The organism is Rhodanobacter sp. T12-5 (assembly GCF_008329435.1).
GTDB lineage: Bacteria > Pseudomonadota > Gammaproteobacteria > Xanthomonadales > Rhodanobacteraceae > Rhodanobacter.
The window spans coordinates 55,583-113,253 of record NZ_NPKN01000002.1 but is presented as its reverse complement, the minus strand read 5'-3'; the positions used below and the strand labels follow the sequence as shown (position 1 = coordinate 113,253).

The 57,671-nt window shown below is 65.6% G+C and carries 45 protein-coding genes, 3 tRNA genes and 2 pseudogenes (2 of these 50 running past the window's edge); 26 read left to right on the top strand and 24 right to left on the bottom strand.

Annotated elements, in window-relative coordinates; all coding sequences use genetic code 11:
• The 3 genes from CIW53_RS04585 to CIW53_RS04575 all read left to right on the top strand — a co-directional run.
• Positions 1 to 1,349: the 3' portion of a M28 family metallopeptidase gene (locus tag CIW53_RS04585; RefSeq protein ID WP_242451771.1), read on the top strand. Its footprint begins 313 nt before the window's first position; the window shows 1,349 of its 1,662 coding nt (coding positions 314–1,662); the start codon falls outside the window, past its left edge; the stop codon is at positions 1,347 to 1,349.
• Positions 1,350 to 1,441: 92 nt separating this feature from the next.
• Positions 1,442 to 2,830 (top strand): nodulation protein NfeD, encoded by a 1,389-nt coding sequence (locus CIW53_RS04580; RefSeq protein ID WP_242451770.1) that lies wholly within the window; start codon positions 1,442 to 1,444, stop codon positions 2,828 to 2,830.
• Between the two features lie 162 nt (positions 2,831 to 2,992).
• Positions 2,993 to 3,778, top strand: a complete 786-nt coding sequence (locus CIW53_RS04575; protein ID WP_149363533.1) for a slipin family protein — start codon at positions 2,993 to 2,995, stop codon at positions 3,776 to 3,778.
• Between the two features lie 39 nt (positions 3,779 to 3,817).
• Here the strand turns inward: CIW53_RS04575 and CIW53_RS04570 are convergent, their stop codons facing one another.
• The 5 genes from CIW53_RS04570 to CIW53_RS04550 all read right to left on the bottom strand — a co-directional run bounded on the left by CIW53_RS04570 (position 3,818) and on the right by CIW53_RS04550 (position 14,855).
• The gene (locus CIW53_RS04570) at positions 3,818 to 6,574 is read right to left on the bottom strand and encodes a M14 family zinc carboxypeptidase (RefSeq protein ID WP_149363532.1); all 2,757 of its coding nucleotides are present in this window, start codon (positions 6,572 to 6,574) and stop codon (positions 3,818 to 3,820) included.
• A 109-nt stretch (positions 6,575 to 6,683) separates the two neighbouring features.
• Entirely contained in the window at positions 6,684 to 8,663 is a 1,980-nt protein-coding gene (locus CIW53_RS04565) for a prolyl oligopeptidase family serine peptidase (protein ID WP_149363531.1), read from the bottom strand.
• Positions 8,664 to 8,782: 119 nt separating this feature from the next.
• A complete protein-coding gene (locus tag CIW53_RS04560) occupies positions 8,783 to 10,774 on the bottom strand; it encodes an alpha/beta fold hydrolase (protein WP_149363530.1) in 1,992 nt (663 codons plus the stop codon).
• 215 nt (positions 10,775 to 10,989) lie between these two features.
• Positions 10,990 to 13,302, bottom strand: a complete 2,313-nt coding sequence (locus CIW53_RS04555; protein WP_149363529.1) for a transferrin receptor-like dimerization domain-containing protein — start codon at positions 13,300 to 13,302, stop codon at positions 10,990 to 10,992.
• A 209-nt stretch (positions 13,303 to 13,511) separates the two neighbouring features.
• Positions 13,512 to 14,855: a hypothetical protein gene (locus CIW53_RS04550; RefSeq protein WP_149363528.1), complete on the bottom strand. Its 1,344-nt coding sequence runs from the start codon at positions 14,853 to 14,855 to the stop codon at positions 13,512 to 13,514.
• Between the two features lie 165 nt (positions 14,856 to 15,020).
• On the opposite strand from CIW53_RS04550, the gene CIW53_RS04545 reads away from it, so the two are divergent.
• From CIW53_RS04545 to CIW53_RS17865, 5 genes and pseudogenes are all read left to right on the top strand, one after another.
• The gene (locus tag CIW53_RS04545) at positions 15,021 to 15,794 is read left to right on the top strand and encodes a class I SAM-dependent methyltransferase (RefSeq protein ID WP_149363527.1); all 774 of its coding nucleotides are present in this window, start codon (positions 15,021 to 15,023) and stop codon (positions 15,792 to 15,794) included.
• A 118-nt stretch (positions 15,795 to 15,912) separates the two neighbouring features.
• Positions 15,913 to 16,068 carry an oxidoreductase-like domain-containing protein gene (locus CIW53_RS04540; protein ID WP_149363526.1) on the top strand — a complete coding sequence of 52 codons (156 nt, stop codon included), beginning with the start codon at positions 15,913 to 15,915 and terminating at the stop codon, positions 16,066 to 16,068.
• Between the two features lie 288 nt (positions 16,069 to 16,356).
• Positions 16,357 to 16,863, top strand: coding sequence for a hypothetical protein (locus CIW53_RS04535; protein ID WP_197736619.1), 507 nt, complete (start codon positions 16,357 to 16,359; stop codon positions 16,861 to 16,863).
• A gap of 187 nt (positions 16,864 to 17,050) precedes the next feature.
• Positions 17,051 to 19,774, top strand: a complete 2,724-nt coding sequence (locus CIW53_RS04530; RefSeq protein WP_149363525.1) for an Ig-like domain-containing protein — start codon at positions 17,051 to 17,053, stop codon at positions 19,772 to 19,774.
• 162 nt (positions 19,775 to 19,936) lie between these two features.
• Positions 19,937 to 20,032, top strand: a pseudogene (locus CIW53_RS17865) (two pore domain potassium channel family protein); the annotation flags it as partial.
• A 31-nt stretch (positions 20,033 to 20,063) separates the two neighbouring features.
• Here the strand turns inward: CIW53_RS17865 and CIW53_RS04520 are convergent.
• Positions 20,064 to 20,978 carry an HDOD domain-containing protein gene (locus CIW53_RS04520; protein WP_242451769.1) on the bottom strand — a complete coding sequence of 305 codons (915 nt, stop codon included), beginning with the start codon at positions 20,976 to 20,978 and terminating at the stop codon, positions 20,064 to 20,066.
• 563 nt (positions 20,979 to 21,541) lie between these two features.
• The gene (locus tag CIW53_RS04510; protein WP_149363523.1) at positions 21,542 to 22,264 is read right to left on the bottom strand and encodes an rRNA pseudouridine synthase; all 723 of its coding nucleotides are present in this window, start codon (positions 22,262 to 22,264) and stop codon (positions 21,542 to 21,544) included.
• 185 nt (positions 22,265 to 22,449) lie between these two features.
• Between CIW53_RS04510 and CIW53_RS04505 the strand changes: the two genes are divergently transcribed.
• The 3 genes from CIW53_RS04505 (at position 22,450) to CIW53_RS04495 (ending at position 26,847) form a co-directional block, all read left to right on the top strand.
• On the top strand, positions 22,450 to 23,457 hold the full coding sequence (locus tag CIW53_RS04505) for an LLM class flavin-dependent oxidoreductase (protein WP_149363522.1): 1,008 nt from the start codon (positions 22,450 to 22,452) through the stop codon (positions 23,455 to 23,457).
• Positions 23,458 to 23,617: 160 nt separating this feature from the next.
• Positions 23,618 to 25,831: an EAL domain-containing protein gene (locus CIW53_RS04500; protein ID WP_149363521.1), complete on the top strand. Its 2,214-nt coding sequence runs from the start codon at positions 23,618 to 23,620 to the stop codon at positions 25,829 to 25,831.
• A gap of 158 nt (positions 25,832 to 25,989) precedes the next feature.
• Positions 25,990 to 26,847 (top strand): PA4780 family RIO1-like protein kinase, encoded by an 858-nt coding sequence (locus CIW53_RS04495; RefSeq protein ID WP_149363520.1) that lies wholly within the window; start codon positions 25,990 to 25,992, stop codon positions 26,845 to 26,847.
• Positions 26,848 to 26,943: 96 nt separating this feature from the next.
• Here the strand turns inward: CIW53_RS04495 and CIW53_RS04490 are convergent, their stop codons facing one another.
• The 3 genes from CIW53_RS04490 to CIW53_RS04480 all read right to left on the bottom strand — a co-directional run bounded on the left by CIW53_RS04490 (position 26,944) and on the right by CIW53_RS04480 (position 28,619).
• A complete protein-coding gene (locus CIW53_RS04490; RefSeq protein WP_149363519.1) occupies positions 26,944 to 27,375 on the bottom strand; it encodes an FKBP-type peptidyl-prolyl cis-trans isomerase in 432 nt (143 codons plus the stop codon).
• Positions 27,376 to 27,449: 74 nt separating this feature from the next.
• Complete coding sequence (locus tag CIW53_RS04485) at positions 27,450 to 28,049, bottom strand: cation transporter (RefSeq protein ID WP_149363518.1); 600 nt, start codon at positions 28,047 to 28,049, stop codon at positions 27,450 to 27,452.
• Between the two features lie 12 nt (positions 28,050 to 28,061).
• Positions 28,062 to 28,619, bottom strand: coding sequence for a YaeQ family protein (locus CIW53_RS04480; RefSeq protein ID WP_149363517.1), 558 nt, complete (start codon positions 28,617 to 28,619; stop codon positions 28,062 to 28,064).
• A 105-nt stretch (positions 28,620 to 28,724) separates the two neighbouring features.
• Here CIW53_RS04480 and CIW53_RS04475 point away from each other — a divergent pair, with 105 nt between their 5' ends.
• From CIW53_RS04475 to CIW53_RS04460, 4 genes are all read left to right on the top strand, one after another.
• Positions 28,725 to 29,603 (top strand): pseudouridine synthase, encoded by an 879-nt coding sequence (locus CIW53_RS04475; RefSeq protein WP_149363516.1) that lies wholly within the window; start codon positions 28,725 to 28,727, stop codon positions 29,601 to 29,603.
• Between the two features lie 110 nt (positions 29,604 to 29,713).
• Positions 29,714 to 31,702, top strand: a complete 1,989-nt coding sequence (locus CIW53_RS04470) for an oligopeptide transporter, OPT family (RefSeq protein WP_149364142.1) — start codon at positions 29,714 to 29,716, stop codon at positions 31,700 to 31,702.
• A gap of 284 nt (positions 31,703 to 31,986) precedes the next feature.
• Positions 31,987 to 33,051, top strand: coding sequence for a class I SAM-dependent methyltransferase (locus CIW53_RS04465; protein ID WP_149363515.1), 1,065 nt, complete (start codon positions 31,987 to 31,989; stop codon positions 33,049 to 33,051).
• Positions 33,048 to 33,749: a pseudouridine synthase gene (locus CIW53_RS04460; protein WP_149363514.1), complete on the top strand. Its 702-nt coding sequence runs from the start codon at positions 33,048 to 33,050 to the stop codon at positions 33,747 to 33,749. The genes CIW53_RS04465 and CIW53_RS04460 overlap by 4 nt, the downstream gene beginning before the upstream one ends.
• Before the next feature lie 77 nt (positions 33,750 to 33,826).
• Here the strand turns inward: CIW53_RS04460 and CIW53_RS04455 are convergent, their stop codons facing one another.
• The gene (locus CIW53_RS04455) at positions 33,827 to 34,159 is read right to left on the bottom strand and encodes a YkgJ family cysteine cluster protein (RefSeq protein WP_149363513.1); all 333 of its coding nucleotides are present in this window, start codon (positions 34,157 to 34,159) and stop codon (positions 33,827 to 33,829) included.
• 60 nt (positions 34,160 to 34,219) lie between these two features.
• Complete coding sequence (locus tag CIW53_RS04450; RefSeq protein WP_149363512.1) at positions 34,220 to 34,807, bottom strand: DUF1415 domain-containing protein; 588 nt, start codon at positions 34,805 to 34,807, stop codon at positions 34,220 to 34,222.
• Positions 34,808 to 35,034: 227 nt separating this feature from the next.
• On the opposite strand from CIW53_RS04450, the gene CIW53_RS04445 reads away from it, so the two are divergent.
• Positions 35,035 to 36,594: a YdiU family protein gene (locus CIW53_RS04445; protein WP_149363511.1), complete on the top strand. Its 1,560-nt coding sequence runs from the start codon at positions 35,035 to 35,037 to the stop codon at positions 36,592 to 36,594.
• 47 nt (positions 36,595 to 36,641) lie between these two features.
• Here the strand turns inward: CIW53_RS04445 and CIW53_RS04440 are convergent.
• Positions 36,642 to 36,718: transfer RNA gene (locus tag CIW53_RS04440), tRNA-Arg, on the bottom strand.
• Between the two features lie 159 nt (positions 36,719 to 36,877).
• Between CIW53_RS04440 and CIW53_RS04435 the strand changes: the two genes are divergently transcribed.
• The 6 genes from CIW53_RS04435 (at position 36,878) to murB (ending at position 42,425) form a co-directional block, all read left to right on the top strand.
• Entirely contained in the window at positions 36,878 to 38,413 is a 1,536-nt protein-coding gene (locus CIW53_RS04435) for an aldehyde dehydrogenase family protein (protein ID WP_149363510.1), read from the top strand.
• 88 nt (positions 38,414 to 38,501) lie between these two features.
• A complete protein-coding gene (locus tag CIW53_RS04430) occupies positions 38,502 to 38,801 on the top strand; it encodes a DUF4190 domain-containing protein (protein WP_149363509.1) in 300 nt (99 codons plus the stop codon).
• Between the two features lie 7 nt (positions 38,802 to 38,808).
• On the top strand, positions 38,809 to 39,585 hold the full coding sequence (locus CIW53_RS04425) for an SDR family oxidoreductase (RefSeq protein ID WP_149363508.1): 777 nt from the start codon (positions 38,809 to 38,811) through the stop codon (positions 39,583 to 39,585).
• Positions 39,578 to 40,345, top strand: coding sequence for a class I SAM-dependent methyltransferase (locus tag CIW53_RS04420; RefSeq protein WP_149363507.1), 768 nt, complete (start codon positions 39,578 to 39,580; stop codon positions 40,343 to 40,345). Before CIW53_RS04425 ends, CIW53_RS04420 begins: the two co-directional genes overlap by 8 nt.
• A gap of 3 nt (positions 40,346 to 40,348) precedes the next feature.
• Complete coding sequence (locus tag CIW53_RS04415) at positions 40,349 to 41,386, top strand: quinone-dependent dihydroorotate dehydrogenase (RefSeq protein ID WP_149363506.1); 1,038 nt, start codon at positions 40,349 to 40,351, stop codon at positions 41,384 to 41,386.
• Between the two features lie 10 nt (positions 41,387 to 41,396).
• Positions 41,397 to 42,425 (top strand): UDP-N-acetylmuramate dehydrogenase, encoded by a 1,029-nt coding sequence (gene murB, locus CIW53_RS04410; RefSeq protein WP_149364141.1) that lies wholly within the window; start codon positions 41,397 to 41,399, stop codon positions 42,423 to 42,425.
• A 465-nt stretch (positions 42,426 to 42,890) separates the two neighbouring features.
• On the opposite strand, the pseudogene CIW53_RS18110 reads toward murB, so the two are convergent.
• The 4 genes and pseudogenes from CIW53_RS18110 to CIW53_RS04390 all read right to left on the bottom strand — a co-directional run.
• A pseudogene (locus CIW53_RS18110) lies at positions 42,891 to 43,016 on the bottom strand (MFS transporter); the annotation flags it as partial.
• A gap of 31 nt (positions 43,017 to 43,047) precedes the next feature.
• Positions 43,048 to 43,929 carry an E3 ubiquitin ligase family protein gene (locus tag CIW53_RS04400; RefSeq protein ID WP_242451819.1) on the bottom strand — a complete coding sequence of 294 codons (882 nt, stop codon included), beginning with the start codon at positions 43,927 to 43,929 and terminating at the stop codon, positions 43,048 to 43,050.
• A gap of 13 nt (positions 43,930 to 43,942) precedes the next feature.
• Positions 43,943 to 44,647 (bottom strand): LemA family protein, encoded by a 705-nt coding sequence (locus CIW53_RS04395; protein ID WP_242451768.1) that lies wholly within the window; start codon positions 44,645 to 44,647, stop codon positions 43,943 to 43,945.
• A gap of 105 nt (positions 44,648 to 44,752) precedes the next feature.
• Positions 44,753 to 45,991, bottom strand: a complete 1,239-nt coding sequence (locus CIW53_RS04390) for an MFS transporter (protein ID WP_149363504.1) — start codon at positions 45,989 to 45,991, stop codon at positions 44,753 to 44,755.
• A 126-nt stretch (positions 45,992 to 46,117) separates the two neighbouring features.
• Here CIW53_RS04390 and CIW53_RS04385 point away from each other — a divergent pair, with 126 nt between their 5' ends.
• Entirely contained in the window at positions 46,118 to 46,918 is an 801-nt protein-coding gene (locus tag CIW53_RS04385; RefSeq protein ID WP_149363503.1) for a helix-turn-helix transcriptional regulator, read from the top strand.
• A gap of 144 nt (positions 46,919 to 47,062) precedes the next feature.
• Positions 47,063 to 49,228 (top strand): polyphosphate kinase 1, encoded by a 2,166-nt coding sequence (gene ppk1, locus CIW53_RS04380; protein WP_149363502.1) that lies wholly within the window; start codon positions 47,063 to 47,065, stop codon positions 49,226 to 49,228.
• Positions 49,229 to 49,253: 25 nt separating this feature from the next.
• On the opposite strand, the gene CIW53_RS04375 is transcribed toward ppk1, so the two are convergent.
• Positions 49,254 to 51,251: a S9 family peptidase gene (locus CIW53_RS04375; RefSeq protein WP_149363501.1), complete on the bottom strand. Its 1,998-nt coding sequence runs from the start codon at positions 51,249 to 51,251 to the stop codon at positions 49,254 to 49,256.
• A gap of 232 nt (positions 51,252 to 51,483) precedes the next feature.
• On the opposite strand from CIW53_RS04375, the gene CIW53_RS04370 reads away from it, so the two are divergent.
• On the top strand, positions 51,484 to 51,687 hold the full coding sequence (locus CIW53_RS04370; RefSeq protein WP_149363500.1) for a hypothetical protein: 204 nt from the start codon (positions 51,484 to 51,486) through the stop codon (positions 51,685 to 51,687).
• A 56-nt stretch (positions 51,688 to 51,743) separates the two neighbouring features.
• On the opposite strand, the gene CIW53_RS04365 is transcribed toward CIW53_RS04370, so the two are convergent.
• Both CIW53_RS04365 and CIW53_RS04360 read right to left on the bottom strand, forming a co-directional pair.
• Positions 51,744 to 51,819, bottom strand: a tRNA-Ala gene (locus CIW53_RS04365).
• 67 nt (positions 51,820 to 51,886) lie between these two features.
• Complete coding sequence (locus CIW53_RS04360; RefSeq protein ID WP_149363499.1) at positions 51,887 to 52,999, bottom strand: HRDC domain-containing protein; 1,113 nt, start codon at positions 52,997 to 52,999, stop codon at positions 51,887 to 51,889.
• A gap of 100 nt (positions 53,000 to 53,099) precedes the next feature.
• Here CIW53_RS04360 and CIW53_RS04355 point away from each other — a divergent pair, with 100 nt between their 5' ends.
• The gene (locus CIW53_RS04355; protein ID WP_149363498.1) at positions 53,100 to 55,031 is read left to right on the top strand and encodes a formylglycine-generating enzyme family protein; all 1,932 of its coding nucleotides are present in this window, start codon (positions 53,100 to 53,102) and stop codon (positions 55,029 to 55,031) included.
• Positions 55,032 to 55,111: 80 nt separating this feature from the next.
• On the opposite strand, the gene CIW53_RS04350 is transcribed toward CIW53_RS04355, so the two are convergent.
• The 4 genes from CIW53_RS04350 to CIW53_RS04335 all read right to left on the bottom strand — a co-directional run.
• Positions 55,112 to 55,197: transfer RNA gene (locus CIW53_RS04350), tRNA-Leu, on the bottom strand.
• Between the two features lie 25 nt (positions 55,198 to 55,222).
• Complete coding sequence (locus tag CIW53_RS04345) at positions 55,223 to 55,804, bottom strand: cysteine dioxygenase family protein (RefSeq protein WP_149363497.1); 582 nt, start codon at positions 55,802 to 55,804, stop codon at positions 55,223 to 55,225.
• 48 nt (positions 55,805 to 55,852) lie between these two features.
• Positions 55,853 to 56,977 carry a homoserine O-acetyltransferase gene (locus CIW53_RS04340; protein WP_149363496.1) on the bottom strand — a complete coding sequence of 375 codons (1,125 nt, stop codon included), beginning with the start codon at positions 56,975 to 56,977 and terminating at the stop codon, positions 55,853 to 55,855.
• A 2-nt stretch (positions 56,978 to 56,979) separates the two neighbouring features.
• Positions 56,980 to 57,671, bottom strand: the 3' portion of a protein-coding gene (locus CIW53_RS04335) for a tetratricopeptide repeat protein (RefSeq protein WP_149363495.1). Its footprint extends 361 nt past the window's final position; the window shows 692 of its 1,053 coding nt (coding positions 362–1,053); its start codon lies beyond the right edge, outside the window; it ends in the stop codon at positions 56,980 to 56,982.

Genomic DNA, 57,671 nt, shown 5'->3' with positions numbered 1-57,671 from the left:
AGGTCAGCCTGGCCTACCGCACCGACATGGTGGCGCAGACGCTGCAGGCGAAGGCCACGGTCGCGCTGAAGGATTCGCCGGTGGTGTTCCTCGGCTACGGTGCCGATGCGCCGAACTGGCACTGGAACGATTACCGGAACGTCGACGTGAAGGGCAAGACGGTGATCGTGCTGGTCAACGACCCGGGTTTCGCCACGCTCGATCCGAAACTGTTCAACGGCCGCGCGATGACCTATTACGGCCGCTGGCCGTACAAATGGGCCGAGGCCGCACTGCAGGGCGCGCGCGCCTGTTTCATCGTGCATACCAGCGACGCGGCGGCCGGCTATCCATGGTCGGTGCTGAGGAACGGCAGCCACGGCCCGCAACTGAGCCTGCCGGCCAGCGTCGATCCGGCGCCGCGCCTGCCGGTGGCCGGCTGGCTCACGCGCGATGCCGCCACTCGGCTGTTCGCCGCCGCCGGGTTCGACTTCAACCAGCTCGAAAAAGCAGCAGCGAAGCCGGGTTTCAAGCCGGTGCCGCTGGACGCGACGGCCTCGATGACCTTGCACAGCAAGATCGGGCATATCGAGTCGAAGAACGTGGTGGCGATGGTCAAGGGCAGCGCCAAGCCCGATGAAGTGGTTGTCTATACCGCGCACTGGGATCACCTGGGCACCGATCCGTCGCGCAAGGGGCACAAGGTCTACAGCGGCGCGATCGACAACGGCACCGGCCTGAGCATGCTGCTGGAGATCGCCGATGCATTCGCCCATCAGGAACAGCCACCGGAGCGCAGCGTGCTGTTCTTCATGCCGACGCTGGAGGAATCTGGCCTGCTGGGCTCGCAGTACTACGCGGCCAGGCCGGTGTTTCCGCTGGACCATACGGTGGCCGATATCGCCGTCGATGCGCTGCCGATCATCGGTCGCGCTCACGACATGACGGTGATCGGCAAGGGTCAGTCCGAGCTGGAGGATCTGCTGGCCGGCGTGCTGAAGAAGCAGGGCCGGGTGATCTCGCCGGAGACCACGCCGGAGAACGGCTTCTATTTCCGTTCCGATCATTTCAACTTCGCCAAGGCGGGCGTGCCGGCGATGTTGCCCAGCTCGGGCCTGGACCTGCTGGTTGGTGGCAAGGCCGCCGGTGAAAAGGCCGCGGCCGATTACACCGCACACCGCTATCACACGCCGAACGACGTGTTCAATCCGAACTGGGATCTCAGCGGCATCCTCGAAGACACCCAGGCGATCTACGAACTGGGCCAGCACCTGAGCCACGCCGGCGTCTGGCCGACGTGGTATGCCGACAGCCCGTTCCGGGCAAAGCGCGAGGCGATGATGAAGCCGGTTGCAGCGGCGGGAAAGTAGGCTTTCGGAGGGGCCACCCCGTCGCCAACCTTTCACTCACCCGGTTCGCGCTACAGTCCTTCCATCGACCCTGATCCGTCGGGAGGTGGGTGATGGCACGCTGGCTGTGGTTCGGATGGTTGGTGATGTTCTACGCGGTATCGACGCGTGCTGCGGCCGTCGCCAACGTCACTCCAGCGTCTGCATGCGTGCCGACCACCACGACGGTGGCGCAGATCGCGCTGGATGGCCCGATCGGTCCGGCGGCCGCGGAGTATTTCGACGATGCGTCGAAGCGCGCCGTGGCCGACGGCGCGGTGGCGATCGTGCTGCGGCTGGACACGCCGGGCGGCTTGTCCGAATCGATGCGCCAGATCATCGCCAGCATGCTGGCGTGCAAAGTGCCGGTGCTGGTGTACGTCGCACCGGGCGGCGCGCGGGCCGCCTCGGCCGGCACGTATATCCTGTATGCAGGGCAGATCGCCGCGATGGCGCCGGGCACGCACCTGGGCGCGGCGACGCCGGTGAAGCTGGGCGGTGTCACGCCGATGCCGAAACCCGATGACACGCCGGCAACGTCCGGTTCGGCGGGGACGAATCCGTTTGCGGCAGGCGACGATGCCGAGTCGCGCAAGGTATTGAACGATTCGATTGCCTACATCCGCTCGCTGGCCCAATTGCGCGGACGCAACGCGGCGTGGGCCGAGCAGGCGGTGCGTGGCGCGGCCACGCTGACTGCCAGCGAAGCGGCGCAGCAGCACGTGATCGATTTCGTGGCGACGGATATTTCCGACCTGCTGGCGAAGGCCGATGGCCGGCAGGTACAGGTAGGCGATCGCAGCGTCACGCTGCGGCTCAAGGGTGCATCCGTGCGCGACTACACGCCGGGCGCACGCACCCGTTTCCTGGCGATCATCACCAACCCCACCATCGCCTACCTGCTGTTGCTCGCCGGCATCTTCGGGCTGCTGCTGGAAGCGCTGCATCCCGGCGCGATGCTGCCGGGCATCGTCGGCGGCATCTGCCTGCTGGTGGGTTTGTACGCGCTGCAACTGTTGCCGGTGAATTACGCCGGGCTGGCGTTGATGGCGCTGGGTATCGGCCTGCTGGTGGCCGAGGCGGTCAATCCCAGCGTGGGGGCGCTGGGTGTCGGCGGGGTGGTTTCGTTCGTGGTCGGTTCGGTGATGCTGATGAATACCGGCGTGCCCGGCTACGGCGTCAATCTAGGCGTCATCGCCGGCATCGCGCTGTGCGCGGCGATCCTGCTTGGCGTGATCGTGTGGCTGGTATGGCGTTCGCGTCGTGCGCAACAGGTTACCGGCGACGCAGAGATGTTCGGCGACATCGGCACACTGCTGCAACCGCTGGATGCCGATGGCGAAGGCTGGATGATGGTGCGCGGCGAACGCTGGCGCGTGCGCTGCGACACCGCGCTGCCCGCCGGAGCATCGGTGCGCATCGTGCGCCGGCAGGGTCTGCTGCTGTGGGTCGAGCCTCTGTGATTTGTAGGGCGTGCACCGTTCGCCGCCTTCTGCTTTTTTTGCGTTGATGCGAAGCAGCGAAGCAAAAGTGGCGGACAACGCACTCCCTGCATCCGGATGTGCAGATGAGTGATGTGGTGGAGCGGCGAAAGCGGCTTCGTAGTCGGTCAACGGGAGAATGTCATGTTCGGATTTATCGGTGTATTGGTCATCCTTGGCGTGCTGCTGCTGTTCTCCGCGGTGAAGATCCTGCCGGAGTATCAGCGCGGCGTGGTGCTGACGCTGGGTCGTTATACCGGGACCAAGGGACCAGGGCTGGTGCTGCTGGTTCCCGCGGTGCAGCGGATGATCCGGGTCGACCTGCGGGTGACCGTGATGGACGTGCCGCCGCAGGATGTGATCTCGCGCGACAACGTGTCGGTGCGGGTGAACGCGGTGGTCTACTTTCGTGTGGTGGAACCCGACAAATCCGTGCTGCAGGTGGAGAATTTCCTGCAGGCCACCAGCCAGTTGGCGCAGACGCGGCTGCGCTCGGTGCTGGGCCAGCACGAGCTGGACGAGATCCTGTCGCAGCGCGATTCGATCAACCACACGCTGCAGACGATCCTGGACGAGGCGACTGACCCGTGGGGCATCAAGGTCGCCAACGTCGAGATCAAGGATGTCGACCTCAACGAAACGATGGTGCGGGCGATCGCCCGCCAGGCCGAGGCGGAACGCGAACGCCGCGCCAAGGTGATCCACGCCGAGGGCGAGATGCAGGCTGCCGAGAAGTTGCGCGATGCCGCGGCGATGCTTTCGCAGCAGCCGCAGGCGTTGCAGCTGCGCTACCTGCAGACGCTGGCCGACATGTCCAACAACGGCAAGTCGTCGACCATCGTGTTCCCGTTGCCGCTGGATTTGATCCGGCCGCTGATGGAGGCGTTCCCGTCGAAACCGGGTTCGGTCACTGACCGAACCCGGGAATAACCCTCCCACAACAGACAACAAGGTCTGGGTGCGGGAGGCTCAGTGCCTGGCCGCCGGCGCATCCAGCTTGTCGAAGTTCACGATCGCGTTGAACACCAGCGGATAGCTGCCGATGGTTTCGCCGCGCCAGATCGGGTTGCTGGCGAACAGCAATACGTGGCCCTTGCCGTAGCGGGCGTAGACCACCGCCGCACGTTCGGCCATTTCGTCGCCATGGTCGAGCAGGCCGGCGATCAGCAGGTGCTTGGCATCGGCGTAGCGCAGGATCACCTGCGGGCGTTGGTCGGCCGGGATCACCCACGGATTGTTGCGCGACTGCTCCGCGTTCAGCGGCAGCGCCTGCCACGGCTTGGCTTCGGGCAGCGCCGGTGCGTCGACGGAAGCGCGTCCTTCGGGGGTGTCCCTGTCGTTCGGGCCGCCGCGGCCGGTGGAGCGCTGGAAATCCTTCGCGTTGGGCAGGCCGCGATCGCCGACGATGAGGTTGGAAATGGTGAATGACTGGCCCTCGGCGCTGTACAGGGCCAGGTCGTCGCGGACGTAGCCGGCGGCGATCGGGCTGCGGCGATCGACGAACTGCGCCTGCAGCACGCTGCCGACGACCTTCAGCTTGTCGCTGGGAGTGACGAACACGCCCGGGGCGAGGCCTTCGTCGATGGCGAACTTCGCGGTGTCCTCGGAGGTGATCAGCAGGCCGCCGCCGTGCACGAACTGCTTGAGGTGGGCGACGCCACTTTCGCCGAGCCCGGGACGGACGTCGTCGGTGGCGTCGATGTGTCCGAGGTTCGGCGTCAACGCCGTGGTCTTCCACGGCATCGGGTTGCCCCACATCGGCAGACCGTCGACGATCTGCTTCGTGTTGGCACCACCGACCGGGCCGAACAGGATCACGTCGTATTTCGCGCGCAGATTGCCGTCCTTCGCCACGTCCTGGGTGCTGATGTAGTCGTACGGCACGTGCAGCTTGTCCAGCGCCATCCGCCACCAGCCTTCGGTCTGGGTACCCAGCCAGGTGTGCATCAGCGCGATGCGCGGCAGCTTCGCGCGCGGCATGTCGACCGCGGCCAGGCCCTGCGGCACGGTGACAGGTTCGCTGACCAGGCTCATTGGTGCCTTGAGGATCGCGTTGTCGGTCACCCGCACGACTTCGACATCGAACAGGTCGCCCATCGACCAGGCGGTGTCGTCGTAGGGATGCTGCTGCGGATCCTTCGGCGACCAGTACTGGCGATCGAGCAGGGCGTCGGCGATGCGCGAGTACGGCTGGTCCATGCGTACCACGTAGCTGCCGGTGGCGAACGTGCGCGTGGTGGCCTTGCCGGCCTTGCCGTCGGCGCCCTTGGTCGCCGGCAGCTTCACCGTGACTGGCGCGGTGAGGCGGCTGACCTCGGCATGCTGGAATTGCATGATCTGCAGCAGTTGCGCGCGAGAACCACTGCGCCTGTCGTCGGCCGGGAACACATAGGCGGCGGGGCCGGCTTCCTGGGGCTTCTCGATCGAGCGCTTGCCCTTGAGATAGAAGTTCTTGAGGAACAGCTGGCCGTTGTCGGAGAAATAATTCAGCGCAGTGAGCAGGCCGGTCTGCTCGTAGTTGTTGTTGTCGCGCTGCGACCACAATACGGTCGGCAGTGGCGGGTTTGGCTTGTACCAGGTGCGCTGGTATTCGCTCGGATCGAGGATGCGCTGGACGGTGTCGGCGCCGTCGTTGCCGAAGGTTTCATACAGCCGGCTGATGCCGTTGTGCATGGCGGCGATGAACATCAGGTAGCCCGGGCTCCAGGTGTCGAAGTCGCCATGGGTGAACACGCCGGGCATGCCCAGCTTGGTCAGCTGCTGCACGTTGTCCCAGCCCAGTTGCTGCCATTCGCCGGTGAGGATCGGATCGATCCACGCGTTGTACGGGCCATCGCCGACGGTGTTGTCGTACAGGAACGGCACCGATTCGTGCAGGTCGTGCAGCACCTGCGCATGCCAGCCGACATAGGTGTTCGCCACGTTGCGGGTGAGGTTCAGCGTCATCGCCATCGCGTCGCGATTATTGTCGTGCGCGACGTAATGGCCCCAGTACAGCAGCCGCGGATAGTTCTCGCCCGGGTGCGCCTTGTGCCAGTTGTAGCGGTCGACCTGGCGGTCGCGGCCATCGACTTCGACCACAGGCGTGATCAAGGTGATCACGTGCGAGCGGATGTGCTTGATGTACGGCGCGTTGTCCACCGCGAGCCGGTAGGCCAGTTCCATCAGCGCAGTCGGCGCACCGGTCTCGGTGGAGTGGATGGTGCCGGTGATGTAGTAGACCGGCGTGGTCTGCGCGATCAGCCGGTCGGCCGTCGCATCGTCCATGTGGATGCTGCGCGGATCGGCCAGTTTGGCCAGGCGCGCCTTGTTCGCATCGAGGTCGGCCAGCAGGCTTTCGTCGGCGACCGCCACGGCGATCATCTCGCGGCCTTCCTCGGTCTTGCCGATCGAGAACACCTTCACCCGCGGACTGGCTGCCGCCAGCGCACGGAAATAACGGTAGACGTCAGCCGAATAGGGCAGGTAATCCGGCGCGCCGGCGATATGGCCGAGCACTTTCTCCGGCGTGGGCACGCTGGCCGAGGCGGGCAGGTAGTCGGTCAGCGGCGAGTTGAACGACGGATCGGTGGTGAATTTCAGGATCTGGTCGGTATAGCCCCGGTCGACCGGCTGCGCCGGATCGCGCGCGTAGGGCTTGGCACTGTCAGGTTCTGTCGCCGCGTACGTGGCGAAGCTGGCGAGCACCAGCAGGGTGGCGATCGAAAACCGGATGGACACGCGCATGACGAGATTCCCCTGAGTCGGCGAGACGGCAGATTGGATACTCTGCCAGATCACCAGCGCCAGCGCGTAGCCCATCAGTTGGGTAGGGGAACGGCCCTGCTGGCTCGCCTCAATGCGCGGCAGCCTTAGTCGCCGTGCCACCGCCCACGCTGGGCATACCAGGGCCAATGGTGGCGCCGAGGAATTGCATCAGTTGGGTATACAGCTCGACGTTGTTGGCTTCTTGCCGGAAACCATGACCTTCGTGAGGCTTGAAAAGCCATACCGGATCCATCTGATGTTTTCGCAGCGCCTGGCGAAGTTCCAGCGAGTGCTTCGGCGGTGCGCGGGTATCGTCGCCGCCCACAATCAACATGACCCTGGCCTTCAGTGCATCCAGCTGGTTGACCGGTGAGTGTTGCGCCAGCAGGTTCATATCTTCGCCCAGCACTTGCTTGAGATAGTTTTTGCCTGACTTGGACTGTGGGATGTCGCCACGTTTGAACATCAGCTTCAGGTCGTAGATGCCGGCGTAGCCGATCGCGCATTTGTAGAGGCCTGGTTCCTTTACCGCCCCTTCGAGCGCTGCGTAGCCACCATAGCTTGCACCGAAGATGCAGATGCGTTGGGGGTCGGCCAAACCCCGGGTCACAGCCCAGTGGGTGGCGTCGGTAACGTCATCCTGCATCTTGCCGCCCCATTGCAGCCAGCCGGCGTGCGTGAAATCACGGCCGCGCCCGCCCGACCCGCGGAAATTCACCTGCAGCACCATGTAGCCGCGCGTGGTCATGGCCTGCACGTCGGGGTCGTAGTCCCAGTCGTCGCTGATGCCATAGGGACCGCCGTGCACGAATACCACCATCGGAAGGTTCTTGCCGTCTTGCCGGTCGGGAGGAAAACTGATGTAGCCCCGCAACTTGAGCCCATCGCGCGCCGCGAATTCGAACGGCTGCTTGCTGGCCATTTTCGTGGGGTCGATCCAGGGCGCGCGTGACAGCAACAAGGTCAGCTTGTGCGCGCGATGATCGAAGAGGTAGAACGAGCCAGGATCGGTGTCGGCTTCGACCAGCACGATGCTGAGGCGGCCGTCGCGGGTGCCTGAAACGAAGCGCACGCTTTCACCGGGAAACTGCTTCATCAAAAGCATCAGGGCTTTCGCGTCGGTGGACTGGTTGTCGAGCAGTGCGACGGCCGGACGACCATCGGTAAAGCTGATCCCGATGATGCTGTCTCTCGCCAAGCCCCGCAGCAGGCCGTCGGCTTCGACTTCCGGATGGGTCCATATCGGCGTCAAGCCATGGGTCTTCGCATCCCAGCTGCAGATACCCGATACACCGGGCGCCTGCGGACAATCGAAGTACGCGACGCTGTCATCGGCGTTGAAGCCCAACGGGTAGGCTCGTTGCGCGCTGATCTTCGGCAGCGATAGCCAACTCTTGCCATCGGCCTGGAGCACGGAGACCTGCATCCGCTCATCGGCGTCTTCGGCATAGGCGAAGCGGATCCTGCCCTGGTGATCGGCGACAAAGCTGGCATCCTCCATGGGAGCTGCGACGACTTCCTCTTTTCTGCCGTCGCGCACGTCCATGCGATAAACGATCGGAAGCAGGTTGTGGGGATACTGCTTTTCCCATGGGGTGATTTCGACCAGGACATGCACGGGGTCGTTCGCGATGCCGCCGATGAATGTCGCCCAGCCGCGGTCGGGTGCCGCGGTATTAGCCTTGCGAAACCCATAAAGCATTTTCGGGTGACCACCGTCCACGTCGACCGCAAACAACTCGCCGAGGGAGTAGGGTTCTTCGAACTGACTGTCGCGCAGACCTACCGTGTACAGCACACGGCCAGGCGATGCCCACCAGTAGTTGACGACGTCGTTTCCGTCACGCGGGCGCACCGTGCTTTCGGTTTTGTCGGACAGCCTGATCAGGGCCAGCACAGCCTGTCCCTTCACCACGTTGGTGGTGGCCAGATAGGAACCATCGGGAGATATCTTCACGGTGCCGTGTTCGGAGTGTTTCGCCAAGTCGGTGAACAACACCGGTTGTGCATGCAGCGCGGCGGCCAGCAACAACATGAGCAGCGCAACGACGCAGCGTCGAAATTCCATCTTCCGGGCCCCTTGTCGTGAAAAAAGTATGTGCCTGGCACAGGGGCCACGCCATGCGTCCCGTGGCGACGGCAAAAGGCGACCCGTCCATGGATCGCCCCATGTGCGTCAGTGCGGGTTCAATGGGCGGGAGCGGCAGCAGGGGCCGCCGCGCCGACCACGCCCGGGCCGATGTTGCTGTACAGGAACTGCACCAGTTTCGTGTACAGCTCGGCGGTGTTGGCTTCGTCGTAGAAGCCGTGCGCTTCGCCGGGATCGAGCATCCACTCGTGGGCGATATGCCGGTCGAGCAGGGCCTGATGCAGGGCCAGTCCCTGCATCGGCCGCACCGTGGTGTCCTTGCCGCCGACGACCAGCATCACCTTGGCCTTCAACGCGTCCAACTGGTTGACGGGGGAGCGTTTGGCCAGCGCCGCCTTGTCATGGACAAACTCGCGCTTGAGGAATGCGTCGCCGAAACTCGAGTCCTGCGTGCCACCCAGTTCGAACAGCATGTTCAGGTCGTAGACGCCGACATAACCGATGGCGCACCTATACAGATCGGGCTCCTTCACGGCACCTTCGAGCGCGGCGTAACCGCCATAGCTGCCGCCGAAGATGCAGAGCCGCTTCGGGTCGGCGATGCCCTGGGCAATCGCCCAGCGGGTGGCATCGGTGACGTCGTCCTGCATCTTGCCGCCCCACTCATGCTCGCTGGCGCGTGCGAAGTCGTAGCCGCGGCCATCGGAGCCGCGGAAATTCACCTGCAGCACGGCGTAGCCCCGGGTCGCCATGGCTTGCACATAGGGATCGTATTCCCAGCGGTCGTGGGATCGTGGACCGCCATGGACGAAGACCACCATGGGCAGGTGTTTCGCGTTTTCCTGCCCGGGCGGGTAGCTCACGTAGCCCTGCAGTTTCAAACCGTCACGCGCGGCAAATTCGAAGGGCTCCTTGATCGCCATCTGCTCTGGGTTGATCCACGAGGCGCGCGATAGCAGCTGGGTCAGCTTCTTCGCCTTGGGGTCGAACAGGTAGAACGCGCCGGGATCCGCGTCGGCATCAACCAGCACCACGCTGAGGCGGCCATCGCGGGTGCCGGACACGAACTGCACGCTCTCTCCGGGAAACTGCTTCATCAGCAACATCAGTGCCTGGGCATCGGCGGACTGGTTGTCGAACAACGCCAGTCCGGCGCGACCATCCATGAAGCTCACGCCAATGATGCTGTCCTCGGCCAGCCCCTGCAGCAGGCCGTCCGGCTCGACCGTGGCATTGCCCCAGAGCGGTGCCAGCGTGTGCTTTGCCGGATCCCAACGGCAGATGCCAAAGCCGGGTTCCGCAGGGCACCTGAAATACGCGGCGCTGTCATCCTTGTTGAAAGCGATCGGTGTCGAGCGATCATTGCTGAGCTTGGGCAACAGCTGCCAGCCATCGCCATCGACGGGATGCTCGTATACCTTGACGCTGCCGTCGTCGGCCGCTGCCGCGGCAAATCGGATATGCCCGTGATGGTCGGCGACGAAAGTCGCGCCGCGCATCGGTGCCGTCATCATCCTGATCTTGTCGCCCGTGCGCACATCCATGCGGTAGGCGACCGGCAGCTCGCGCTCGTAGCCTGCAGCATCCCAACTGCTGACCGACACCAGCATGTGGTGCGGGTCGTCCGGGATAGCTGCTATGAAGCGTCCGGTGCCGCGCTCGGCCGTCGCGTGCTGGATATGCGAGCCGGTACTCATGCCGGTCTTGCGAAAACCGTAGAGCATGTCCGGGTTGCTGCCGTCCGCGTCGACCGCAAACAGCTCGCCGGTGAACAATGGCTTGTCGAAACCGCCCCGGCGCAGTCCGACGTTGTACACCACGCGTGTCGGCGCCGCCCACCAGAAGTCGATGATGTCGTCGTCCTCGCGCGGGCTGATCACCTTGATCTTCCTGTCCGCCAGGTGGATCAAGGCCAGCACCGTCTGTCCCTTCACCACGGCCGTGGCCGCCAGATACTCACCGTCCGGTGAAATCTTCGCATCCTTGTATTCGGCATGTTTCGCCAGGTCGGCGAACGATACCGGCTGCGCCTGCAGCACGATGGAAAAAAACAGCAACCCCAACGCAACGATCCCGTGTCGCAAAACCATGGCTTTGTTCCCCTTGGATGATCCAGGCGACCGGTGTCGACACGGTTGCCCCCCGCCATTAGTTTAGCGGTTCCGGTCACTCGAAGGTGCGCTGCACCGAGCCACGAGTTTGCCCCGACCCGAAATACAGGAGCGCTTGGGCTCCCCGGCGAATCACTGAACAGGGCGGCGCACGTTGCATGCGCCGCCCTGTGCTCCAGCCATGACGGCGGCAGTTATTTTTCCAGCAATGCCGTCAACCGGTCCAGTTGCGCGCGGTAGCGGTCGAGCACCTTGGCGGTGACGACGGCGTAGTGGTCGGCCTCATTCCAGCGGCGGGCTTCGAGTGCTTCGCGCACGCCGGGCACGGTCTTGACGCCGTAGCCGGTGAGCATGCCGGGTGCGTAGATGAAGTGCTTGAACCAGGCGCGGCCGGGCAGGCCGGCCGGATCGGTCAGTGCCTGTTCCATGCTGCCGATCAGATGGTTCAGTTGCTGCCGTTGCGCGTTGGGCAGGTTGAAGCCGGCGGCTACGCGTTTGTCGTAGGCCGTCTGGTAAGCCTGCGCGCTTTGCTTCAATTGTTTCGCGGCCTGGTCGAGCGGTGCGAGGTCGATCTTCGGCATGTCGGAGTCGCGTGCTGGTGGCCCTACCGGCCGGGTCGGATCGGCATCCAGCGCGAAGGCGTGGTGATCGAACAGCTGATGCTGTTGTTCGGTGGCCTTGCGGGTGTCGTCGACGAGTTTGTGCAGCTCGCCGACGTAGCGATCGAGCGTGTCGCTGAAGTCGCCGAAGCGCAGTGGCAGCACGTTGGCATCGGCAGTGCGCAGCACGATGTGGCCGGCAACCTTTGCCAACGCCACGCCGTAGGCGAAGTCGGGATCGCCGAAACGCACGTAGTGGTCGAACGAGTCGTAGCGCGAGTGGTAAATGCCACCGTTGTCGTCTTCGCCGCCGAAGCCGAGATCGAGCGAGGCGATGCCGAGGTGCTCAAGGAATGCGCTGTAGTCGGAACCGGAACCCAGCGCTTCGATCGGCACGTCGCCGCCGGCTGCCGCCAGCTTGGCGATCGCCCTGGCCTCGGGTTTGGCGTCCTTGGCGGAGCCATCCACCAGCATGTGCGCACGCAGGCGTTCGAGCACGCTGACGTGGGTTTCCGGGTCGGTCACGCCGCCCGCCACCTGGTTGACCAGGTGCTGCAGCGAATGGCTGCCGCCGGCGCCGAGGAAGCCACGGCCGTTGGTGTCGGAGTTGACGTACAGCACCGCTTTCTTCTGCAGTTCCGCGGCATGTGTCTCGGCCCATTCGGTGGAACCGAGCAGGCCCGGCTCCTCGCCGTCCCAGCTGGCGTAGACGAGGGTGCGCTGCGGCCGCCAGCCCTGCTTGACCAGACCACCGATGGCCTTGGCCTCGGCCATCAGCGCGACGTTGCCGGCGAGCGGATCCCATGCACCAAACATCCAGCCGTCATGGTGGTTGCCACGCACGATCCATTGGTCCGGCGCGCTGGAACCCTTGAGCACGGCGATCACGTCATAGACCGGCTTCTGGCCCCAGGTGGACTGCACGGTGATGTGCGCCTTGGCCGTGCTTGGTCCGACGTGATAGGTCAACGGCAATGAACCGCGCCAGCCAGCCGGAGCCACCGGCCCGCCCAGCGCCTGCAGCAACGGGGTCACGTCGGCGTAGGAAATCGGCAGTACCGGGATCTTCAGTACGGTTTTCGCGTCCTTCAGCGCCAGCCGCTTCGCATGGGCGGTGGACCCTACACCGGGGGTCAGCGGGTCGCCGGGATAGACCTGCATGTCGGCGACGGAGCCGCGCTGCACGCCTTGTGCCGGACGCCAGCCGCCTTGCGGATAGACATCGCCGCGGGCGTAACCGTCGTCATGCGGGTCGGAATAGATCAGGCAGCCGACGGCGCCGTGTTCCTGTGCGAGTTTCGGCTTGAGGCCGCGCCAGCCGCCGCCATAGCGCGTGATGACGATCTTGCCGCGCACGTCGATGCCGCGCCGGGCGAGTTCCTTGTAGTCATCCGGCATGCCCTGGTTGACGTAGACCAGCTCGGCGGTGACATCGCCATCGCCGCCGTAAACGTTATAGGGTGGCAGTGCATTGGCGCGGATGTCGGAGGTGCTGTCCCCGGCAACGGCCGGCTCGCTGAGCACGGCCGTGTAGGGCTTCGGTCCCAGCAGTTCCAGCGCAACCTTCTTCGGCGTGGGATAGAGCACGTTGAAGGTTTCGATATGCGCATCCCAGCCCCATTCGCGGAACTTGGCCAGCATGAACTCGGCGTTGGCTTTGTCGTGCGGAGCGCCGACCTGGTTGGGCTGCGATGACATCTGCTTGAGCCAGCTGCGCTGGTCGGCCGGATCCAACTGCGCGTCGAAACGCTGCTCCAGGCTGCGCTGGGCGGTGGCACCGTCCGCATCGAAACCGAGCATGGCACCGTTGCCGTGGTCGTCCGCATTGTTGGCGGTGGTGGCGGCGGCGGCAAACGTCGCCAGCAGGCAGGCGCCCATCAGCAACGGGCGGATCTTCATTCGAGTCATGCGCGTACTCCACTGGTCGGGGATCGTCATTCGAATCGCAGCACGGGGCCCATACCCATGCAGGGGGATTTCACGGCAACAACTCTTTGGTTATACGCGTGCGCCACGCAGAATGCGTAGGACGTTAGTCATGCCTGCACTTCCTGCCGGGGTCCCGGTTCTGTCCTTGATGACTCAAGTCTCATGGCGGCATCCGCATGTCTGGACGGCTACGGGGTGTCGTCGGCCTTTTCCGGCACCGAGATGGTCTGCCGGTAAATCGGGCTGCCATCCTCGGCACTGATGGTCAGATCGTATTTGCCGGGGCGCAGGTAGAGCTCGCTGACGGGCGCTCCCTGGCCCTGGCGGACGCGGTCATTGAGGGTGGCCATCAGCGGCACCGGGTCGAGCGCCATGCGATCGGCCGGGATCGCGTCCTTGCCTTCGTCGGCATAGCGCGCCTCGATCAGGCACGGGTAATGCTCTTCGCAGCGATCGCCGCTGATGAAATATGGGTGGCGCAAGCCACCGAGACTGAGCCAGGTGGGACGTCCGCGACGCATCTGCTGCGCTGGGAAAACCACATTGACATCGTAGCCCGCGCGCAATGCCCATGGCTTGCCGGCCTTGTTCTCGAACACGATCGGCACCTGCGGCTGCAGCTTCTCCACGATGGCGTCGTAATAGGGATGGTTGTCTTCCTTGACCTGATGCGGCACGAGCACGGTCTGCTCCACGCTCAGCCCGTCGATGCCCGACAACTTGTACAGATGCTCGGCCATCGAGGAGCCGCCGAGGAATTCGCCAGACTTCTGGATGTGCGCGTAACCGGCTTCGACCACCACCCGAGCACGCGGGTCGTGCTGGAATATGTGTTCATAGATGTTGCGTGCCTGTTCCGCTTCGCGGGCGTCGCCGGTCGCGTCGGAGAGCGCCTCGTAACCGATCACCTTGAAGCCGAGCTTGAGGGCGGTGCGTACCATTTCGGCGCTGATCGGTTCGGCGGTGTAGAAACCGCTGTCCGCCGTGGGATAACCGCGCGACTGCAATTTCCTGTCGGTCTGGTAGATCGTTTCGACGGCGAAATAGCTGAAGCCCTCCTGCCGCAGCTTGCTCAGCAACTGCACGGTGAGCGTGCGGGTGAGCGGGATGTTGTGCGCTTCGTTGAGGTAGACCAACTGGTATTTCTTCGCCAGTTCCGGAATCGCCTCCAGCGCGGGGCGGGCGCTGTATTCGGGATCGGACAGCGGCGAAGGGCGATCGTCCTTCTCCAGCGGCTGCTTGATCGAAAAGCTCAACGCCGCATCCGGGTAGTCGCCGATGAACGTCTGGTACCAGCTAAGGTACTGACCGAAGATCAGCCGGAAGGCGGGGTCCTTGTCATTGGCGTAGGCGTAGCGCATGACTTGGTACTGCGCCAGCAGACCCTTGTGCTTGTCCGCCTCGTGCATGATTTTTTCGGATTTGCGCGAGGCCTCGATCTGGCGCGACCTCCACGACTGCGCCAGGCTGGCGGCGGGCACGCAGAAAAACAGCGCGCAACTGAACATGATTCCGGTGCGTAGTGCCGACATGCGATGTCCTCCCGTGGTGCCTTGTACTGGCATCGGCAGTTTTACCAGCACGGGCCCCGGCTGTCGCCTGACCAATGGCACGGCAGCGTCGAGCGCGAGGGCACGAGACGGGGCGGCCGGTTCGGGAGCACAATCGTTGTTCCCTGATCGCTGCGGAGAGACGTCATGCGCCCGACTGTTCTTGCTGTACTGATTGCCTTTGCCCTGCCTGCTGCTGCGTCGGCCCAGGTTGCGAACCTGCACAGCGGCGCGATCACCGCCGCGGTGCAGAAGGCGATCGACGACCCGGCCCGGCAGGCGGACAAATCCGACGATGCCCACCGCAAGATCGCCGCGGTGATGATGTTCGCCGACGTCAAACCGGGCCAGAGCGTGCTGGAGCTGGTGCCCGGCAGCGGTTACTGGACGCGCGTCTTCAGTGCCATCGTGGGTCCGCAAGGCCACGTCTATACGGTCTGGCCGGCGGAAATGGCCAAGTATTCGGCGAAAAGCCTCGCGAACTGGCAGAAGTTGGCCGCCACGCCGCATTACGCCAACGTCAGCGTGCTGCAGCAGCCTGGTGCGCACTTGAGCGTGCCGGCGCCGGTGGATCTGGTATTCACCGCGCAGAATTATCACGATTATCACGATTCGTTCATGGGGCCGGTGGATATGGCCAGCTTCGACAAGCAGGTCTATGACGCGCTCAAGCCCGGCGGCCTGTTCGTCGTGATCGACCACGTCGCCCCGGCCGGCTCAGGTTTTGCCGATACCGATACGCTGCACCGCATCGATCCGGCGGCGGTCAGGAAGGAAGTGGAGGCTGCCGGCTTTGTCTTCGACGGCGAGAACAACGCACTGCGCAATCCGGACGATTCGCACGAGGCCAAGGTGTTCGACAAGTCGATACGCGGCCATACCGACCAGTTCATCTACCGCTTCCGCAAGCCCGCGAAATAACGCGCGGAGCCTCACCGGTCGCGTGCATCCATCACGCGACCGGCTTGGGCCGCGACGCAATCGGCCGCACGCGCGAAGTCATGCGGAACACCAGCCCGTGAACCCGACCGATTCCCTCATGCCTGATCCCGATCCACCGCCACGGCGTCCGCCTGAACCGGACGCTGCCGATTGCTGCGGCGAAGGTTGCGTGCGTTGCGTGTACGACATCTACGAGGAGGCGCTGGAACGCTATCAGGCGGAACTGGCGGCGTGGCAAGCCCGGCACCGGTGAGGACACTTCAGCCTTGGAGAGCAACCATGTGGATGGCCGTCACCCGTGAAGTCAGCCCCGCGCTCGGTGCCTGCGAGTTGTCGTACGTCGAGCGCGTGGCCATCGATGTGCCGCGTGCGTGCGCGCAGCACGATGCTTACCGGCGGGTGCTGGAAGCGCTGGGTTGCCGCGTACTGACGCTGCCGGCCGAACCGCATCTTGCGGACTCCGTCTTCGTCGAGGACGTGGCGATCGTGCTGGATGACGTCGCGATACTGACCCGCCCCGGCGCCATCCCGTCGCGACGAAGTGGCGAGCGTCGGTGCGTTGCTTGGCGGCTATCGCAAGCTTCTGGCGATCGAGGCGCCGGGCACGATCGATGGCGGCGACGTGCTGCTGGCCGGCCGCATGCTCTACGTGGGCCAGTCCTCGCGCAGCAACGCCGACGGCATCGCCCAATTGCGTGCCCTGCTGGCTGGCCGGGGATACACCGTGCAGGGCGTGCCGACCCATGGCTGCCTGCATCTGAAATCGGCGGTGACCCAACTTGCCGGCGATACCTTGCTGCTGCAGCCGGCGTGGGTCGATCGCGGGCGATTCAACGATTTCCGCGTGATCGAGGTCGATCCCGCCGAACCGCACGCCGCGAACGTGCTGCGTGTCGGCGACGCGCTGGTGATGCCGGCCAGCTTTCCGCGCACGCGGCAGCGGCTGCTCGATGCGGGATTCCAGGTCAGCTCCGTCGACGTCTCCGAGTTGCAGAAGGCCGAAGGCGCGGTGACTTGCTGCAGTCTGGTGTTTCGCTCGGACGACTGAGCTTGCGGCGAGGGTCCGCTGCCGCCCGGCCAGTGCGCAGGATGTTCCGCCGCGCCGGAACGTGTTCGATGGTCGCGATGTGCAAGATCCTGCGATCGCGCCTACGACTTTTGGTCATACCGCTGCCATCGCCGGTCGCATATAAAGCCCGCCAGGGGAATTCTCGACAACGCGTAAGGATCTGGCGATGCGATTGAAAAAAATGGTGACCCGCAGCCTCGTGTTCGCGGGATGGGTGCTCTGTTTGCCGACGCTGGCTGCGCCAGCGCTGCCGGACCATCAAGAGTTTGACGCGGCCCTGCAGGTGCCGTTCCAGGCTGATGCAGCGCGATCCATCGTGATGCATTTCGAATATCCCGGCGCGGCCGTGGGGACGCCGGTGGCATGGCAGGTTTCGTTGCTCGATCGCAGCGGCCAGCTGCTGCGCGAATGGAATGGCAGCACGGTGATGCATGTGCGCAAGGCCACGGCGAGCGTTCGCTGGGACGGTCTGGACAGTCACCGGCGCCCGCTGCCCGCGGGTTACTACACGGTGCGTCTGCGTGCGATCCCGCTCGATGACGACAATGCCCGCCGGATCGGCACTGGCATGCCTGCCCATGCACTGGCACTCGCCACGCGGCTGGCGCCGACGCATGTCGAGGAGCAGCGTTATGACATCCAGGTCGGCAAAGTGGCGGCCACGGCCATGCCGGCATTCAGCGCATTGCCGCAGCATGGCGGGGTGCACGCACTCTCGGTCGGTGCCGGCGGGCTGCCGTACACGATCTGGTACGGCGACCTGCACAGTCAGACCAACCACAGCGACGGTGGCGGCGAGCTCGCTACCTGCCACGGCGAGCAGGCACCGCAGAGCAGCCCCTACGGCCCGACCGATGCCTACCAGTACGCGATGAACCGCGGGCTGGACATGCTGATGACGTCCGAACACAACCACATGTTCGACGGGTCCACCGGCACCAATGCGTCGGCCAATCCGGCCACCGCGCACAACCTGTTCGCCTCCGGTCTGCAGGCGGCGGCCACGTTCCGTGCCGCGCACCCGGATTTCCTGTCGATCTACGGCCAGGAGTGGGGCGTGATCAGCAACGGCGGGCACATGAACATCTTCAACGCCGACGGCCTGATCGAGTGGGAGAAGAACAGTGCCGGCCAGTTGATCGGCGACTACGAGATCGCCAAGGGCGACTACGCTTCGTTGTACACGCTGATGCGCGGCAAGGGCTGGATCGGCCAGTTCAACCACCCGGCGCAGAGCGGCCAGTTCACGGTCGACGGCACCAGCTTCGGCTATACCGCGGACGGCGATGCGGTGATGGTGCTGGCCGAGGTGCTTAACAGCTCGGCCTTCTCGGTCAACACCACCGAATCGGAAACCAGCCGGCCGAATTACGAGGCCGCTTTCAACACCATCCTCGAACGCGGTTACCACGTCGCGCCGAGTTCGGATCAGGACAACCATTGCGCGAACTGGGGTGCCAGCTTCACCAACCGCACCGGCGTGCTGATTCCGAGCGGCACAGCGTTGAGCCTGAACAGTTTTCTCGACGCCCTGCGCGCGCGCCGCGTGTTCGCCACCGAAGACAAGACCGCACAAATCGTGCTGACCGCGAACGGTCACCTGATGGGTGAGCGCTTCAGCAACAGCGGTGCGCTGACGCTCACCGTCGACTACGCCAGCACGTCCGGCCAGAGCGCCCAGCGGGTGCAGGTATTCGAGGGCGTGCCGGGCAGCAACGGCACGGTCGCAAGCTTGTCCGAAACCGCGACCACCACCGTCACGCCCGCCACCGGCGAGCACTTCTACTACGCCAAGATCACCCAGGCCAATGGCCTGCGGCTGTGGTCGGCGCCGGTGTGGGTGACCGAAGGCTCGGGAGGTGGTGGCGACACCATCGCGCCGACGGCAAGCGCCAGCGAAAGCGGCAGCAGCGGCACCATCACCTTCGGCGCCAGCGCCAGCGACAACGTCGGGGTGACCCGGGTGGAGTTCTACGTGGATGGCAACTTGCAGGGCAGCGACAGCAGTTCGCCATACAGCGCCACGCTTGACTCGACCACACTTGCCGATGGCGCGCACTCGCTGGTTGCCAGGGCCTACGACGCGGCCGGCAATGTAGGCAGCAGCAGCGCGGTCAATTTCAACGTGGCCAACGGCACCGCTGGCGATACCACCGCGCCGACGGTGACTGCCGGTGAGAGCGGCAGCAGTGGCAGCATCACCTTCAGCGCGAGTGCCAGCGACAATGTCGGGGTCAGTCGGGTGGAGTTTCAGGTGGATGGCGCGCTGAAGGCCACCGACAGCAGCTCTCCGTACAGCGCCACGCTCGACTCCACCACGCTCGCCAACGGCACGCACGCGCTGGTCGCCAAGGCGTACGACGCGGCCGGCAATATCGGCAGCAGCAGCCCGGTCAGCTTCAGCGTGTCCAACAGCAGTGGCGGTGGCAGCACCCAGCTGATCACCAATGCCAATTTCGAAAGTGGCGACACCGGCTGGACCCGGACCAGCGGCGTGATCACCAACAGCAGCAGCGAGCCGGCCCATGCGGGCAGCTGGAAGGCGTGGCTCGATGGTTATGGCGCAACGCACACCGATTACGTGCGGCAGAAGATCAGCATTCCAGCCGGGGTGTCGACGGCGACGCTGGACTTTTTCATGCACGTCGACACCGACGAGCCGACCACCACAGCGTATGACACGCTGCAGGTGCAGGTGATCACCTCGACCGGCAAGGTGCTGACCTTGGCGACCTTCTCCAACCAGGATGCGGCCACCGGCTACCAGCACCACACGTTCAGCCTGAACGGGTACAAGGGGCAGACCCTGCAGGTCAATTTCGTCGGTGTGGAGGACGGCATGCAGCAAACCTCGTTCGTGCTGGACGACGTCGCCGTCACCGTGCAATGAGCAGGCGCGGAAGGCGCACGCGCGCCTTCCGCCCTGTCGGCACGCGCATGGAGCCGCGTGCGGTGCACCGCACGCGCGGGCATGGTCGGATCAGCGTTGGCATTGCGGTGCCGGCGGTGGTGCCCCGGGTGATGCTGGACATTCCCCCCCCGCTGGACGGCACTCGAGCCGTTGTTCTATTTCTGTGCCGCCGGTTGCCTGATCGCCTACATGCTGGCGGATCGGCGTGCGACTGCCGATGAGCTGTTAGCCGCTGGCACCGCGCGACGGCAGCCGATCCGATTCTTGATCAGCCGGTGGTCTTTGCCTGCGTGAAATGACGGCGCAGATCCTGCTGGCAGCGGGTCAGCAGTGCAGGGGCGAACGGGTCGCCGTCGCCCTGGCTGAGGTCGAGGTCGGCAGCAACCCGGTCGTGCTCGGCCAGCAGTTGCGCCATCGCCAGCAGGTCGGCCGCGGACAGCGCCTTGCCCAGTGCCGTCGTGGGCGGGCTGGCCGGGTCTTGCCCATCGGCCATCGCCTCGATCACCCGCGCCGGCAGTTCCCAGTGTTGCGCGGCCTGCAATGACAGTCGCCCGGCGAGTCGCGCGCAGCTGTCCAGGAAGCCGGGCGAAAGCGGCACGCTGACGTCGGCGATCAGTTGATCCAGCAGGCGTACCACCGCGCCGGTACCGGTACGGCAGATGATGCCCGCCAGGTAGGCCTCGAAGCTGTCGCAGCCGCTGTTCTTGCCCAGCCACGCGCAGGCGTGCGCGCAGCGTTCGGCGTGATCCCACAGGCGCACGCCGGCGGCGTGGCCGAGCGCGCCGGCGTTGGCCTGCAGGATCGGTTTCATCACGTGCTGGGTCAGCACCTGGCGCAGGCCGTCCTGGCCGAGCAGCACGACCGCCTGCTGCAAGCTGGTGATCGGCTGGGCCGAACGGTAATAGACGCTGCTGGTGACCCGCATCACCTCGCCGACCATCAGCGGATCGCGGCCCACGAGCTTGGCCAGCTGGCCACCGGCGGCATCCTCGCTCTTGAGGGTGCGCAGCAACTGCGGCAGCACGCTCGGCAGCCGCGGCAGGCTGCGCATGTCGAAACGGGTACTGAGCAGCTCCAGTCGTTTGAGGGTGGCCTGTTCGGACGTGGTGGGACCGTCGATGTCAGCGTCGGGCAGGTCGAGCACGAAGCGCTGGAACCGATCCTCGATCTGCGTTCTCGGCATGGTCGGTCGGACTGCCGCGGCGATGCGCGGCGCGGGTGCAGGCGCGGGCATGGCGGTGGCACGAGGCTGCGCGCGAGGTGCAACCGTTTTCCGGCCGCCGCCAAAAATGCGCTGCCACATGCTCGCCATACGGTATTTCCCTCATTTTTTCGAGCCAGGTCCGGGTATCCGTCCGTTATCGGCAGCGGGCCGGAATCATTGAGGCGTGCTGCCGCTCATCGCAGGAACGCCATGCCTTGATCTGCCTGTGCGCAAGCGAGCGCAACGGACTCCTCCCGCCGTTTCGGCGGGAGAGCAGTGCTTGCCGGTGCGCGGATGCCATCGCCAAGGCGGGTTACTTGTTCTTCTTCTTTTCCTGCTTGGCGGCCTTCTTCTCCTTCATGGTCTTGGCCGGCTTCTTCTTTTCGCTCTTCTTTGAATCCATGCCCTTGCTCATGCTGATCTCCGATGTGGTGGATGCGTTGACAGGTGACGCGCAGTGAAGTCTAAGCGGTTCCGATGGCGGTTGGGCGGAATGGTTGACGGCCACGAACGGTTTGGCGCGGCGACATGCGGCCGGTTTTTCAGATGCGTTCGCCGGGCGCCAGATAACGCCATTGCCCGGGCGGAAGTTTCGCCAGCGGGATGCGACCCACGCGCAGGCGCTTCATGGCCAGCACCGTGAGGCCCACCGCTCGGCACATCGGCTCGATCTGGGTCGGTTGCAGCACCTTGAACGCGAAGCGCAGCCGCTGCTCGCTCTGCCAGCTGACCTTGATCGGCGGCATCGCATAATTGTTGAAGCGCAGGCCATGGTTGAGCAGGGCCAGCCCGTTCGGGATCAGCTCGCCGCCGACGTCGACCACGAACTCCTGTTCGACCCGGTCGATGTCCTCGGTAAGCTTGCGCGTGACGCGCCAGTCCTGGGTGAATATCAGCAGCCCGCTGGCGGTGGCTGGCAGCGGCAACGGCGAGGTCAGTCGCTGCAGGTGGCGTTTCAGCGGGCGCACGCCGGAGGCATCGTCGGGCGAGCGCGTTTGCGGGGTGACCAGCGCGCTGGCCGGGTTCGCACCGTTGCCGGCGTCGTAACCGACCGGCTTGTGCAGCACCAGGGTGGCCGGTTCGGTGGGGATCAGCCGGGCGTGAGGATCGAGTTCGACGGTCTGCGTGTCGACCATGAACTGCGGTTCTTCGACCACTTCTCCGTCCACCCGCACCCAGCCGCCCTCGATGTATTGCTCGGCCTCGCGGCGCGAGCATTGGGCCAGCGCGACGACGCGTTTGGCGAGGCGGACCGGATCTGTCATCGAGATGCCATGCAGTGAGGAACGACCATTGTAGGCACAGCAGGAGCGACTTCAGGCGCGATCGCTCCCGCCGCGCGAACCGGAGAGGCATCGTGGCCGAAGCCGCCCCACAGAAGTGCCCACCACCGTGGCAATCGGCGCGACAGCCCCCAGATCGTCAGCTTCCGTCCTGGTGAGAGTCCGACATGATTCCCTTCTCCGTCCTCGACCTGGCCCCGGTCACTGAAGGCAGCGATGCCGGGCAGGCGTTCCGCAACACGCTGGATCTGGCCCGACTTGCCGAGCAATCGGGCTACCGGCGCTACTGGCTGGCCGAGCACCACAACATGCCGGGCATCGCCAGCGCGGCGACCGCGGTGCTGATCGGATACGTGGCCGGCGGCACTTCGACGATCCGCGTCGGAGCCGGCGGCATCATGCTGCCGAACCACGCGCCGCTGCAGGTGGCCGAACAGTTCGGCACGCTGGCCTCGTTGTATCCGGGGCGGATCGATCTCGGGCTGGGCCGTGCACCCGGCACCGACCAGGCCACCGCGAAAGCCCTGCGTCGTTATTTCGACAGCGCCGACGCCTTTCCGCATGACGTGCTGGAACTGCTCGGCTACTTCGAGCCGGCCAAACCCGGCCAACAGGTACGTGCAGTGCCGGGTGCCGGTATCGATGTGCCAGTGTGGCTGCTCGGTTCGAGCCTGTTCAGCGCCAAGCTTTCGGCCCAGCTCGGCCTGCCGTTTGCGTTCGCCTCGCACTTCGCGCCGGATGCCATGGACGAAGCGCTGGCACTGTATCGCCGCGACTTCCGACCGTCCGCGCGCTTGTCGCAGCCGTACGCGATGCTGGGCCTGAACGTGGTCGCCGCCGACAGCGATGCCGAGGCGAGGCGGCTGTTCACCACCCAGCAGCAAAGCTTCATCAAGTTGCGCCGCGGCATGCCGGGGCTGATCCCGCCACCGATCGACGACATCGAATCGTTCTGGACGCCGGTCGAAAAGCTGGGGGTGGAGCGCGCGCTGGCCTGCGCCGTGGTCGGCGCCGCCGACACCGTCCGCAACGGCATCGAGGCGTTCGTCGCGCGCCACCGCCCGGACGAACTGTTGATCACCGCCAACGTGTTCGATCATGTGGCGCGACGGCGGTCGTTCGAGATCGCCGCGGCGGTGCATCAGGACATGGCGGCCCGTTCGGAACATCCCTGAGGCCTCCGGCACGTCGCCGGATTTCAGTTGTGCGCCGGTCTGCCGCTAAGCTCCACATGCCGGTTGCAAGGGGATGCGGGGCTTCTGCGCGGGCGCGAGCTCACCCATGATCTTGCCGACCTTGTCGTCGTTCGACTTGCGGTGTGGACGGAGGTGACGGATGGAATGCGCCCGTTGGGTGCGCAGTGCAATGCTGGCGCTGACTTGTGCGGCGCTGTATGGCGTGAGCGTGCCGTACCAGGCGGGGTTTTTCGGGGTCAGCATCGAGGCGTCGCTGGCGCACCTGCATATCGGATTCATGTTCGCGGTGGCGGTGCTGTATCGCGACCGGCTGCCTTTGCTGGCGGTTACGCTGGCTGCACTGATCGTCTGGCTGATCGCGGTCGGTGTCCGCCGGCACGCTCCGTTGATCGATTTGATGGGGCTTGGCTGGTCCGTGGTGATGTATGCCGCGCTTCGTTCCGGCGCGCGCTGGTTGCGTAGCGGCAAGGATCCGGACTGGCGGTTCGGCGTGGCCGACATGCCACGTTTCGTGTTGTTCGGCATGGTCGCGTTGCCGTTGTTGCTTACGCTGACGAACTGGGTGTTCAGCCGGTGGCTCGATCCGCACGCCAGCATGGCCACGATGAGCAGTGACGCGGTACAGGTCCTGTTTGCCGAATTTTTCGGCGTCTTGATCATCGGGTTGCCGATGATCGTGCTGGGTACCCGCGGGCGAGGTCGATGGCCGGACGTGGCTTGGTGGCGCGAGGCGCTGCCGTGGCGATTGCTGGGCGTGGGCGTATTGCTGCCGATGGTCGCACTGCAGCTGGCCGCGCGGGCCGGGTTCGACGTGGATGCGCTGTTGCAGGTCCTGCTCAACAACCGCCTGCTGGTGACCGCGGCGCTGATCTGGGCGACCTTGCGCGCCGGCCTGCGCTGGGGCATGCCGCTGCTGGTCCTGGTGGAGTTTTTCTTCGCCACGGCGCTGGCCCGCCATGCCGGTACCTCTGCCAACCTGACCGATCTGGCCGGACTGCTGCGCATCGCGATCGAATGCATGATGCTGGAGCTGCTGGTGCTGTTGCTGTTGATGTACAGCCGCGAGCGCGAGGCAGCCTTGCGTCGGCACGAGCGCGCCAGCCTGGTCGAACCGTTGACCGGGCTGTCGAACGTCGCCGCGTTGCGGCGCCGCTGCGAGGTGGATGGCCTGCCGCCGCTCGGCTTCCTGCTGCTCGATCGGGTGGAGAAGATTTCCACCGGCCTGGGCTTGCGTGCGCAGGCCGAACTGCCGCGCTGGGTGGCAACGCAACTGGCCGATCTGGCCGACACCTATCATATCGGCACTGGCCAGATGGTGCTGGTGCCGAGCGCGCCGCAGGAGGACCTGGCGGCGCAGTGGGAGTACGTGCTGCAGCGCCTGCACGAGAGCGAGTTCGTCTGGATGGATCGCCGGCTGCGCCTGCTGCCCTATCTGGGCGTTGCCGGCGCGGAGATGCACGAAGAGACGCTGGACGCGCGCATGCTGCGCGCCTCCGATGCGGCGATCGAGGCGCGCCAGCGTGGTGAAATGCGCCTGCAGCGAGCGGGCATGCTTGCCGGCGTCGCTCCGCAGGTGGATCGCCAACGCGCGCTGCAGCTCTCCTCCACCGTGCTGTCGCGAATCCGCGCCGGCGAAATCGAGCTGCATTTTCAGCCGTTCGAGCCGCTGTCCTCACGGGTCGCGCACGAATCCGTCTCCGGCGAAATCCTGTGCCGCCTGCGCGACGAGCAGGGCGAACTGATGTTGCCCGGTCAGTTTCTCGGCGAATTGCAGGCCGACCGACGCATGGCCGAGCTGGACCTGGCCGTGGTGCGGCAACTGGATCGGTGGTTGCGCGAACATCGGCCCCGGCTGCCGTTGCTGGGCCGCCTGTCCATCAACATCGGCGGCCAATCGCTGGCTTCGCGCATGTTCGCGCAGGAGCTGCTGGCGCTGCTCGATCGCTTCGCGCTGTCGCCGCGGCAATTGTGTTTCGAGGTCACTGAAACAGCGGCGATCACACACGCCGAGGAGTCGGCTGCGTTGTTCGCCGGGTTGCACGAGCGAGGCTGCCAGATATCGATCGATGATTTCGGCGTCGGTTTCCAGTCGTTCGAGCGGTTGAAGCAGATCCCGGTGGACGTGATCAAGATCGACGGCAGTTTCGTCCGCGACATGACGCGTTCGCCGCGGGACCTGGCGATGGTGCGTGCCACGGTCATGGTGGCGCGCGCGTTCAAGGCGGAGACCGTGGCCGAATACGTGGAGGATGCCGAGACCGCCCAGGCGCTGCGCGAGTTGCAGGTGGACTGGGGGCAGGGCTACCACTTCGCGTTGCCGCGACCGCTCGACGACGTGCTGCTGCGCCGCTGACCCCGCCAGCCGTTGGGCCACTGCGGCGTGAATCGCGAGCTCCGGCCGGCGTGCAGCCTTGCGCGCAGGAGGGACGCGCTGGCCGCAAAGAACACAGGCAGGCCTGCCGATCGGCCATAATGGGCGTTATTCCACGAATCGCCGAAGCTTTCCCACGCATGAAAACACCCAAGGGCCTGCAGGATCTGATCGAAGAGGGCGTGATCGATCAGGTCTTGCGACCGCTGAAGAGCGGCAAGGAAGCCTCCGTCTACGTCGTCCGATCGGGCGAGGACATCCGTTGCGCCAAGGTCTACAAGGACATGGCCCAGCGCAGTTTCCAGGCGCGCGTGCAATATCAGGAAGGGCGCAAGGTGCGTGGCAGCCGGCAGATGCGCGCGATGGGCAAGGCGACCAAGTTCGGCCGCAAGGAGGCCGAGGCCGCCTGGAAGAATGCCGAGGTCGACGCGCTGTACCAGCTCACCGCGGCCGGCGTGCGAGTGCCGAAGCCGTATGGTTATTTCAACGGTGTGCTGGTGATGGAACTCGTCACCGACGCGGACGGCCATTCCGCACCGCGGCTCGGTGAGGTGGAACTGTCGGCGGACACCGCGCGCGAATACCACCGCTTCCTGATGCAGCAAGTGGCGCGGATGCTGTGCGTGGGGCTGATCCACGGCGACCTGTCCGAGTACAACGTGCTGGTGGGGCCGGAAGGCCCGGTGATCATCGACCTGCCGCAGGCGGTCAGCGCGTCCGGCAACAACGCGGCGCGCGCGATGCTGCGGCGTGATGTGGGCAACATCACCATCAGCCTGTCGCGCTTTGCGCCGGAACTGCTCGATACCTACTACGGCGAGGAGATGTGGGCGCTGTACGAGCTGGGCGAATTGCATCCGGACAGCGAGCTCACCGGCCACTTCGAGTTCGACGAAAGCATCGCCGACGTCGACAGCGTGATGCAGTCGATCATCGATGCGCGCGAGGAGGCGATCATCCGCCAGCAGGGGCGCGAGGCAGCGGCGCAGGAAGACTGAGCGGATCGGTCGCCGCTGTGGATCGCGCTTGTGGGAGCGGCTTCAGCCGCGACGGCAGAGAGTGTCGCGGCTGAAGCCGCTCCCACAGGGAGAGCATCAAGGTGCGCTGACGTCGATCAGTTCGACATCGAATACGAGCGACGCGTTCGGCGGGATGTCGCCGCCGGCACCGTTCGCGCCATAGCCGAGTTCAGCGGGAATCAACAAGGTACGCTTGCCGCCGACGCGCATGCCGGCCACACCTTGGTCCCAGCCTTCGATCACCCTGCCGGCACCAAGCGTGAAATTGAACGGTGCGCCGCCGCGCGAGCTGTCGAACTGCGCACCGTGCTTGTCCTTCGCGTTTTCGTCGTAAAGCCAGCCGGTGTAGTGCACCAGCACGTCCATGCCGGCCTTCGCCTCGGCTCCGGTGCCGACCTTCCGGTCGATCACGGTGAGCTTGTCCACCTTGCCGCTGGCATGGGCTTGTGGTGCCGCGGTGCAGGCGGCGAGGGCGAACACGGCGAGCAAGGGTAGCAACCAGCGCATGAGCAACTCCATCGGAACGTGGACGAAGCGGCGATTATCCGGCAAACGGGGCACGGCGTCCCGATGGATGCCGCTCAGGCACGCGGGTCGGTCGCTTCCCGGCGCTCGCTGCGCGCTGCCCGCCAGACCTCGCGCGCCGCATCGGCGTTGATCAGCATGATGCCCGCACCGACGACCATGTCGGGCCAGACCGCGTGCGTCATCGCGGTGGCTGCGCCGGCGATCACGATGGCGATATTCGCGAAGACGTCGTTGCGCGCGGACAGGAACGCAGCCCGAGTCAGGCTGCCGCGGTGGTGGCGGTAGCGCATCAGCAGCATCGCGCAGCCGAAATTGACGAGCATCGCACCGAAGCCGGTGGCGGTCAGCGCCAGTGGTGCCGGCGGCGCGGGCAGCTGAAACTTGCTCCACAACGCCCACAGCGTGGCTAACGCGGGTACCAGCAGAATGCCGGCAAGTCCCATGCCCACGCGCGATCGAGCCTTCAGGCTCCAGCCGAGTGCGAGCAGGATCAGCAGATTCACCGAGGCGTCTTCCAGAAAATCGACGCTGTCGGCAAACAGCGAGACCGAGCCGATCGCCAGCGCCACTGCGAATTCGACGCCGAAGTAGCCCAGGTTGAGCAGGGCCACGATACCCACGACGCGACGCAGTGCGGTGTCATGCGTGGTCATCGGCAGGCCCGCTCAGTTCACTGTTTCGGCGGGTGCCATGCGCCGGAGGGGATCGACGGCGACCGCGGAGGCATCGTTCATCACCTGCAGCTGGCCGTCCTGGATCAGGCACTGCAGCCGCATGCCACGCTGCAGCAGCGCGACCAGTTCGGCCACGGTGCCGGCAGGGATGTCCAGCACGGTGAGGTTTTTGTTGCGGCCGAGTGCGGCGCCGACCTTGTTCCACCAGATCTCCGCGGCGTTGCCGCCGTAGCTGATCACCACCACCTGGCGCGACCGGCCGCAGGCCTTGCGGATGCGCGTCTCGTCGGGCTGGCCGACCTCGATCCACAGCTCGACCTCGTCGGTGTACGCCTTGCGCCACAGCGCCGGCTCGTCCTCGTCGCTGATGCCCTTGCCGAACTCCAGCCGCTCGTCGGCATACAGCGCGAACGCAAGCAGGCGCACCATCAGCCGTTCCTCGGTCTCGGACGGGTGCCTTGCCAGGGTCAGCGCATGGGTGGCGTAGTAATGCCGATCCATGTCGCTGATCTGCAGTTCGACTTTGTAGATGGTGGAGTTGAGTGCCATGGGGGTGTGCCTTGAGACAACAAGCCGACCATTGTACGCGCCGCCATGGTGGGGCGCGTTTGGGAATCGGAAGGGCATCGCCCGTCTGGCTAGACTGTGGCGATCATGACTGCGCCTTTCACCCGCGACTCGCGAGCCAGCACCGTGCACCTGCCGAGCGGTGCATGGGCCACGGTGGTCGACGCGCTGTGCGACCGGTTCGTCGCCATAGATCGCGACCAATGGCTGGACCGCATCGCGCGCGGGCGTGTGCTGGACGGGCACGGCATCGCGATCACGCCACAAACGCCGTACCGGGCAGGGTTGCGCATCCACTACTACCGCGAGGTGGCGGACGAGCCGCCGATTCCGTTCATCGAAACCGTGCTGCATGTCGACGAGCACCTGGTGGTGGCGGACAAGCCGCACTTCCTGCCGGTGATGCCGGCAGGCGGCTTTGTCGAGCAGACCCTGCTGCGACGGTTGATCCGGCGCCTGGACAACCCCGAGCTGGTGCCGCTGCACCGGATCGATCGCGCCACGGCCGGGCTGGTGCTGTTTTCGGCGTCCCGGAGCAGTCGCGCCGCCTATCAGGCGCTGTTTCGCGAGCGTCGGATCGACAAGCGTTACGAGGCGCTGGCGCCGGACCTGCCCGCGCTGGCGTTTCCGCTGCAGCGCCGCTCGCGCATCGTGGCGGGTGAGCCGTTCTTTCGCATGCGCGAGAGCGACGGCACGGCGAACAGCGAGACGCGGATCGAGCCGATCGAGCGTGGCGGGGATTACTGGCGTTACGCGTTGTTTCCATTGACCGGAAAGAAGCATCAATTGCGCCTGCACATGGCTGCGCTCGGCGCACCGATCGTCGGCGACGGGTTGTATCCGGAGTTGGCCGAGCAGGCCGCCGATGACTACCGGCGGCCGTTGAAACTGCTGGCGCAAGGGTTGGCTTTCATCGACCCGCTGTCCGGGCAGCCGCGGCGATTCGAGAGCCGGCGGGTCTTGTGAGCGGGGCCGGCCGCGGTTTCGGCGCTGCGGAATAACCACACGCGGCCATTCCACGCTATCTTCCCCGGCAGCATCCGCCCCGGGGAGAACCATTCGTGAATGCACAACCCATGTCCAGCGCCACACCGCGCACCGAGTTGACCGTACGCGGCCTGATCATCGGCATCGTGATCACGCTGGTGTTCACCGCCGCCAACGTGTTCTTCGGCCTCAAGGCCGGCCTGACCTTTGCCACCTCGATCCCGGCGGCGGTGATTTCGATGGCGATCCTGCGGGGCTTCAAGAACTCCACGATGCAGGAAAACAACATCGTGCAGACGGTCGCCTCGTCGGCCGGCACGTTGTCGGCGATCATCTTCGTGCTGCCGGGCCTGGTGATGGTCGGCTGGTGGAACGGCTTTCCGTTCTGGGAGACGTTCGGCATCTGCGCCACCGGCGGCATCCTCGGCGTGATGTATACGATCCCGCTGCGCCGTGCGCTGGTGACCGACTCCGACCTGCCGTATCCCGAAGGCGTGGCCTGCGCCGAAGTGCTCAAGGTCGGCGGTGGCGACGATGCCGCCGCGGCGTCGGAAGAAAGCAGCAGGAGCGGCCTGCTGGCGGTGGCGGCAGGCACCGTCGTGTCGGCGGTATTTGCGGTAGTGGTCGCCACCAGGGTATTCGCCTCCAGCGTGTCGCAATACTTCCACGTCGGCGATCGGGGTGGTGCCAGCGGCTACGACTTCAGTCTGTCGTTCGCCTTGCTGGCCGTCGGTCACCTGGTCGGCCTGTGGGTCGGCCTGGCGATGCTGCTCGGCGCGCTGATCGCGTGGGGCTGGGCCGTTCCGCACTACACCATGCTCGCTGCCGCCACGGGCGCCGCGGCCGATCTGGCGCAGGCGGCGTGGAGCACCAAGGTGCGATTCCTCGGCGCCGGCACGATCGGCGTGGCGGCGATCTGGACGCTGGCCAAGCTGGTCAAGCCGGTGATCGGCGGACTCAGTTCGGCGATGGCTTCGTCCAAGGCACGCAAGGCCGGGCAGGGCGGTGCGCTGCCGCGTACCGAGCACGACATGCCGATCGGCATCGTCGGCCTGATCAGCCTGCTCTGCCTGCTTCCGATCGGCTGGCTGCTCGGCAACTTCAGCATTACCACCGGGTTGGGCGATCACCTGTGGTTGCTGGTGATCGGCGGCCTGTTGTTCGTGGTGGTGATGGGCTTCCTGGTCTCGGCAGTGTGCGGCTACATGGCCGGCCTGATCGGTTCGTCCAACAGCCCGTTGTCGGGCGTGGGCATCCTGGTGGTGATCATCGCCGCGTTGTTGCTGCTGGTGGCCGGCGTGCAGTCGCAAGTGGCTGGCGATGCGGGCAAGGGCTTGGTGGCGTTTGCACTGTTCGCCACTTCGGTGGTTTTCGCGGTGGCCACCATCGCCAACAACAACCTGCAGGACCTGAAGACCGGCCAGCTGGTCGACGCCACCCCGTGGAAGCAGCAAGTGGCGCTGGTGGTCGGCGTGCTGGTGGGCGCGGCGGTGATCCCGCCGGTGCTGGACCTGCTGAACAAGGCTTACGGCTTTGCCGGCATGCCCGGCGTCGATCCGGCGCGGGCGCTGGCGGCACCGCAGGCCGGCCTGATTTCGGCGCTGGCGCAGGGCGTGATCCAGGGCAATATCGACTGGAGCCTGATCATTCTCGGTGGCGCCATCGGCGTGGCCCTGATCGTGCTGGACGCGCTGCTCGGACGCTTCGCCAAATCCGCGGCACTGCCGCCGCTGGCAGTGGGCCTGGGCATCTATCTGCCGACCTCGACCACGTTGATGATCGTGGTCGGTGCCATCGTCGGCTGGTACTTCGACAAACGGGCCGAGCGCGGCGCCAAACCGGAGGCGACCAAGCAACTGGGCGTGTTGTTGGCCTCGGGCATGATCGTGGGCGAAAGCATCATCGGCGTGATCATCGCGGCGATCGTGGTGTTCTCCGGCAAGGCCACACCGCTGGCGCTGGTCGGCGACGGCTTCGGCACCGCCGCGATCTGGATCGGCGGCATCGCTTTCGTCGCGGTCAACGTGGTGTTGTATCGCTGGGTGGCGCGGTTGGGGCGCACGCCAGCCGCGGCGTGAACGATCGACGCGGATTTGCCCGGTCGCCACGACAACGGAATGACTCCCCCCATGCTGGATGGGCTGCAATAGCGCAAGGAATTGCCGGGCAGGATCGGCGAGATCGACAAGCCCGGCCCGGACACGCTGAAGGGCAACCATGGATGCAAAGATCCACGCGCGATCTCTGCGCAGGATCCGCGATAGAAGAAAACCACAGGAAGTGGTTTTCTTCCCAGGCTCCGAGTCCGCCGGCAGCCACGTACAATGCCGCCATCGTCCCACGATCGAAGACCTGACCTGACGTGACTGCTGCCGGATTTTTCGCGGCCGCGCCGGATACGGCGCTGGCCGCACTGTTCATGCCATTCGAATCGGCGCGCCTGTCACTGCCGGCAGATGGCCGTGCGTTGTTCCTGCGCGCCCGCGCGGGCGTGCGGCTGCGCGAGATGGCGCAGCCGGGGTGGTTGTGCGAACAGGGTTTCATGCCGTTCGCCGACGAGCTGGCTCGCAACGGCCTGCATGTGGGCGAACCGGGCGACGATGAGCGCTTTCCGCTGGTGCTGATCCTGCCGCCGCGCCAGCGTGACGAGGCGCGGGCGCTGTTTGCTCGTGCGTTGTCGCACACGGCGCCAAGCGGCACCGTGCTGGCGGCGATGCCGAATGCCGAGGGCGCGAAATCGGGAGAGGCGGATCTGGCGAAACTTGCCGGTGCCGTGGAGCATCTTTCCAAACACAAATGCCGGGTGTTCTGGAGCACGCCGGAGCTGGCCGACATCGATCGGAGCCTGCTGGCCGAATGGCTGGCGCTGGATGCGCCGCGCACCATCGTCGACGGTTACGTCAGCCGTCCCGGCCTGTTCGCGTGGGATCGCATCGATCGCGCGTCGGCATTGCTGGCCGCGCATCTGCCGACGGATCTGCACGGACGTGCGGCGGATCTCGGTGCCGGCTACGGTTATCTCGCCAGCCGGGTCATCGCACGTTGCCCGAACGTCGGCGCGATCGATCTGTACGAGGCCGAGTCACGGGCGCTGGAGCCGGCGAGGATCAACCTGGCGCGGGCGCAGCGCGACCGTGCCTGCGAGGTGGCGGTGCACTGGCACGATGTCACTCGCGGCCTGCCGCGGCGATACGACGTGATCGTCAGCAACCCGCCGTTTCACCAGGGCCGTGCCGACCTGCCGGAACTGGGCCGCGCGTTCATCGCCAGCGCTGCCGATGCGCTGGTGCCGGATGGCCGCCTGTTCATCGTGGCAAACCGGCATCTGCCGTACGAGGCGGTCCTGGCCGCGCGTTTCCGCGACGTGCGCACGCTGGCGACGCAAGAGGGGTTCAAGGTGATCGAAGCGGCGGGGGTCAAACCATGAAACTGGTCAAGTTGATCGCGAACCTGGGCTACGGCAGCCGCAAGGACGTGACGCAGTTGTTCCGTGCCGGCCGCATTACCGACGCCGATGGCGAGGTGCTCTACGCCGACGATGTGGTGCCGTACGAAACCATCCGCGTCGACGACGAGCCGCTCGATCCGCCGCCCGGCCTGGTGCTGATGATGAACAAGCCGCTCGGCGTCACCTGTTCGCGCAAGGACCCGGGCCGCGTCGTCTACGACCTGCTGCCGCCGCGCTACAACGTGCGCTCGCCGGTGCTGTCGACGGTGGGCCGGCTCGATCGCGATACCTCCGGCCTGCTGCTGTTCACTGACGACGGCGCGCTGCTGCACCGGATCATTTCGCCGAAGGCGCAGGTCGCGAAAGTTTACGAGGCCACCCTGGCGCAGGATCTGCGCGGCGACGAGGGTGAGCTGTTCGCCAGCGGTACGCTGATGCTGGAGTCGGAAAAGGAGCCGCTGGCACCGGCCGGGCTCGACGTGCTGGGTCCGCGCCACGCCCGCCTCACCGTCACCGAAGGCCGTTACCACCAGGTGCGCCGCATGTTCGCTGCGACCGGCAACAACGTCGAAACGCTGCAACGCATCTCGGTCGGCGCACTCGCATTGGGTGGGTTGCCACTGGGCGAATGGCGTCAGTTGGGTGCCGACGAAGTAGCCCTGCTCTTCGCCTCGTAGCGCGGGCATCGTCCGCCGCGCTGCCTCACGTCAAAGGGAAAATCCGGCGGGCCGTGCCCGAGCTGCCTCGAGTGGGGCTACAGCACGTGCACTGCAGTGGGAATGGTTGCGCCGAACCATTTGTGCCGCTCGTCGCGGCAACTCGGGCTGCCCATCGCGTACTTGCGGCAAATCGCGGGGCGGTCCTCGTAGATTGTGCAACCGGAGGTGTTCGGGTTTACCGCGGCGCACCAGCCGTCCTCGCCCTTGGCCAGGATTTCCATGCCGTGCTCGTCACGGTCGACCAGCCATGCCGGTACATGGTCATCCGGCATCAGCACGACGGTGAGGCGGCAGCACACGGCCTCGCAAGTCGTGCATTGCACGCTGGGGTCGACGCTTTCCGCGTAGGGATCGGGGAGATTATTCACTCCCCAGCATGACAGCATCGGTCGGCGCGCACCTGAACCGATCGACGCAGGTGCGCTGCTTCAATCGTCGGCGTCGCGCCACAACTTGTTCCAACCATCGGTGCCAAGTCGCTGCAATGTCTCGATATTGCGCCTGTAGATGCTGTCGGTATCGCTCATGGCGTCCATCGCCCGCTCGATGCTCGATTCGCGCAGCAGATGCAGGGTGGGATAGGGCGAGCGGTTGCTGAAATTCTCGATCGCGTCCGGTGCACTGTCGGCGAATTGGTAATCGGGATGGAAGCTGGCCACCTGCCACTCGCCTTCCAGCCCCAGCGTCTGCACCGCCGCGTCGGCCACGTCGAGGAAATCGTTGTAGTCGAGAAAATCGTTGAGCACGAATGGATGAATCAGCAGGCCGGTTTCGCATTCGTCCGGCGTCAGCGCATTGAGCGACTGCAGTTCGCCGCAGAGGTCGTCGAGCAAGGCATCGGTATCGCGTGCATGGCTGACCCGCAGCCGCAGCTCGCCTTGCACGTGCGGCGCGCGGGCGAACGGGCACAGATTGAGCCCGATCACCGCGCGCTCCAGCCAGCGCGTGGTGGCGGCAAGGTAGGGCGCATCTTCGGGCAGCGCATCGGCGTTGAGGCTGTTGGGCGCGTCGTTCATGCGGTTCTCGCGAATGGCTGGCGGCGCCGACTATAGCGCCATGCGGTTTGCGCCGGTGTCCTCGTGGAAGTTGTAGGAGCGACTTCGGTCGCGATGCTCTTCAGTGGGCGGAAAGCAGGGCATCGCGACTGAAGTCGCTCCCACAGGAATGGGGGGCTTGCTCTTGCAAGCGGCATCGCCTGCCCGGATATAAAGGTCGAGTCGGTACAGCCCAGCGGTTGAAACCCATGTTCAAGCTTCATTTCGACAACGCGTTCGTGCGCGATTTGCCCGGCGATCCGGAGCAGGGTGCACGTCTGCGTCAGGTCGAAGGTGCGCTGTATTCGCGCATGGATCCCACGCCGGTGGCCACGCCGCGTCTGTTGGCGCATTCGGCCGAAATGACGGCAGCGCTCGGTTTCAGCGAGGCGGATGCGGTCACGCCCGAGTTTGCCCAGTTGTTCGGCGGCAATGCCTTGCTCGACGGCATGCAGCCCTATGCGGCGAATTACGGCGGGCATCAGTTCGGTCATTGGGCGGGGCAGCTCGGCGACGGGCGCGCGATCTCGTTGGGCGAGGTGATCAACGGTACCGGCGAACGCTGGGAGTTGCAGTTGAAAGGCGCCGGCCTTACGCCGTACTCGCGCGGCGCGGATGGCCGCGCCGTGCTGCGCTCGTCGATACGGGAGTTCCTGTGCAGCGAAGCCATGCATCACCTGGGTGTGCCGACCACGCGGGCATTGAGCCTGGTCGGTACCGGCGAGCCGGTGTTGCGCGACATGTTCTACGACGGTCACGCCAGACCCGAGCCCGGCGCGATCGTCTGTCGTGTCGCGCCGTCGTTCATCCGTTTCGGCAACTTCGAATTGCCCGCCTCGCGTGGCGATACCGCGCTGCTGAAGCAACTGGTCGACTTCACCATCCGCCGCGATTTCCCCGAACTGCCGGGGCAGGGCGAGGCGTTGTACGCGGCGTGGTTCGCGCAGGTGTGCGAGCGCACCGCCACGATGATCGCGCACTGGATGCGGGTGGGCTTCGTGCATGGCGTGATGAATACCGACAACATGTCGATCCTTGGTCTCACCATCGATTACGGCCCGTACGGCTGGGTCGACAACTACGATCCGGACTGGACGCCGAATACCACCGACGCGCAGCGCCGCCGCTACCGTTTCGGCCAGCAGCCGGACGTGGCGTGGTGGGACCTCAGCCGCCTGGCCGGTGCGCTGGCGCCGCTGTTCAATACCGTGGAACCGTTGCAGGCCGGGCTGGATCGTTACGCGGCCACCTACGCTGCCGCCGATCGCGCCAATACCGCCGCCAAGCTTGGTCTGGCCGAATGCCGCGATGATGACGTGGCCCTGATGAAGTCGCTGCATGCGTTGATGCAGCAGGCCGAGATCGATATGACGCTGTGGTTCCGCGCGTTGGTCGACTTCGATGCGCACGCACCGACGCTGACGACGTTCGACGAAGCGTTTTACGACGAGGCGAGGCGAAACGAGGCGGCGCCTGCGCTTGACGACTGGCTGGCCCGTTATGCCGCGCGGCTGGCCGATGATCCGTTGTTGCCGGACCGGCGCCGCGAACAGATGCGCCAGGCCAATCCGCGCTACGTGCTGCGCAACTACCTGGCGCAGCAGGCCATCGACCGGGCCGAGCAGGGCGACGCTGGCGGCATCGCCGAACTGCTCGACGTGATGCGCCATCCGTACGACGACCAACCCGGTCGCGAGGCATTTGCGCAGAAGCGGCCGGACTGGGCGCGGCACAAGGCCGGCTGCTCGATGCTGTCGTGCAGCTCATGAGCCGGAAAGCACGAAGGCCGGCATGGCCGGCCTTCGCATTCGGGAATTGGTGCCCTCGAGACGATTCGAACGTCCGACCTGCCCCTTAGGAGGGGGCCGCTCTATCCAACTGAGCTACGAGGGCAGCGCCGGGATTTTCGCATGGATCGCGCGGCGGTGCGATTGCGTTGCGCATCCCTCTGCGTGCAGGGGAAGGGGGCGATTGCGCTGCCCCTGCTAGAATGGGCAATTGCCCGCTTTCCATTCACGGTGCCGGCAGGCACCGCACGTCCAGGAGACATCCATGTCCCATGCAATCCTCAGCGCGCTCGGCCTTTCCGGCGAGCAGTCCGGTACGTACCTCGGCCAGGGCGAGTGGTCGAAGACCACCGATGCCGGCGCGCTGCAGCCGGTGAACCCGGCCACTGGCGAAGTGCTCGGCACCGTGCATGCGTCCAGTGCCGCCGATTACGACATCATCGTCCAGCGCGCGCAGGCCGCGTTCAAGGTGTGGCGCACGACGCCGGCGCCGGCACGTGGCGAAGCGGTGCGCCTGTGCGGCGAGGCGCTGCGCAAGCACAAGGACGCGCTCGGCTCGCTGGTCGCGCTGGAGATGGGCAAGATCAAGCCCGAGGGCGACGGCGAAGTGCAGGAGATGATCGACATCGCCGACTTCGCGGTAGGCCAGAGCCGCATGATGTACGGCTCCACCATGCACTCGGAGCGCCCGGGACACCGCATGTACGACCAGTACCACCCGCTGGGCCTGGTCGGCATCATCAGCGCGTTCAACTTCCCGGTCGCGGTGTGGGCCTGGAATGCCATGCTGGCCACCATCGCCGGCGACATCTGCATCTGGAAGCCGTCGCCGAAGACGCCGCTGTCGGCGATCGCGACGATGAAGATCTGCAACGACGCACTCAAGGCCGGTGGTTTCCCCGACCTGTTCTTCCTGTTCAACGACGCCGGTACCGACCTGTCGCAGGCCTTCGTCGACGACAAGCGCATCCCGCTGATCAGCTTCACCGGCTCCACCAAGGTCGGCCGCATGGTCGGCGAGCGCGTGGCGCGGCGCATGGGCCGCTCGCTGCTGGAGCTGGGCGGCAACAACGCGATCATCCTCGATGAAACCGCCGACCTGAAGCTGGCGATCCCCGGCATCGTGTTCGGCGCGGTCGGCACCGCCGGCCAGCGCTGCACCACCACGCGCCGGCTGTTCGTGCACGAGTCGATCTTCGACGGCGTGGTCGATACCCTGATCAAGGCGTACCAGCAGGTCGAGGGCAAGATCGGCGATCCCACCCTGGCCACCACGCTGATGGGCCCGCTCAACAGCCAGGAGGCGGTGCAGGGCTACCTGGGCGCCATCGAGAAGGCCAAGGCGGCCGGCGGCACCGTGCGCACCGGCGGCAAGGCGCTGACCGACCGCAAGGGCAACTTCGTGCTGCCGACCATCGTCACCGGCATCGCCAACTCGCATGAAGTCGTGCAGACCGAAACCTTCGCGCCGATCCTCTACGTGATGCCGTTCAAGACGCTGGACGAAGCCATCGACATGCAGAACGACGTGCCGCAGGGCCTGTCCTCGTCGATCTTCACCAACAACCTGCGCGCGGGCGAACAATTCCTGTCGGCGGCCGGTTCGGACTGCGGCATCGCCAACGTCAACATCGGCACCTCCGGTGCGGAGATCGGCGGCGCATTCGGCGGCGAGAAGGAGACCGGCGGCGGGCGCGAGTCCGGTTCGGACGCATGGAAGGTCTACATGCGCCGCCAGACCAATACCATCAATTACTCCGACGCGTTGCCGCTGGCGCAGGGCATCAAGTTCACGGTGTAATCGCGAAAGCCAGGCGGTGGACGGTTTGCCGTCCCTCGCCGGGCGTGGCATGACGGCGCTGTTCCACTTCTGACGAGTGAGCGACCCGATGAGCTATCAACCATCCTATCGTCCTGCAACCACCAGTTCGCTGGCGGTGGTCAGCCTGGTGTTCGGCATCCTTGGCTGGTGCGTATTGCCGTTCATTGGCGCGATCGTGGCGGTCATCTGCGGCCACCTGGCGCGCGGCGAGATCCGTCGCAGTGCGCCGGATAACCGCATCGAGGGCGACGGCATGGCGGTGGCCGGCCTCGTGCTCGGTTACGCGCAACTGGCGTTATGCATACTCGGCATCTTCGTGCTGATCGCGGTGCTGATCTTCGGTTTCGCGTTTGCGGGCTGGCATTGATCGACGCATGAGCGACGCTACCGTTTCCGCTCCCTTCGATTTCCGTGGTTACCGGGTCGTCGTCGCCGGCGGCAGCCGCGGCATCGGCCGCAGCATCGCGCTGGGTTTCGCCGAAGCCGGAGCGGCCGTATCGATCTGCGCGCGCGGCGCAACTGCGCTGGACGAGGCTCGTCAGGCGCTTGCCGCGCATGGCGGCCTTGTCCATGCGCAAAGCTGCGACCTGGCAGATCCGGCGGCCATCGAAGGTTACGTCGCCAACGCAGCCGAAGCGCTCGGCGGCATCGACGTGCTGGTCAACAACGCCAGCGGCTACGGTTTCGACGACAGCGACGACGGCTGGCTGGCCGGTTTCAACGTCGACCTGATGGCCGCCGTGCGCGCCTCGCGCGCGGCCCTGCCGCATCTGCAGGCATCGCCGCACGGTTGTATCCTGCACACCAGTTCGATCGCCGCGTTCCGCCCGCGTCCCCACGGCGCGGCCTATGCCGCGGTGAAGGCCGCGCTGAGCCAGTACGCCACTTCGCAGGCGCTGGCGCTGGCCGAACATCGCATCCGCGTCAATGCGATCGCACCGGGTTCGATCCTGTTTGCCGATGGCCTGTGGGAACGCCGCCGGGCGGAACAGCCCGAGCTCTATCGCGCCACCCTGGCGAAGATTCCGTTCGGGCGCTTCGGTACCCCGGAAGAGATCGCACATGCCGCCTTGTTCCTCGCTTCGCCGTGGGCGGGCTGGATCACCGGGCAAACCCTGGTCGTCGACGGCGGGCAGATGCTGCATGGCTGACCTGCACTCCACTGCACGCTTCAGCGATCGCGTCGACGACTACGTGCGCTACCGGCCGGATTACCCGCCGGCGTTGCTCGCATGGCTGCAGCGCGAGCACCACGTGGACAGCCACTGGCGGGTGGCCGACGTGGGCGCCGGCACCGGCATCTCCTCGAAGATGTTCCTCGACGCCGGCCATCGGGTGACCGCGGTGGAGCCGAATGCACCGATGCGCGCCGCCGCCGAAAGGTGGCTGCGCAGCTATCCGGCGTTCGATGCCATCGACGGCCGTGCCGATGCCACGAACCTGCCCGATGCCGGCGTGGACCTGGTCACCGTGGCGCAAGCGTTCCACTGGTTCGATGAAGAGGCGACGCGGCGCGAGTTCGCACGCATCCTGCGCCCCGGCGGACTGGCGGCGATCTGGTGGAACTCGCGCCGGCTCACCGGCACGCCGTTCCTGGAAGGCTACGAAGCGCTGCTGCTGCGCTTCGGCACCGACTACACCAGCGTGGCCGAACGCTACGCCGACGATGCCCGCATGCGCACCTGGTTCGGTGCCGGCTTCCGCGGTGCCGGCCGTTTCGAGCACGCGCAGAAGCTCGATTTCGATGCCCTGCGCGGGAGGTTGATGTCGTCTTCCTATGCGCCGCAGGCCGGCCATCCGCAGCACGAGCCGATGCTGCGCGCGCTGCGCGAACTGTTTGACAGCTGCGCCGAAAACGGCGCGGTAAGCTTCGACTACGACACCCGCATCTTCGCGGGCCACCTGGCCTGATCCATGTACGACATCCTGCGCCCGCTGCTGTTCCAGCTCGACGCCGAGAAGGCGCACCATCTCACTCTTTACGCGCTGGGCGTGGCCCAGCGCAGCGGTTTCGCCCACTTGATCGCCAAGCCGCCGGCGGACCTGCCGACCACCGTATTCGGCATCACCTTCCCGAACCCGGTCGGCCTGGCCGCCGGCCTCGACAAGAATGCCGAGCACCTCGACGCGCTGGATACGCTCGGCTTCGGCTTCATCGAGGTCGGCACGGTGACGCCGCTGCCGCAGCCGGGCAACGACAAGCCGCGCATGTTCCGCCTGCCGCGGCACGAGGCGATCATCAACCGCATGGGCTTCAACAACGGCGGCGTCGACGCGCTGGTGCGCAACGTGCGGAAGTCGAGCTACCACGGCGTGCTCGGCATCAATATCGGCAAGAACAAGGACACGCCGAACGAGAAGGCCGTCAACGACTACCTGGCCTGCCTGCACAAGGTCCACGGACTGGCCACCTATGTCACGGTGAACATCTCGTCGCCCAACACCCAGGGCCTGCGCGACCTGCAGCAGGAAGCCACGCTGTACAAATTCATTTCGCTGCTGCGTGCGGCGCAGGAGCGACTGGGCTCTCAGCACGGGCGGCGCAAGCCGATGCTGCTGAAGATCGCGCCCGACCTTGCCGAGGCGGAGCTCGATGCGATCGCCGAGGTGCTTCTGCGCACCGGCATCGATGGCGTGATCTGCTCCAACACCACCATCGACCACGCGTCGGTGGCCGACGATCCGCATGGCGGCGAAACCGGCGGCTTGTCCGGCAAGCCGCTGTTCGAGCGCTCCACTGCGGTGCTGGCCGGCATGCACAAGCGGCTGCAGGGGCGCATCCCGCTGATCGGCGTGGGTGGCATCCTGGATGGCAGCGATGCGGCCGAGAAGCTCGACGCCGGTGCTTCGCTGGTACAGGTCTATTCGGGGCTGGTCTATCGCGGCCCGCAACTTGTCGGCGAATGCGTCAACGAAATCCGCCGCCAGCGCGAGGACACCCATGCCGGTTGAACAGGTAGACATGGGCGGTTACACGCTCATCGAAAACGCCTCGCTGGCCACGCGCAACACGTTGCGCGTCGACGCGCGTGCGACGCTGCTGGCGGAGATCCGCGACGCCGCGAAACTGCCCGAACTGCTCGACTTCCCGGCGATCCGCAACAGCCGCCTGCTGGTGCTGGGCGAGGGCAGCAACATGCTGTTCACCGGCGACTTCGATGGCACCGTGCTGGCGATGGCCACCCGCGGCGTACAGGTGGAAAGCGACGGTGACAGCGCCCGTATCGCGGTGGCCGCGGGCGAGCGCTGGGACGACTTCGTGCGCTGGAGCCTGGGCCAGGGTTACGCCGGCCTGGAAAACCTGATCCTGATCCCCGGCACCGTGGGTGCCGCGCCGATCCAGAACATCGGCGCCTATGGCTGCGAAGTGGCCGAGTTCGTCGAGAGTGTCGAAGCCTGGGATACCCGCGAGCGCCGCGTGGCGACGCTGGACCATGCCACCTGCGCCTTCGCCTATCGCGACTCGCTGTTCAAGCACGAGCCCGGCCGCTACATCGTCACCGCCGTGCGCTTCGTGCTGCCGCGCAGCCGGCCGCTGCGCACCGACTATGCGGGCATCAACGAGCAACTGGCGCGGATGGGCGTGGACAAACCCGCACCGTTCCACGTGGCTGAAGCGGTCGTGCACCTGCGCACGAAGAAACTGCCCGACCCATCGGTGATCGGCAACGCCGGCAGCTTTTTCAAGAACCCGATCGTGGACGCTGCGCTGGCTGATGCGCTGAAGCGCGAGCACCCCGAACTCGCCGCGTGGCCGCAGGCCGACGGCCACAGCAAACTCTCTGCCGCCTGGCTGATCGAAGCCGCCGGCTTCAAGGGTTTCCGCGAAGGCGACGCCGGCATCTCGAACCGGCACGCGCTGGTGCTGGTCAACCACGGCCACGCCACCGGCCCCCAACTGTGGGCGCTGGCGCAGCAGGTAATGCACGGCGTGCACGCCAGGTTCGGCGTGCAACTGGAACCGGAGCCGGTGGTGATCGGCTCGCGCTGAGCCTCTGTATTGGCGCGGAGCGCCTGATGCTCCTGGTGCATGCAGAGCAGAGCTTTCGCCTGCCTCCGGCGGCCGAGCCACCTTTCGTAGGGCGGGCAACGCCCGCCGGTCTTCCCGCGGTGCTACGTCGCGTAGCTGTTCTCGTAGGAGCGCACCCTGTGCGCGATGCTCTTGCTTTGCCTGCGGCATTCAAAGCGAAAAGCTTTCGTCTGCCTACGGCAGCCGAGCCACCTTTCTCTGTTTGGCCAGAGAAACGTGGCCCAAAGAGAGGCCACCCCGCTTCCGCGCTTTCCGGGCAGGAAGCCCGGAAAGCGTGCAAGCGGGGTGTCGTTTTCTCTTGGGTACTTCTCTTTTGGACAAGCAAAAGAGAAGTACCTCGCCCTCCGCAGGAGGGTGAAAGCCCTTCGCTTCACGACAACAAATCAAGCAAGAGCATCGCGCACAGGGTGCGCTCCTACAAAAGCATCAAGCGCGAACCCGCTTCTCGATATTCGGCAGAAACACCGTGATCAACCCCATCAGCGGCAGGTACGCGCACAGTTGGTAGACGTACTCGATGCCATGTGTGTCGGCCAAGCCGCCAAGCACGGCGGTGTCGATGCGCCGGGATGCTGATCGGTTGTTATCTGCTTGCCAGCCACAGCGCGCCTGCGGTGCAGGCGGCGAATATCATCAATCCATATCGCACCTGCTTGAGCAGCGCGGCGGCAATGTCCTCCACCGGCTTCGTCGAGAGCAGGAACGGTCGGCCATCCTTGGGGCAGGAGAGGATCGGCTCAGGCCTCATCACGTCGGGAGCATCGGCGCCAAGCATGGCCTGTTTTCTTGCCGCTTCACGCGCGTTGTCCCATTCCTCCATATCGATCTGCCCGTTGTTGTCGGCATCGAACCGGGCCAGCAGGGCGGCGTGATCGTTCTTCCACGATGTCAGGATGGCGGACACGGCGTCGTCGGTGCCCTTCGGGACCTCGTGGACAGAATGACTGCCAAACTGGCCGATCGCATACAAGGAGTCGCCCTCCGACATGCGCATTTCCGTGTACCGGTAATCGCCGTCCATCGAGTTCATGACAGATGTCTTCGTTGGCCACTCGGAGTAGCCGCGCCAGCGGTCCATGCTGCTGAATGTCACCTTGGCCCCCTCCGGGACGATCATCACCCGAGCGGTGCCGTCGTCGATGATGAACGGCAGGGAGCAGGTTGCCTGACTGATCGTGACCCACTTCTTGTGCTTGTCGTCACCGCGCAACTCCTCGACGGTATAGCTCCACCAGGTGCACGGCTGGCCGGTCATCGGCCCCACCCGGGGATGATCGGGAACCGTCGATTGGGTGCCGGACAAGGCGACATAACCCTGTGCAGCGGCACGACAGCGTGATACCGGGGTGCCCTGGATCAACCGCAACTGCTGCAGCTTGCGTCCCCAGTAGTACAGACTGCCAAGCGCGCCTGCGCCGAGGATGAAAGCGATGAAACCTGGAGGAACCGTCGAGACACCTGTCATCACGGGCGGGCCATCAGTTGAACAGTGCCTTCAGGTCGGGCTGCTTGAGCTCGCTCTGGCTGAAGCGGATCGGGGTGGCAGAACCGAACGCAAACAAGCTGGCGATGAAGCGGTCGGGGAACTGTTCAATGCGCACGTTCAACTCGGTTACCGTGTCGTTGTAGAACTCGCGCCGGTCGGCAATGGCTGACTCCAGGCCGCTGATGCGGCTCTGCAGATTGCGGAAAGTCTCGTTGGCCTTGAGGTCAGGATACTTTTCGGCCACCGCGAACAGTTGGCCCAGGCCGCTACGCAACTGATCCTCCGCCGGCCCCAAGGCAGCGGCGTCGGCGTGCTGGCGGGCGACGGAGATCGCGCTGCGTGCCTCGGCAACCTTCACCAGCGTTTGCTGCTCGTACACCAAGTATTGCTTGCAGGTCTCCACCAGGTTGGGCAGTTCATCGTGACGCTGTTTCAGCAGCACATCGATGTTGGACCAGGCTTTGGCAACGTTGTTTTTCAACCGCACCAGATTGTTGTAGATCACCACGACGTAAATCGCGATGACGGCGAAAAACGCCAGAAAGCCGAATCCCTTGATGCCCACTTGATCCCTCCCCCGATGAATGGCCCCAAAAGCATAGCCGAGGCGCCTTCGGCATGGCACCCCGGTAAAGCGCTGGCCGCTCTTGTGGCGTCGTGGAAAAACGCCGTGGCGTTGGCGCAGCAAGTCATGCAAGGAGTGCGCGGGAAGTCTGGCGTCACGTGGGAGCTGGAACCGGTGGTGATCGGCGCGCGCTGAGTCTTTTTGTAGGAGCGCACCCTGTGCGCTCCTACAAAGCGATCAAGCGCGAACCCGCTTCTCGATATTCGGCAGAAACACCGTGATCAATCCCATCAGCGGCAGGTACGCGCACAGTCGGTAGACGTATTCGATACCGTGCACGTCGGCCAGTCCGCCAAGCACGGCTGCGCCGATGCCGCCCATGCCGAAGGCGAGGCCGAAGAACAGGCCGGAGATCATGCCTACGCGGCCGGGAACCAGTTCCTGCGCGTAGACCAGGATCGCCGAGAATGCCGACGACAACACCAGTCCGATGATCACCGTCAGCACGCCGGTCCAGATCAGGTTCGCGTGCGGCAACAGCAGCGTGAACGGTGCCACGCCGAGGATCGATACCCAGATCACCCACTTGCGCCCGATCCGGTCGCCGACCGGGCCGCCGATCAGCGAGCCGGCAGCCACCGCGAACAGGAACACGAACAGGTGCACCTGCGCGCTTTGCACCGACACGCCGAACTTGTGGATCAGGTAGAACGTGTAATAGCTGCTGAGGCTGGCCAGGTAGAAATACTTGGAGAAGATCAGCAGGCCGAGGATCGCCAGCGCACCGATGATCTGGTTGCGCGACAGCGACACGAGCGCCAGGTGGCGTGAGGTCGACTTGCTGCGGCTGACGTGGTGATGGCTGTACCAGCGGCCGACCTGCAACAGCACCACGATCGCCAGCAGCGCCGCCAGCGAGAACCAGGCGACGCTGCCGCGCCCGTGCGGCACGATGATCCACGCGGCCAGCAGCGGTCCCAGCGACGAGCCGGTATTGCCGCCGACCTGGAACAGCGATTGCGCCAGGCCATGCCGTCCGCCGGAGGCCATTCGCGCCACCCGCGAGGATTCGGGATGGAAGATCGACGAACCGGTGCCGACCAGCGCGGCCGCCAGCAGCAGCACGGGGAAGGTGGGTGCGACCGCCAGCAACAGCAGCCCGCACAGGGTGAAGCCCATGCCGACCGGCAGCGAATACGGCATCGGCCGGCGGTCGGTGACCGTGCCCACCAGTGGTTGCAGCATCGAGGCGGTGAGCTGGTAGGTCAGCGTGATCAGGCCGACCTGGGCGAAACTCAGGTGGAAATCGCTTTTCAGGATCGGGTAGATCGCGAGGATCAGCGACTGGATCATGTCGTTGAGCATGTGCGCGAAGCTGATCCCGCCGAGCACGCCGTAGGCGGTGCCTTGAGCGGGTGAATGCGGGGTCGTCATCGGTTCGAGCGGCAGGCTTGCCTCGTCGACGCGGGTATTCATGGTGGAACTCTTGATGGGAGGGAAAGAGGCGGCCGGATTGCACCGCCGGGAGCGTCACTCTAGAGTGGTTGGGGTCGGCCCGCATGCATCGGCGGGTCAAGTTCTGTCGAAATCGGGCCATCCACCGTGCGCAATGCCCGCGTCACCCATTACGAAGACACCCCGCGCGATATCGTCATCACCGGCAACGACTATCCGCCGCACTACGTCTTGCCGCGCCATGCGCACAAACGCGGCCAGCTGCTGTACGCCGCCACCGGCGTGGTCACCGTGATCACCGACGAAGGCAGTTGGGTGGTGCCGCCGCGCCGCGCACTGTGGATTCCGGCCGGTGTCGCGCACGAGGTGCGCATGAGCGGCGTCGTGTCGACCCGCAGCGCCTACGTGCGCAACGAGGCCGCCACTGCGTTGCCGGTGCGTTGCCGGGTGATCGGCGTCTCGCTGCTGCTGCATGCCTTGCTGCTGGAGGCCGTGGATGTGCCGGCCGAGTACGCGCTGGACGGCCGCGATGGCCGGGTGATGGCGTTGCTGCTGGACGAAATCGCCGCGATGCCGGCGCTGCCGTTGAACACGCCGCTGCCACGCGACCCGCGATTGGCCCGCCTGTGCCGCGCGATGATCGCGGCGCCGGCGCTGGAGATCGACATCGACGCGATGGCGCACAAGGCCGGCATGAGCCGGCGCAGTTTCACCCGCCTGTTTCGCCAGCAAACCGGCATGAGTTTCAGCGCATGGCGCCAGCAGGCCTGCCTGCTCGCCGCATTGACCCGGCTGGCTGGCGGCGACTCGATCACCCAGGTGGCAGTCGATCTCGGCTACAGCAGTGCCAGCGCTTTCACCGCGGCGTTCCGGCGCGTGCTCGGTGCGGCACCCACCCGCTACCTGGCAGCGGATGAATGGCTGCTCCGCGGCGCAGGCGATACATGAAACACCTGCCTGCCGCGGGAATTCCGTGTCATCCGGCGGTCAGAAAACTGTCGCAAACTCGCGGGGCAACCGCGGTGCGCTGATCCTGTCATCACCGATGATGCACTATCTTGGATGACAACCCTTGCCGGAACCGATGCACCGATGAACAGTCGCCTGATCCGCGAGACCTCGCCGGCCGGTGCTTCCGCGCCGGCCGCGAATGATGCCGAGACGGCGGCGGTGGATCTCACCGACAACCGGCTGTACATCCACCGCGAACTGTCGCAGCTGCAGTTCAACATCCGCGTGCTGGACCAGGCCCTGGACGAGCGCGCGCCGCTGCTGGAACGGTTGAAATTCCTGCTGATCTTCTCGCGCAACATGGACGAGTTCTTCGAGATCCGCGTGGCTGGGCTGAAGGGGCAGATCGCGCTGGATCACGAGATGATCGGACCGGACGGCATCCCGCCGAAGCGGGCGCTGGCGGAGATCAGCGAGATCGCGCATCGGCAGATCGAACGGCAGTACGCGATCCTCAACGAGCGCATTCTGCCGGAACTGGTCGCGCACGGTATCCGCATCGTTCGCCGCACGCAGTGGACGCACAAGCAGAAGCTGTGGGTGCGCCGCTACTTCCGCGAGGAAGTGGCGCCGCTGGTGACGCCGATCGGACTCGACCCGACCCATCCGTTTCCGCTGCTGGTCAACAAGAGCCTCAACTTCATCGTGCGGCTGGACGGCGTCGATGCGTTCGGCCGCGACTCCGGCCTGGCGATCGTGCCGGCGCCGCGCGTGCTGCCGCGGCTGATCCAGATGCCGCTGGAAATCTGCGAGGGCGGCGACAATTACGTGCTGCTGTCCTCGATCATCCATGCGCATGCGGAGGAACTGTTCCCGGGCATGCAGGTGCTCGGCTGTTACCAGTTCCGGCTGACCCGCAACGCCGATCTCACGCTCGATCCGGAAGATGTCGAGGATCTGGCGCTGGCCCTGCGCAGCGAGCTGTACTCGCGTCGCTTCGGCGATGCGGTGCGGCTGGAGGTGGCCGACAACTGTCCGCGTGACCTGATCGATCATCTGCTCAGGCAGTTCGGCCTGGCCGAGTCGGAAGTGTACGAGGTGAACGGCCCGGTGAACCTGGCGCGGTTGTTCCGCATCGCCAGCCATGCCAGCTATCCGCAGTTGCAGTACCCGCCGTTCACGCCGGTGCTGCCCAAGGCGCTCAAGCATGCCGAGGACGTGTTCCAGGTGATCGGCAAGCAGGACGTGCTGTTGCTGCATCCGTACGAGTCGTTTTCGCCAGTGGTCGACCTGCTGCGCCAGGCGGCGCAGGATCCGCAGGTGCTGGCGATCAAGCAGACGCTCTACCGTACCAATGCCAATTCGGAAATCGTCGATGCGCTGGTCGACGCGGCGCGTTCCGGCAAGGAAGTGACCGCGGTGGTAGAGCTGCGCGCACGTTTCGACGAGGAGTCCAACCTCACGCTCGCCTCGCGCCTGCAGCAGGCCGGCGCGATGGTGATCTATGGCGTCGTGGGCATCAAGACCCATGCCAAGCTGATGCTGATCCAGCGCCGCGAGGGCAGCGAGCTCGTGCGTTACGCGCATCTGGGCACCGGCAACTACCACACCGGCAATGCGCGCCTGTACACCGATTACAGCCTGCTCACCTCCGACGAGGCGCTGTGCGAAGACGTGCACAAATTGTTCAGCCAGCTCACCGGCATGGGCAAGGTGCTGCACATGAAGAAGCTGCTGCATGCGCCGTTCACGCTGAAGAAGACCCTGCTCGAACTGATCGCGCGGGAAACCGCGCACGCCGCCGCCGGCCGGCCGGCGCGGATCATCTTCAAGGTCAATGCGCTGACCGAGGCGAAGATCATTCGCGCGCTATACAAGGCCAGCATCGCCGGCGTGCAGATCGACCTGATCGTGCGCGGCATCTGCTGCCTGCGCCCAGGCGTCGAGGGCGTTTCGGAGAACATCCGGGTGCGCTCGATCATCGGCCGCTTCCTCGAGCACAGCCGCGCCTACTGGTTCGCCAACGACGGCGATCCGCGGCTGTACCTGTCCAGCGCCGACCTGATGGAACGCAACCTGGATCGCCGCGTCGAAACCGCCTTCCCGATCGAGGGAAAGAAGCTGCAGCAGCGGATCCGCAGCGCGCTGGAGCTCTACCTCACCGACAACAGCAGCACGTCGCTGCTGCAGCCCGATGGCCAGTACCTGCGCCCATCCGTGCCCGAGGGCGAACCCCTGCGCAACGTCCAGGCCGAGTTGCTGGAGAAATTATGCGGGGCAGGGGCCGGCACCGGCCATCCGGAATGAGGCCGTCGCCAGCCGCAGGGATGCTTCAGGACCGGGGTTTCAGGTGCGCGGTCATCCAGCCGACCCAGCGGCGGTACACGTCGGTGGTGCGCACGATGTCCTTGGGGAAATGCGTATCGACCGGATACGCGTAGAACTCCACCGGCACGCCGCTGTCGCGCAACGCGTGGTACCACTCGTAGCTGTTCACCAGCGGCACGTTGGGATCGCCCACATCGCCCATGATCAGGGTCGGCGCGGTGACGTTGTGCGCATAGGTGATCGGCGACTGTTCGCGCCAGATGTCGCGGTACTTCGCCGACCACGGCGAGCCGCCGAAGAAATAGGTGTCGCCGGTCTGGTAATACGCCACGGTGTAGTCCATGACCCAGTCGGTCAGCGCGGCCCCGGACACCGCCGCCTTCCACAGCGGATAGTGACCGGTGAGCCAGGTGGTCATGTAGCCGCCGTAGGACCAGCCGCTGACGCCGATGCGCTGCGCGTCGACCACGCCGAGCTTCTGCACCGCGGCCAGGCCGGCCATCACGTCCCGGCCCGGACCGTCGCCGGTATCGCGGAAGATCGCGTGCTGGTACGCATCGCCAAGATTGGTGCTGCCGCGGTAGTTCGGCTGGAACACCACGAAGCCTGCCGCGGCCAGCAATTGCGGCAAGGGCGAGAACTTCACCGTGGACGCGGCTTCCGGGCCGCCGTGGATCACCAGCACCAGCGGATATTTTTGTCCGCGCTGGTAGCCGACCGGCCTGGTCAGCACACCGTCTTCACGGAGACCGTCCGGACCCTGCCACTCGATCGATTCGGTGCGGCCGAGCGCAAGCTTGTCGACAAACGCGTTGAGGTTGGTGAGCCGGCGCGGCTTCGCGTTCACCGAATCCATCACGTACAGCTCGCCCGGGTGAGTCTCGGTGCTGCCGACGAAGGCCAGCGCGCCGGTCTTGGACACGCTGATGTCGGCACCGGCTTCCACCCCGCCAAGGTCGAGTCTCTTCGCCGCACCGGACAGCGGTTGCACCCACAACACCGCATGGGTGCCATCCTCGCCGGCCAGCAGCAGCGCCTTGCCGCGTGGCAGCCAGGCGTAGCTGTCGAAGTTGCGCGCCAGCGCCTGGGTGACATCGCGGCTGTGGCCATCGCTCGACACGTAGACGGCATTGCCGTTGTTCTGGTCGCCACCGCGCGGACGCATGAAGGCCAGCATGTCGCTGCCCGCAGCGTAGTTGGCGTCCATTGCGCCTTCGTCGGTCACCACTGCGCGTGGCGTGCCGCCGCCGATGTCGACCGTGTCGATCACCGAATGAAACGACGGCCCCCAGTACGCTCCGGGGAAGCGGACGAAGGCGATGCTCCGGCCGTCACGGCTCCACGTCGGCGCGGGCGCGCCGTCCTGCTGGTCGGTCTGCAGGCTGAAGCTGCCCTGGGTCAGCCGTTTCGCCGTGCCGCCCGCACTGGGCACCACCCACAGATGCGATGGCGTCAGCGCCTTGCGCATGAGGAAATGGTTGTCGGTGACCTGGAACGCATCGTCATGCGCCTTGATTGCCTTGGCATTGGCCGGTTCGTCCGCACTGACAAACGCGAGCTGGCTGCCGTCCGGGCTCCAGCTGTAGGCATCCACGCCGTGCTTGATGTCGGTGACGCGTCGCGCATCGCCACCATCCATCGGCATCACGTACAACTGTCCTTGCTTGGTTTGTGCGTCCTTGGCGATGAAGGCCAGCCGGCTTCCATCGGGCGACCAGCGCGGCGACGAGATGTCCTCGCGCTTCCAGGTCAGCGCGCGGCGCATGCCGCTGGCCGTGTCCACCAGGTCGAGCTCCTGCTGGCTCTTGTCGGTCTTCCAGTCGGGCGTGGAAACGATCACCGCGATGCGCTTGCCGTCCGGCGAAATCCGTGGCTCGCCGAGGCTCACGATCTTCTGCAGGTCGGTCAGCTGGAACGCCGGTGTGCTGGCGGCCGCACGTGCCGGCGGCGGCAGCGCCAACAGGCAGCAGGCCGCGAGCGCGGCATATCCGATGGACTTCATGGCAATGCTCCCCTGAAAAAAACGATGGGCGCGACCGCATGCGCAACGTGCGATCGCGCGAAATCATATCCGGCTGTCAGTAGACAGAATCCCGGCGACGAGACTGGCACGTTCCCGATTCCCCGGAGAAGTGCATGTAGGCACATGTCACGGGCTTGGGGTCGCGAGACGCGTGCCGATGCCCACGATCAGGCGCAGAATTTCGCCATCCAGGCCAACCGGGGTGAAATTCTTGAACGCATCGACACTGCTGTGGGGCGTGCTGTTCGGTTCGATCGGACTGGGTTTCTTCATCTACGGCAAGAAACAACGGGCGATCGTGCCGCTGATATGCGGGCTCGCGCTGATGGCATTTCCCTATTTCGTGTCGGGCACGGTCCTGCTGGTCCTGGTCGGCGCGATGCTGATGGCGATTCCGTATTTCATCAGGTTGTAGCAGGCGCGCACGAAAAAGCCGGCGCAAGGCCGGCTTCTCGTGAATCCTGAAATGAGTGGTGGAGCGGATGGGGATCGAACCCACGACCTTCGCATTGCGAACGCGACGCTCTCCCAGCTGAGCTACCGCCCCACGTAAGCGGCGAATGTTAGCAGCGCGGCCGGGCTTCGCCAAGACCTGCACACGGACTCCTTGCGCTTCAGCCGGGAAGCAGGGCCGGCAGGCGGTCGTGCAGCACGTCGCGGCGCCAGCCTTCGAGGAAGTCGGGCCATTCGGCGGTGACCACGTATTCTTCCAGCACCTTGCGCGGGCACAGCAGGCCGGGCGGAAGGTCGAGTTCGATGGCAAGGGTGTCGATCAGCTGTTTCATCTCGCCGAGCGCCTTTTTCGCCTCGCCTTGCGGATGGCCGGGGATGCGTGCGGTGGCGGCGATTTCCTCGGTGCCGACGGCAGGAGCGAGCAGTTCGAACAACTCGATCCGGGGAGCCGATCGCAACGCGCGCTGGCCGCGGCTGCGCTGTTCGAGATCGGCCAGGCTGCGCGGTGGTTGTTGCGCCAGGCTGAGCGCCAGGTTGTCGTCGAGCAGCCAGGGGCGGGGTACGTCGAGGCGGCGGGCGCTGCTGTCGCGCCAGAGCAGCAGTCGGCGCAACAAGGCTTGTTGCGCCTCAGGCCACTCTGCCGCGCCGCGCATCGCGCGTTGCGGCTGCGGATCGCCGTCACGATGGCTGGCGCGGCTTTTCAGCCGCGCGCAATCCTGTGCGTGCCAGGCGCTGCGATCGCGTTGCTGCAGGCGCTCGGCCAACTGCTCGTGGATGCCTTTCAGAAACACCACGTCGAGTGCGGCATAGCTGCATTGCGACGCGGTGAGTGGACGCTGCAGCCAGTCGGAGCGGGTCTCGCCCTTGTCCAGATCCACCCCGGCGAGCTCCGCGACCAGCGCGCGGTAGCTGATGCCCAGACCCATGCCGACGAAGGCCGCGGCGATCTGCGTGTCGAACAGGATATGCGGGCCGTTCGGCAGCAGTGGCGCCAGGGTTTCCAGGTCCTCGCTGGCGCTGTGCATGATGGTGATCGCCGGGCCGGCGCCGAGCAGCGGCTGCAGTGCATCGCCGATGTCGAATGCGAGCGGATCGATCAGGGCGTAACGGCCGTTCCAGCCCAGCTGCAGCAGCGCCAGTTGCGGATAGAACGTGTTGCGACGCATGAACTCGGTGTCCAGGCCGACCGCTGCGTTCGCGGGTACGTCGTCCAGCCACGCCAGTAGTGCATCGCGATGATCGATCCAGTCGGCGGCGGGTTCGGGCAGTGACATCGAATTTCCTTGAAAGACGCAGGCCGTGGATTGCCCTGTCGGTGGTTTGTGCCTATGGTGGACAGCGCACGATAACAGGCCGCACCAAGGACGCCCATCCATGCCGAGCAACGCAACCCTCCGCCGTCAACGCGCTCTTGGTGGCGCGCTGGGTGTGCTTGTGCTGGGGTTCGCGCTGATCTATCACTTCTTTCCACGGGTGTTCCATGTCGATCCGACGCTGGCGCCGCGCCGCTCGATGTCGATGGGCGCGATGGAGCCTGCGAACCGCCTGCAACCGGAGCGGGTGTCGGCGATCAACGAGATCAATGCCGGGCCGCCGCTGACGCTGGCGCCGACGGCGGTGATCGCCGCGCGCAACACCAAGAATGCGAGCCTGCCCGAACAGTTGAGTGCCGATCCGCCCGCGGTGCAGGCGCTGCTGGCACGCGCCGCCAAGGCACTGCATGCCGGGCAACTGGTGGGCGACAAGGACAGTGCGGCGACATTGTTCGCCCAGGCGCTGAAGGACAAGCCGGACAGCCGCCGAGCGGCACAGGGCATGTTCGATGTGCGCGCCCGGCTGGTCGCGCAGATCGACCAGGACATCGCCGTGGGGGACGCCGATGCGGCAGGCGAGCTGCTTGATGCATTGCGTACCTTGCCGAATGCGGATGCCGAAGTGAAGCAGTTGGAGACCAGCCTGAAGATCCTGGTCAAGGTGCGGCCGATGCTGGCCAGCGCGGCCGGCCTGCTGCAGCAGGGCAAGGTCGACCGGCCACGGGGCAGCAGCGCGCTGGACCTGTACCGCGAGGTGCAACAACTGGACCCGCAGAATGCGGTCGCCGAGCAGGGCATCTTCCAGGTCCAGCGCGCGGTGCTCGATCGCGCGCTGGCGGCGGTGGCGCAGAACGACTTTGCCGGCGCCGACCGCGAGCTGGCCGAAGCGCAGACCATCCGTCCCGGTTCGCAGCAGATGCGCGACGTGCGCAAGCGCGTCGACGACATGCGTCGGCAGAACGCAAACGGATTGCTGGCCCAGGCGCGCTCGGCGCTGGACGCCGGCAATCTCGCATTGGCGAAGAAACTGGCTGCGCAGGCGCGGGCGACCGATTCCGATCTGCCGGCGCTGGCCGACTTCGAGGAGGAGCTGACCAATGCGCGACTGTATGCCAGTTACAAACCCGGCCAGGTATTTACCGATCGCTACGTCGACCTGCCGGGCAAGACGCCCTCGATGGTGGTGATCCCCACCGGAAAATTCATGATGGGCGCGCCGGCCAGCGACCACATCGACTCCGAGCTTCCGCAGCACGAGGTGGCCATCGACAAGGGCTTTGCGATGGCACGCAGCGCGATCACGGTGGGCGAGTTCCGCGACTTCGTGCGCGCCAGCGGCTATGTGCCCGACTCGGTCAAGCTGGGCGGTTCCAGCATCTACGACGAGCGCAGCGGTGCGGTGCGCGACGATGCGCAAGCGACCTGGCAGGACGACTATGTCGGACACAAGGCGAAAGACAATCTGCCCGTGGTCAACGTCTCGTGGAACGACGCCAAGGCCTATGCCGACTGGCTCAGCCAGCGCACCGGCAAAACCTACCGGTTGCCGAGCGAGGCCGAATTCGAATACGCCTTGCGCGGCGGCACCACCAGCCGCTATTGGTGGGGTGACGGCGCGCCCACCCGGCAGGTGGAAAACCTCACCGGCTCAGGCGACCGCTCGCGCAGCGGTCGGCGCTGGAGCCATTCCTTCCAGGGTTACCGTGACGGCTACTGGGGGCCGGCACCGGTCATGAGCTTCGCCGCCAATCCATTCGGCCTCTACGACATCAACGGCAACGTCTCCGAATGGGTGCAGGACTGCTGGCACGACAATTACATCCGCGCGCCGAACGACGGCAGCGCCTGGCTCAACCCCGGCTGCCGTGCCCACGTCGTGCGCGGCGGTTCCTGGGGCAGTTCGCCGGACCAGGTGAACTCGGCGTACCGCCAAGGCACGAACGGCGACGTACGCAGCGCCCGGGTTGGTTTCCGGGTGATCAGGGAGTTGTAGCGGCAAACACGAAAAAGCCCGCTGTCATGCGGGCTTCGGGTGTTTCGTGGGTCTCGGCGGTGCCGCCTGAAACCCTCCATTGGTACCGGTGAGAGGACTCGAACCTCCACTGTGTCACCACAAGCGGATTTTGAGTCCGCCGCGTCTACCATTCCGCCACACCGGCATGTGAGCGGGACATTATGCCGGGTTCAATGCACGCGGTCGAGACCCAGCTGGCGCACGTCGCGTCCGTACCAGCGGTCTTCCGGCAGTGGCTGGAACACGGCGCAGCGAAGCATCGGGCCGGAGTAGATGTGCAGGCTGACGGTGACCGAGTTGTCGCTGGGATTGCGGATGCTGTGGTACTCGTGCGGCGGGATCAGGCTGCCGGCGGAGCCGGTGCCGGCCTGGATCGAGCCCACCGGCTGGAAGCAGTACCGCTGTGCGTCGTGTTCGATCAGTTCGTACTGCACGATCTCCAGCGCGCCGCTCCATACGCCCTCGACGCACCACATGCCGTCGTGATCGTGGATCGGTGTGCCCTGGCCCGGGCCCCAGGTCATCGCCACCACGCAATAGCCGTGCTCTTCGCTGCGGTACAGCTCGCGGCGGGCGTAGTGCTCGGCATTCGCTTCGAAGACGCAGTCGGGCAGGGTAACCGTCCTGTCGCGGATCATCTTGCACAGGCTGTTGCGCAGGCTGTCGGTGAGTTCGTGGGTGGTCGGCTTGGCCACGGCGGTGTCGATCGCGTCGATCAGGGTGCGGCTGCCGGGGAAATCCAGGGTAAGCATGGTGATCTCGGGTGATGCGTGATGGGACCCATCTTATCAGCGTGGCTGTTACCCGGCCGGTAGCTGGTTCAGGAAGCCGCCGATCGCGCGGCTGTAATTGTCGATATCGACCAGGAAGGCGTCGTGGCCTTGCGGCGAGTCCAGCGCCACGAATTCCACTCGCGCGCCGGCGGCTTCCAGGCCTTCGGCGATCTGTTCCTGTTGCTGCAGCGGGAACAGGATGTCGGTGCTGACCCCGATCACCATGGCCTGTTCGATGCGGATGCGCTTGAGGCCTTCGAGCACGCTGCCATGGCCGTATTCGGCGATGTCGAACCAGTCGCTGGCGCGCGACAGGTACAGGTAACTATTGGGGTCGAAGTTGCGCACGAAGCGCTGGGCATGGCCTTCGAGATAGGACTCGACCTGGAACTCGCGGCCGAACGGTTCGTCCTCGCGCTGCTCGGGGTCGAGCCGGATGCGGGCGAAGCGACCGTTCCATTCCATCGCGGAACGATAGGTGATCACGCCGAGCTTGCGCGCGATGCTCATGCCCAGGTCGGGGTAGCTGCCGCCGTGCTCGGCATGAATGTCGTACTGACCATCGTTGAACTGTGGATCGAGGCGGATCGCCTCGCGCTGCAGCGAGCGGATCGCGATGGCGAACGGTTGCGCCTGCGGTGCGGTGTCCACGCTGATGTGCGTGCGTACGCTGCCCGGGTGCAGCAGCATGTAGGCCAGCGCACTCATGCCGCCCATCGAGCAGCCGATCAGGCAGGCGAGTCGCGTGATGCCGAGGCTGCCGACAACGGCGTGCGCAGCGTTGGCGACGTCTTCCAGCGCCAGTTCGGGGAAGCTCAATCGATAGGCTTCGCCGGTGGCCGGGTCGATCGAGGCGGGGCAGGTCGAACCCTTGTCGCTGCCGAGCGAGTTCACGCAGATCACGAACCAGCGTGTGGTGTCGATCGCCTTGCCGGGCCCGGCCATCTCCTGCCACCAGCCCGGCGACGGGTCTTCTTCGCAGGAAGTCATGTGCGCGCTGGGCGAGAGTCCGGTGAGCACCAGCACGGCATTGTCCCGCGCTTCGTTCAATCTTCCCCAGGTCTCGTAGGCGACCTGCGCTCCGTGCAATTTGCCGCCGCGCTTCATCGGAAACGGCGAAGGCAGGGCGAAGTAGCGGCGTGCATCGCCCATCGTCAATGCACCTTGTCGATGCTGATCTTGATCGGCGTCTTGCTGTCCACTGCCACCACCCCGGCGTCGCCTTCCAGGTCGCCGGGCTGGGCGATCGGCTGGCCACTGTGGCTGATGCGCGCGCCGACGAAGACGCGCGCAACCGAGGACAGCTTCATGGCCGGCGTCATCGCCATCGCATCGCTCAGGGTGACGCTGGCCGGCAACTGGCTGGCATCGAGTCTGGCCACGGCCAGCGGCATTGGCGGGCCGTTGTCGGCACGAGCGTAGACGAACAAGGTATCGCCCGGGCGAAGCTTGTCTTTCAGCGCGGGAGCGAGCGCCACCTGCACCTGCAACGCGCCGCCTTTCGACGCTGGTGCCTCTGCGCTGCTGGTGGCGCCAGCCGGCGCGACACCAGCGCGTGCATCGGCCATGGCGATCTGCTCGGCGACTGCCTTGGCCACGTTCGAGCCCGGCTCCAGTTGTGGTTGCAGCAGGCGCCAGGTGGCGGCAGCTTCGCGGTATTCGCCGTGCTGGAAATTGCTGATGCCGAGCAGCCACAGGCCGCGCTGGCTGTCCGGGTGCAACAGCACCGCGCGCTTGAGCAGGTCGCGCGCACGGCCATCGATCTTGTGATCGCTGCGCGCCATCGAATCGTTCTCGGCCCAGCCGACCATCGCCTCGGCATTGTTCGGGTCGAGCTTCAGCGCGT

Excerpts from the sequence above, each read along its gene's own strand:
- CIW53_RS04580 (WP_242451770.1), top strand. The coding sequence starts at position 1,442 with ATGGCACGCTGGCTGTGGTTCGGATGGTTGGTGATGTTCTACGCGGTA.
- CIW53_RS04575 (WP_149363533.1), top strand. The coding sequence starts at position 2,993 with ATGTTCGGATTTATCGGTGTATTGGTCATCCTTGGCGTGCTGCTGCTG.
- CIW53_RS04570 (WP_149363532.1), bottom strand. The coding sequence starts at position 6,574 with ATGCGCGTGTCCATCCGGTTTTCGATCGCCACCCTGCTGGTGCTCGCC.
- CIW53_RS04565 (WP_149363531.1), bottom strand. The coding sequence starts at position 8,663 with ATGGAATTTCGACGCTGCGTCGTTGCGCTGCTCATGTTGTTGCTGGCC.
- CIW53_RS04560 (WP_149363530.1), bottom strand. The coding sequence starts at position 10,774 with ATGGTTTTGCGACACGGGATCGTTGCGTTGGGGTTGCTGTTTTTTTCC.
- CIW53_RS04555 (WP_149363529.1), bottom strand. The coding sequence starts at position 13,302 with ATGACTCGAATGAAGATCCGCCCGTTGCTGATGGGCGCCTGCCTGCTG.
- CIW53_RS04550 (WP_149363528.1), bottom strand. The coding sequence starts at position 14,855 with ATGTCGGCACTACGCACCGGAATCATGTTCAGTTGCGCGCTGTTTTTC.
- CIW53_RS04545 (WP_149363527.1), top strand. The coding sequence starts at position 15,021 with ATGCGCCCGACTGTTCTTGCTGTACTGATTGCCTTTGCCCTGCCTGCT.
- CIW53_RS04540 (WP_149363526.1), top strand. The coding sequence starts at position 15,913 with ATGCCTGATCCCGATCCACCGCCACGGCGTCCGCCTGAACCGGACGCT.
- CIW53_RS04530 (WP_149363525.1), top strand. The coding sequence starts at position 17,051 with ATGCGATTGAAAAAAATGGTGACCCGCAGCCTCGTGTTCGCGGGATGG.
- CIW53_RS04520 (WP_242451769.1), bottom strand. The coding sequence starts at position 20,978 with ATGCCGAGAACGCAGATCGAGGATCGGTTCCAGCGCTTCGTGCTCGAC.
- CIW53_RS04510 (WP_149363523.1), bottom strand. The coding sequence starts at position 22,264 with ATGACAGATCCGGTCCGCCTCGCCAAACGCGTCGTCGCGCTGGCCCAA.
- CIW53_RS04505 (WP_149363522.1), top strand. The coding sequence starts at position 22,450 with ATGATTCCCTTCTCCGTCCTCGACCTGGCCCCGGTCACTGAAGGCAGC.
- CIW53_RS04500 (WP_149363521.1), top strand. The coding sequence starts at position 23,618 with ATGGAATGCGCCCGTTGGGTGCGCAGTGCAATGCTGGCGCTGACTTGT.
- CIW53_RS04495 (WP_149363520.1), top strand. The coding sequence starts at position 25,990 with ATGAAAACACCCAAGGGCCTGCAGGATCTGATCGAAGAGGGCGTGATC.
- CIW53_RS04490 (WP_149363519.1), bottom strand. The coding sequence starts at position 27,375 with ATGCGCTGGTTGCTACCCTTGCTCGCCGTGTTCGCCCTCGCCGCCTGC.
- CIW53_RS04485 (WP_149363518.1), bottom strand. The coding sequence starts at position 28,049 with ATGACCACGCATGACACCGCACTGCGTCGCGTCGTGGGTATCGTGGCC.
- CIW53_RS04480 (WP_149363517.1), bottom strand. The coding sequence starts at position 28,619 with ATGGCACTCAACTCCACCATCTACAAAGTCGAACTGCAGATCAGCGAC.
- CIW53_RS04475 (WP_149363516.1), top strand. The coding sequence starts at position 28,725 with ATGACTGCGCCTTTCACCCGCGACTCGCGAGCCAGCACCGTGCACCTG.
- CIW53_RS04470 (WP_149364142.1), top strand. The coding sequence starts at position 29,714 with ATGTCCAGCGCCACACCGCGCACCGAGTTGACCGTACGCGGCCTGATC.
- CIW53_RS04460 (WP_149363514.1), top strand. The coding sequence starts at position 33,048 with ATGAAACTGGTCAAGTTGATCGCGAACCTGGGCTACGGCAGCCGCAAG.
- CIW53_RS04450 (WP_149363512.1), bottom strand. The coding sequence starts at position 34,807 with ATGAACGACGCGCCCAACAGCCTCAACGCCGATGCGCTGCCCGAAGAT.
- CIW53_RS04445 (WP_149363511.1), top strand. The coding sequence starts at position 35,035 with ATGTTCAAGCTTCATTTCGACAACGCGTTCGTGCGCGATTTGCCCGGC.
- CIW53_RS04435 (WP_149363510.1), top strand. The coding sequence starts at position 36,878 with ATGTCCCATGCAATCCTCAGCGCGCTCGGCCTTTCCGGCGAGCAGTCC.
- CIW53_RS04430 (WP_149363509.1), top strand. The coding sequence starts at position 38,502 with ATGAGCTATCAACCATCCTATCGTCCTGCAACCACCAGTTCGCTGGCG.
- CIW53_RS04425 (WP_149363508.1), top strand. The coding sequence starts at position 38,809 with ATGAGCGACGCTACCGTTTCCGCTCCCTTCGATTTCCGTGGTTACCGG.
- CIW53_RS04420 (WP_149363507.1), top strand. The coding sequence starts at position 39,578 with ATGGCTGACCTGCACTCCACTGCACGCTTCAGCGATCGCGTCGACGAC.
- CIW53_RS04415 (WP_149363506.1), top strand. The coding sequence starts at position 40,349 with ATGTACGACATCCTGCGCCCGCTGCTGTTCCAGCTCGACGCCGAGAAG.
- murB (WP_149364141.1), top strand. The coding sequence starts at position 41,397 with ATGGGCGGTTACACGCTCATCGAAAACGCCTCGCTGGCCACGCGCAAC.
- CIW53_RS04400 (WP_242451819.1), bottom strand. The coding sequence starts at position 43,929 with ATGACAGGTGTCTCGACGGTTCCTCCAGGTTTCATCGCTTTCATCCTC.
- CIW53_RS04390 (WP_149363504.1), bottom strand. The coding sequence starts at position 45,991 with ATGAATACCCGCGTCGACGAGGCAAGCCTGCCGCTCGAACCGATGACG.
- ppk1 (WP_149363502.1), top strand. The coding sequence starts at position 47,063 with ATGAACAGTCGCCTGATCCGCGAGACCTCGCCGGCCGGTGCTTCCGCG.
- CIW53_RS04375 (WP_149363501.1), bottom strand. The coding sequence starts at position 51,251 with ATGAAGTCCATCGGATATGCCGCGCTCGCGGCCTGCTGCCTGTTGGCG.
- CIW53_RS04360 (WP_149363499.1), bottom strand. The coding sequence starts at position 52,999 with ATGTCACTGCCCGAACCCGCCGCCGACTGGATCGATCATCGCGATGCA.
- CIW53_RS04355 (WP_149363498.1), top strand. The coding sequence starts at position 53,100 with ATGCCGAGCAACGCAACCCTCCGCCGTCAACGCGCTCTTGGTGGCGCG.
- CIW53_RS04345 (WP_149363497.1), bottom strand. The coding sequence starts at position 55,804 with ATGCTTACCCTGGATTTCCCCGGCAGCCGCACCCTGATCGACGCGATC.
- CIW53_RS04340 (WP_149363496.1), bottom strand. The coding sequence starts at position 56,977 with ATGGGCGATGCACGCCGCTACTTCGCCCTGCCTTCGCCGTTTCCGATG.